At 63.6% G+C, this 43,714-nt stretch carries 39 protein-coding genes and 4 pseudogenes; 23 read left to right on the top strand and 20 right to left on the bottom strand.

Going from position 1 to position 43,714, the window contains the following annotated elements:
- Window positions 1–464: hypothetical protein (locus DM816_RS13300; protein WP_211588677.1), on the top strand; the 464-nt coding region annotated here is incomplete at its 5' end.
- Window positions 465–674: 210 nt separating this feature from the next.
- Here DM816_RS13300 and DM816_RS13295 read toward each other — a convergent pair.
- Both DM816_RS13295 and DM816_RS13285 read right to left on the bottom strand, forming a co-directional pair.
- Entirely contained in the window at window positions 675–1,139 is a 465-nt protein-coding gene (locus DM816_RS13295) for a helix-turn-helix domain-containing protein (RefSeq protein WP_117210525.1), read from the bottom strand.
- 992 nt (window positions 1,140–2,131) lie between these two features.
- The gene (locus DM816_RS13285; protein ID WP_162907413.1) at window positions 2,132–4,966 is read right to left on the bottom strand and encodes an AMP-binding protein; all 2,835 of its coding nucleotides are present in this window, start codon (window positions 4,964–4,966) and stop codon (window positions 2,132–2,134) included.
- Window positions 4,967–6,032: 1,066 nt separating this feature from the next.
- Between DM816_RS13285 and DM816_RS42485 the strand changes: the two genes are divergently transcribed.
- Together DM816_RS42485 and DM816_RS13275 are read left to right on the top strand one after the other, a co-directional pair.
- Entirely contained in the window at window positions 6,033–7,364 is a 1,332-nt protein-coding gene (locus tag DM816_RS42485; protein ID WP_162907412.1) for a hypothetical protein, read from the top strand.
- 86 nt (window positions 7,365–7,450) lie between these two features.
- Entirely contained in the window at window positions 7,451–7,762 is a 312-nt protein-coding gene (locus tag DM816_RS13275; RefSeq protein ID WP_162907411.1) for a hypothetical protein, read from the top strand.
- Window positions 7,763–7,870: 108 nt separating this feature from the next.
- Here the strand turns inward: DM816_RS13275 and DM816_RS42480 are convergent, their stop codons facing one another.
- The 7 genes and pseudogenes from DM816_RS42480 to DM816_RS43730 all read right to left on the bottom strand — a co-directional run bounded on the left by DM816_RS42480 (window position 7,871) and on the right by DM816_RS43730 (window position 14,256).
- Complete coding sequence (locus DM816_RS42480) at window positions 7,871–8,470, bottom strand: hypothetical protein (protein WP_162907410.1); 600 nt, start codon at window positions 8,468–8,470, stop codon at window positions 7,871–7,873.
- A complete protein-coding gene (locus DM816_RS13270) occupies window positions 8,407–8,808 on the bottom strand; it encodes a hypothetical protein (RefSeq protein WP_162907409.1) in 402 nt (133 codons plus the stop codon). Before DM816_RS13270 ends, DM816_RS42480 begins: the two co-directional genes overlap by 64 nt.
- A gap of 672 nt (window positions 8,809–9,480) precedes the next feature.
- A complete protein-coding gene (locus DM816_RS13265) occupies window positions 9,481–11,382 on the bottom strand; it encodes a DUF262 domain-containing protein (protein WP_162907408.1) in 1,902 nt (633 codons plus the stop codon).
- 282 nt (window positions 11,383–11,664) lie between these two features.
- On the bottom strand, window positions 11,665–12,513 hold the full coding sequence (locus tag DM816_RS13260) for a type IV toxin-antitoxin system AbiEi family antitoxin domain-containing protein (RefSeq protein WP_117210518.1): 849 nt from the start codon (window positions 12,511–12,513) through the stop codon (window positions 11,665–11,667).
- Between the two features lie 93 nt (window positions 12,514–12,606).
- Window positions 12,607–12,765: pseudogene (locus DM816_RS13255) on the bottom strand (DUF255 domain-containing protein); the annotation flags it as partial.
- Between the two features lie 66 nt (window positions 12,766–12,831).
- Window positions 12,832–13,893 carry a DUF4238 domain-containing protein gene (locus tag DM816_RS13250; RefSeq protein ID WP_162907407.1) on the bottom strand — a complete coding sequence of 354 codons (1,062 nt, stop codon included), beginning with the start codon at window positions 13,891–13,893 and terminating at the stop codon, window positions 12,832–12,834.
- A 213-nt stretch (window positions 13,894–14,106) separates the two neighbouring features.
- Complete coding sequence (locus DM816_RS43730) at window positions 14,107–14,256, bottom strand: hypothetical protein (protein ID WP_211588676.1); 150 nt, start codon at window positions 14,254–14,256, stop codon at window positions 14,107–14,109.
- Window positions 14,257–14,735: 479 nt separating this feature from the next.
- On the opposite strand from DM816_RS43730, the gene DM816_RS13240 reads away from it, so the two are divergent.
- The 6 genes from DM816_RS13240 (at window position 14,736) to DM816_RS13215 (ending at window position 22,303) form a co-directional block, all read left to right on the top strand.
- On the top strand, window positions 14,736–15,299 hold the full coding sequence (locus tag DM816_RS13240) for a hypothetical protein (RefSeq protein ID WP_117210516.1): 564 nt from the start codon (window positions 14,736–14,738) through the stop codon (window positions 15,297–15,299).
- A gap of 822 nt (window positions 15,300–16,121) precedes the next feature.
- A complete protein-coding gene (locus DM816_RS13235; RefSeq protein WP_117210515.1) occupies window positions 16,122–17,330 on the top strand; it encodes a DUF4238 domain-containing protein in 1,209 nt (402 codons plus the stop codon).
- Window positions 17,216–18,598, top strand: a complete 1,383-nt coding sequence (locus DM816_RS13230) for an ApeA N-terminal domain 1-containing protein (protein WP_162907406.1) — start codon at window positions 17,216–17,218, stop codon at window positions 18,596–18,598. Before DM816_RS13235 ends, DM816_RS13230 begins: the two co-directional genes overlap by 115 nt.
- 235 nt (window positions 18,599–18,833) lie before the next feature.
- Window positions 18,834–19,646 (top strand): hypothetical protein, encoded by an 813-nt coding sequence (locus tag DM816_RS13225; protein WP_117210513.1) that lies wholly within the window; start codon window positions 18,834–18,836, stop codon window positions 19,644–19,646.
- 756 nt (window positions 19,647–20,402) lie between these two features.
- A complete protein-coding gene (locus DM816_RS13220) occupies window positions 20,403–20,777 on the top strand; it encodes an effector-associated constant component EACC1 (RefSeq protein WP_117210512.1) in 375 nt (124 codons plus the stop codon).
- An 11-nt stretch (window positions 20,778–20,788) separates the two neighbouring features.
- Complete coding sequence (locus DM816_RS13215) at window positions 20,789–22,303, top strand: caspase, EACC1-associated type (RefSeq protein ID WP_162907405.1); 1,515 nt, start codon at window positions 20,789–20,791, stop codon at window positions 22,301–22,303.
- Window positions 22,304–23,239: 936 nt separating this feature from the next.
- On the opposite strand, the pseudogene DM816_RS13210 reads toward DM816_RS13215, so the two are convergent.
- Window positions 23,240–23,359, bottom strand: a pseudogene (locus DM816_RS13210) (DUF255 domain-containing protein); the annotation flags it as partial.
- Window positions 23,360–23,814: 455 nt separating this feature from the next.
- Between DM816_RS13210 and DM816_RS13205 the strand changes: the two are divergent.
- From DM816_RS13205 to DM816_RS13195, 3 genes are all read left to right on the top strand, one after another.
- A complete protein-coding gene (locus tag DM816_RS13205) occupies window positions 23,815–24,588 on the top strand; it encodes a caspase family protein (protein WP_246001928.1) in 774 nt (257 codons plus the stop codon).
- Window positions 24,589–24,707: 119 nt separating this feature from the next.
- On the top strand, window positions 24,708–25,295 hold the full coding sequence (locus tag DM816_RS42475; protein ID WP_162907403.1) for a P-loop NTPase family protein: 588 nt from the start codon (window positions 24,708–24,710) through the stop codon (window positions 25,293–25,295).
- The gene (locus DM816_RS13195) at window positions 25,282–27,924 is read left to right on the top strand and encodes a hypothetical protein (RefSeq protein WP_162907402.1); all 2,643 of its coding nucleotides are present in this window, start codon (window positions 25,282–25,284) and stop codon (window positions 27,922–27,924) included. Before DM816_RS42475 ends, DM816_RS13195 begins: the two co-directional genes overlap by 14 nt.
- Before the next feature lie 18 nt (window positions 27,925–27,942).
- On the opposite strand, the gene DM816_RS13190 is transcribed toward DM816_RS13195, so the two are convergent.
- From DM816_RS13190 to DM816_RS13185, 3 genes and pseudogenes are all read right to left on the bottom strand, one after another.
- Entirely contained in the window at window positions 27,943–29,328 is a 1,386-nt protein-coding gene (locus DM816_RS13190) for an alpha/beta hydrolase (RefSeq protein ID WP_117210507.1), read from the bottom strand.
- Window positions 29,329–29,358: 30 nt separating this feature from the next.
- Window positions 29,359–29,697, bottom strand: a complete 339-nt coding sequence (locus DM816_RS45770; RefSeq protein ID WP_425455238.1) for a type IV toxin-antitoxin system AbiEi family antitoxin domain-containing protein — start codon at window positions 29,695–29,697, stop codon at window positions 29,359–29,361.
- Window positions 29,698–29,805: 108 nt separating this feature from the next.
- Window positions 29,806–29,958 (bottom strand): annotated as a pseudogene (locus tag DM816_RS13185) (DUF255 domain-containing protein); the annotation flags it as partial.
- Here DM816_RS13185 and DM816_RS13180 point away from each other — a divergent pair.
- From DM816_RS13180 to DM816_RS13155, 7 genes and pseudogenes are all read left to right on the top strand, one after another.
- Window positions 29,914–30,279, top strand: coding sequence for a YgjP-like metallopeptidase domain-containing protein (locus DM816_RS13180; RefSeq protein WP_117210506.1), 366 nt, complete (start codon window positions 29,914–29,916; stop codon window positions 30,277–30,279). The pseudogene DM816_RS13185 and the gene DM816_RS13180 overlap by 45 nt on opposite strands.
- Before the next feature lie 149 nt (window positions 30,280–30,428).
- Window positions 30,429–30,929, top strand: coding sequence for a tetratricopeptide repeat protein (locus DM816_RS45765; RefSeq protein ID WP_211588675.1), 501 nt, complete (start codon window positions 30,429–30,431; stop codon window positions 30,927–30,929).
- Window positions 30,869–31,051 (top strand): annotated as a pseudogene (locus tag DM816_RS45760) (tetratricopeptide repeat protein); the annotation flags it as partial. The gene DM816_RS45765 and the pseudogene DM816_RS45760, both read left to right, overlap by 61 nt.
- Window positions 31,052–31,097: 46 nt before the next feature.
- Window positions 31,098–31,433, top strand: a complete 336-nt coding sequence (locus tag DM816_RS44390) for a hypothetical protein (RefSeq protein WP_246001926.1) — start codon at window positions 31,098–31,100, stop codon at window positions 31,431–31,433.
- Window positions 31,402–31,542, top strand: a complete 141-nt coding sequence (locus DM816_RS44385; protein ID WP_246001925.1) for a hypothetical protein — start codon at window positions 31,402–31,404, stop codon at window positions 31,540–31,542. Before DM816_RS44390 ends, DM816_RS44385 begins: the two co-directional genes overlap by 32 nt.
- 920 nt (window positions 31,543–32,462) lie before the next feature.
- Window positions 32,463–32,993, top strand: a complete 531-nt coding sequence (locus tag DM816_RS13160; RefSeq protein WP_117210504.1) for a hypothetical protein — start codon at window positions 32,463–32,465, stop codon at window positions 32,991–32,993.
- Between the two features lie 103 nt (window positions 32,994–33,096).
- A complete protein-coding gene (locus tag DM816_RS13155; RefSeq protein WP_117210503.1) occupies window positions 33,097–33,285 on the top strand; it encodes a hypothetical protein in 189 nt (62 codons plus the stop codon).
- 90 nt (window positions 33,286–33,375) lie between these two features.
- Here the strand turns inward: DM816_RS13155 and DM816_RS13150 are convergent, their stop codons facing one another.
- Window positions 33,376–34,185: a CHAP domain-containing protein gene (locus DM816_RS13150; RefSeq protein ID WP_162907399.1), complete on the bottom strand. Its 810-nt coding sequence runs from the start codon at window positions 34,183–34,185 to the stop codon at window positions 33,376–33,378.
- A gap of 181 nt (window positions 34,186–34,366) precedes the next feature.
- Here DM816_RS13150 and DM816_RS13145 point away from each other — a divergent pair, with 181 nt between their 5' ends.
- Both DM816_RS13145 and DM816_RS13140 read left to right on the top strand, forming a co-directional pair.
- On the top strand, window positions 34,367–35,182 hold the full coding sequence (locus DM816_RS13145; RefSeq protein ID WP_117210501.1) for a CHAP domain-containing protein: 816 nt from the start codon (window positions 34,367–34,369) through the stop codon (window positions 35,180–35,182).
- Entirely contained in the window at window positions 35,179–35,952 is a 774-nt protein-coding gene (locus DM816_RS13140; RefSeq protein ID WP_162907398.1) for a transglycosylase SLT domain-containing protein, read from the top strand. Before DM816_RS13145 ends, DM816_RS13140 begins: the two co-directional genes overlap by 4 nt.
- Window positions 35,953–36,075: 123 nt before the next feature.
- Here the strand turns inward: DM816_RS13140 and DM816_RS13135 are convergent, their stop codons facing one another.
- The 6 genes from DM816_RS13135 to DM816_RS13110 form a co-directional block, all read right to left on the bottom strand.
- A complete protein-coding gene (locus DM816_RS13135; protein ID WP_117210499.1) occupies window positions 36,076–36,807 on the bottom strand; it encodes an ABC transporter permease in 732 nt (243 codons plus the stop codon).
- Entirely contained in the window at window positions 36,804–37,730 is a 927-nt protein-coding gene (locus DM816_RS13130; protein ID WP_117210498.1) for an ABC transporter ATP-binding protein, read from the bottom strand. Before DM816_RS13130 ends, DM816_RS13135 begins: the two co-directional genes overlap by 4 nt.
- 71 nt (window positions 37,731–37,801) lie before the next feature.
- Window positions 37,802–38,461, bottom strand: coding sequence for a response regulator (locus tag DM816_RS13125; RefSeq protein ID WP_117210497.1), 660 nt, complete (start codon window positions 38,459–38,461; stop codon window positions 37,802–37,804).
- Window positions 38,458–39,531, bottom strand: a complete 1,074-nt coding sequence (locus DM816_RS13120) for a sensor histidine kinase (RefSeq protein ID WP_117210496.1) — start codon at window positions 39,529–39,531, stop codon at window positions 38,458–38,460. The genes DM816_RS13125 and DM816_RS13120 overlap by 4 nt, the downstream gene beginning before the upstream one ends.
- An 85-nt stretch (window positions 39,532–39,616) precedes the next feature.
- Window positions 39,617–40,291 (bottom strand): response regulator, encoded by a 675-nt coding sequence (locus DM816_RS13115; protein ID WP_170318811.1) that lies wholly within the window; start codon window positions 40,289–40,291, stop codon window positions 39,617–39,619.
- Window positions 40,288–41,556 (bottom strand): sensor histidine kinase, encoded by a 1,269-nt coding sequence (locus DM816_RS13110; RefSeq protein ID WP_117210527.1) that lies wholly within the window; start codon window positions 41,554–41,556, stop codon window positions 40,288–40,290. The genes DM816_RS13115 and DM816_RS13110 overlap by 4 nt, the downstream gene beginning before the upstream one ends.
- A 211-nt stretch (window positions 41,557–41,767) precedes the next feature.
- Between DM816_RS13110 and DM816_RS13105 the strand changes: the two genes are divergently transcribed.
- Together DM816_RS13105 and DM816_RS13100 are read left to right on the top strand one after the other, a co-directional pair.
- Window positions 41,768–42,463 carry an ABC transporter ATP-binding protein gene (locus DM816_RS13105; RefSeq protein ID WP_117210495.1) on the top strand — a complete coding sequence of 232 codons (696 nt, stop codon included), beginning with the start codon at window positions 41,768–41,770 and terminating at the stop codon, window positions 42,461–42,463.
- A partial coding sequence (locus DM816_RS13100; RefSeq protein ID WP_162907397.1) for an FtsX-like permease family protein occupies window positions 42,460–43,714 on the top strand: 1,255 nt, incomplete at its 3' end. The genes DM816_RS13105 and DM816_RS13100, both read left to right, overlap by 4 nt.

Below are 43,714 nucleotides of genomic sequence, written 5' to 3'. Positions count from 1 at the left end.
GGGGGCAGCCTCCGGTCCCGCGGCCGGCGGCTCCCGCGCCGGCCCGGCCAGCGCCCGTCTCGCGCCCGACGCTTCGGCTCGGGTCCATGTTGAGCCTCGCCGAGGTGATGCAGGAGCATCCGTTGCTGGGAAGGTTTGGCATCGGGGCGTTCTCGCCTGGGACCAAGACCCCCGAGCAGCGTCGTGCGGAGATCGCCGAGGGCCGCGAGGAGTTGGCCAGTAGCGAGGCGACGGTGCTGCGGGTTGTCGGCTGGTTGCGGGAGAACATCACGCCGATCAAGACTCCGGCAGCCGGAAGCTACGGGATGAAGCACGTGGCCGAGCGCGCCATGGGCACCTACATCACCAACGGCGAGTTCATCGCGGCCGCGCTCATGCTCGGCTACACCCACAGGTACGTCACGCCGAATGTGCTGTTCGGCATGAGCGCCAAGGACGTGGCGCGAGCACGAGCTCCCAGGTAGATGAGGCCGCACCGTTCGCCGAGGACCCTCTGGCCCGTCTCATCCCCTGACTCCTGACCAGGGAATGCCAGCTCGACAAAAGGTTGAAGATTCCTACACCATTTGTGATCACATCGGCGGTCGGCAGCACCCTGATCGACCAGACACTGTGGGCCTCGGACCGGTCTGCGACGAGAGGTCCGAGGCCCACAGTGGGCGATGCCGCTTGTACTAGGAGTGGCGGATTGGTGATCGGCTCCGTGGTGCGCCTGCTCCTATCTGGCCGACGCGGTCATGAAAGTTGGCGTGGATCTTCGGATTGATCACCCAAGATCCACAGATGCCACACTGGAAGCCGTCCGGCGCGGGTGACGGCTTCATGATCGGCGACGTTACCGGACGCAAGATCTCAGCCAGCTCGAGCCAGCGCTGCTTCCAGGTGGTGCTTATCTCCCGCTCCGAGACACCGCATCCACGAAGGATCACGGTGGTCGATCGCCAGGTTGGCTCCGCCTTGCCTTGGAGGACTCGGGAGATCGTTGCGTACGAGACGGAGCCGCCGGCACCGCGTGATCCTTTCAACGCGATCTCGCGCAGCGACGGGTCGCCGTCGTTTCGGCGCACGTGCATCAGGTCCGTGATCATCGACTCGAGGGCTTGTGCCTGCTCGTCGTCGAGAGTGTCGATGTAGGTCATCTTGCTCTATCTCTCTGCCAGGTGCGGCACCCGGACAGACCGGATGCCGCACAGGTTGATCACGGTTCTTCGATGCGGAGAGGTTGATGCTGGGGATCTTCATCCCGCGCGTGGCGCCGGTCCGCCGACTCGTCGTCGCGGCCCCCGGCCCGAGGCGACCCTGTCGAAAACCGGTAGGCGATGCCGGCCGCGACGGTCCCCGCCATCGCGGCGGCGCCCAGGCTCTCCATTATGGAGAGGCCCCACTCGTGGCCGACATAGATGAAGCCGCACACAAGCAGCAAGGCCCCCAGAGACGCCGCAAGCTGCGTCAGCTGGGATAGAACAGACACTTTCAAGATTGACTCTCCTATGTTGGAGCATGAAATGGGTTGGGTGGGATTTTCGGGAGACGCGCTTCCGGCCTTTGCGGGGACCGTGAACGCGTTGAGCGGCCTATTTCATTCGCCTCTTTCCGGAGCGGACGATAGATCACAATGTTGGTCAGTCAATTATGTACTACCCCTCGCGACCTTTGTCCACTGAGGGGTACAGAAAAGGCACGGTCATTCGATCGGAATAAATGTCGACTACGATCCGTAATTGGCCAGACACATTCGCCATGATCGCTTGGAGTTAGGGAAGGCGTACCTAATTGAGCGCCGATTCTCCCTCGACTCATGCGAGGCCGAATATGAGAGCGTCTCGCTATTCGCGGTGGCATCGAGTGGGGATCGCTTCGAGCGACTCCTCACGCCCACGCAGCGATGGTCAGCAGGCGCGTCCCACAATCGACTGCTTAATGGGGTGAGGGCCTCCTGCCGCAAAACAGGAAGCCCTCTAAATTTCCCGATACCCACCCAACCCATTTTTAGGAGAGTCTCGGGAGCCTTTTCAAATCGTTACGTCGTGTTGCGGAATGGTGCACCGCGATTCATTAGGCTACCTGATTGGCAAATCAGTTGCCAGCCCAAACCTGCAAGCACGTTTCTGGATCAAGTCTTATGCTCCGGTCACGCCATAAGGGGGCTTGAGAGCAGCGCGCCGTTAGCGACCCTTCTGCCAGCCTCAGGACAGCGGGAGTTCGCGGCGTCGAAGACCGCAAAGTGAAGCACGGACGGCGGCGTATACCTCGCCGAACTGCGCTGAAGCCGGAGAGACGTTTGGATCATCGGCAATTCGTTCTTCCGTTTGCCACGGATCCCATGTAAGCAGGTTACAAGCCGAGGAAGAGGCTGACGGGCAAAGCCAGGTCGACTTAACCGCCGGCTGCTCGTTTCGTGATCATTGGCGATACCATTGCCGTCTCCCAGGTGCCACAGCAGTGCTTGCGTGGGCCGTTTGCAGATAAAGAGAGATGGTCCATGGCCACCTCCACGTCGTTGTAGAGCCGCTCCGGGCAAGCTGACTTGTGCCCGTGCGGCTCGCTTGCGCCCGCAATGTTTCCGGCCTGATTCCACTCGCCTGGTCAGCCGCGCAAACACTACGGGCCACACAAGTTCGATCGCCGCGGAACGCAGGCGCCTATGGTCTATGCCCAACGCATCAGCGAGATGGCTTGCTAGATACCCTCGCCGTGCCGTCTCCCGAACTTCATTGGTGGCGCTGCTTGATGCGATTGCGCTACCTGTGCGATCCACAACCACAGCGATTCCGGTGTGGACGGCACATGTCGACGTGACGTTAGGAGCAGCGATCGGATGGCGGAGTGCGTACGACGCGGCTGTCTGAATGTGGTTATTCGTCAACCCTGCGATTAGCCGCACAGCCGGCTTGGTGAGCCTCAACTGGTGGTAGGCGGACCATCCAGCCACAAGCGAGGACTTGCCTGTCCCAATCGAGCAGTGCAAAACCCCACGTGGCAGCGTAGCCAAACGCTGCGCCGCGTCTCGGTATCCCCCCGCCACAGTACGGAACTGTCCCAGTTGGTGCCGAATGCAAGCGACCAGTCCTCTGTCTCCAGTGACCGCCAGCGCATACAACACGCCTGCCGCGCCGAACGCGAGGCCGATCTCACCGTCGTCGGTGGCGAACTGCCGCGGATCGCTCGGATACAGCATGGCGTCGCAGCGCAGGTTTGCACTGGCTGCGATCGCCCTCGTCAGCGAGGTCCAGGCTTGCTTCCACCCGCCCAGTCCGTCCGGCGAGATCACCGCCACCGCCACGGCCCGCTCCGGGAAATAATTCGGCACCAGGAAGTCCGCTGCGGTGATATCGCCAAAGTGCCGGGCCTTGGTCCGGTCGTGCCGCACGATATTCGACATCGGCAAGGAACTCGCCAGCATCAGACACGCTAGCGCGTACAGGTCAATATCGAACCGGGCGATAGTCGAAGGAGCCGAGAATCCCTGATTGGCAAAACCTGGCCGAGTCATCCGCTCCACCGGTATGGCCACCCCGTAGTCGAGCAGCCCGATCGTGTCTCCTCCGCAGACCAGCAAGTTCCAGAGGTGCAGATCGCCATCCACGTATCTTTCTTGGTGGGTAGTTTGGGTGGCTGTCTCGATCTGCCCATAGATCGTCATCGCCCACGTCGTATATTGGGCCAGACCGTGGCGTCCACTGCCGCCCTTTAGGAGCGGCAAACGGTTCGCGATCTGCCGACTCAGCAGGCGGCCGTCCACGCACTCCATCGCTAGTGCCCGGTGCTCGCCGAGGTCGAAGAGCCCTAGCGCTTCAGCCACACCGGAAATACTGGCGAGGACGCGCATGATCTCGAAGCGATCTTCTAGCCGCGCCATCGCATCGCTGCCGCGGGCGTCCAGGCCGAAATGGGGCCGGATAAGCAGCGCCCCGGTCAGCGGTAGGGTCCTTAGGTCAAACGGCAGCCACAGCCGCTCGTCAAGGATCAGGTCCACCACCTCGTCGCTGATCTCCACAGTGGACAGATCCATCTGCTGAGGCGAGATCTTCCCCTGGGCAACAACGACTTGTACGCCGCGCGCGTCGACGGTTTGGAGGATGGTCCACAGCGACTCGTGCCGCAGCAGCAGCCCAGCCAATGAGGCCTCCAGCACGGCCACGTCGAGCGAGTCGCGCAGGCGCATCCCGACGCCGGTGCTGCACGCGACTCCGCCGCCGGCACCAGCGAACTCCAGCTGGCCGTCGTCGTGCCACCGCACGACGTCGCCGGTGCGGTACATCCGCTGTCCCGGCTCACCGAACGGGTTGTCGACAAACCTTTCCGCCGTGAAGCCCGGCCGGTGCTGGTACCCGCGTGCGAGGCCGAGCCCTGCCAGATGGAGCTCTCCGGCCACGCGGGCGACCACCGGACGCAACGCGGCGTCGTGTAGGTCGACCCGGCTGCTCAGGATAGGACGGCCGATTGTCGGCGCCTGAACATCACGCACCAGCAGTCGGCTCCTGTCTGTCATCACCATGGACTCGGTCGGTCCGTAGAAGCTGATGGGATGGCAGACCAGCATCCAGTGCCACACCAGTTCGACCGTGCAGGCGTCGCCGCCGCCGATGACGGTATCGAAATAGGGCAGCTGGGCAGGCGGCACCGTCGCGAGGGCGGCCAGCGGGATCAGCGCGGGGTCGACCCGTTGTGTGGCATGCACTTCTGCCAGGTGTTTGCCCAGCAAAGCTCCGGGCGGGGACACCATGCCCTTAGGACGCCCGGTCGAACCGGAGGTGTAGATGACATAGGCGGGATAGTCAGCGTGCCATTCGATATCAGTCGCGGGTTCATAAGACATCTCCTCCGGCGGGTCGCACGTGGCCAAGGTAAACGGCCCAGGATCACCTTGCAGAGCATGAAGAACTTCGTAGAAGGCTTGGTCAGCAGAGAGTGCGGTGATGAAGACGACATCGTCACGTACCCTACCGCGAGTCAACGTGTTCATCGGCCTCATGCCTCCTGCCATAACCCAGCTAACCTAAGCCTGCATGACTGAGTGTGGCCGACGATCGCTCTCTACCAGTGATTAGTTCTGTGCAATTCTGTTACGCAACTGATCGCAACAGAGTTAACTCGTATTCGATAGCAACTCGTCGCGCGCCACGCCAGGTGCCAAAGGGCATCGGCGCGGTTCCAGGTCCGCTGCAGTGGCGGCGAGTCAGGCCAGGTCGCGCTCCTAAGCAGGTCGAGATAACTCCTGCGCGTTACGGATTGGTTGTGGACTCGCCGTCCGGGATTGGCTCAACCCCGGGCCTGCGTGCTGGCCTGGGGGTGAGGTAGCTGGTGCCCACGCCCTCGACCGCAAGGGGGGCCGTGTGTCGCGGCTTGCGTGTCAAAAACGGCTCACAAACCTCGGCGGGGCCGTCGCCGACCGGCCGGTTCACCCCGGGTCCGGGCGGGTTTTGAGCCATTCTTGAGACGGTTGTGGGAAGAAGTCGCCCTGCCACCCGGCGCGACACGCCCGCACAGCTTGATCGTTGTGCCTATGCCAGATCGTTGTGCCTGGGAACGTCACCGCAGGCCCGCACACGACGTCCACCCGCACAAGGATCACGCACGGGCAAAACGATCACCACATCTCCACCGGACGGCGATCAAACACTGATGCAGCTGATGATGCGGCGCCGGCCGGTTCATGGTTTCAGCCTCTCACATGCAGCTTTACACCCGAGCTTCGGGCGCCCATGCTGGCTGCGGCTGCTGGGATCATGAGCGGCCAAGGTCTTCCAGGTCCGCCGCGCCGGCCGAGTTGCGGCTGCAACCTCCGGCATGCTGGCCCTCCAGGCAGTGATTGGTGGGAGACCCGTACGTCTGTACACATAGGCCCCATATCGCGAATCGTAACCGGACGGGTCACATGAGAATCACCTTTTCGCGGCGGTTCGCAATGTACGAGGCGGGGCACGCGTCCGGTGATCGACGCTTCAATGAGACGTGCGGCGCTCATAGCGCCGCACTGAGATCGGTGGCGGCGCCTCGGTCGGTGAGGGTCATCATGCCATGATTGCTGTGTGGCAAAGTTAGATGACTTTGAGTGGATCGAGGAGCTCTTCCCGGAAGGTATCGGCGTCGATCTTGGAAGCGATGGAGATGAGTGGCGCGGCCACGTGTTCGCACACCTGGCCGACGTGGCCGAATCCTCCGGATACCAAATGCATAGCCAGGAGGGCGGCGGCTATCTCTACACGCCCTCCGGTGGGCGGATGACCACATCACTCCTCATCACCCGCTCCACAAACAATCGACCAATCTGCCACGTACTCGGTCGAGGCGAGCGCAACGATGCAGATGTCGCGACATGGGTTGATGCCATTGATCACGCGGTACGGCAGCTCGGAGAAAAGAAGAGTTATCCCTGGTGGGCGGTGATAGGCGAGGACCCAGATGCCCGTATATCCCCACCGATACGGATGGTCGACGAACGTACCGTAGGCGGCATAAGGCTACTCCCTGCAAGAACGGCGTTTATTGAACCCAGAGCAGGCCGCTCGATAGCGTCCTCTACGACCGCACGAACGTTCCTTGTTCATGCCCATGGTGTGAGCACCGGCTACGCTGCCCATGTCGCGATGAGAGAAGCCGCCCGCAATCTCAGGATCCTTTGCTCGCTGTTATCGCTCATCTCGGGACGTACTTGGGTATTGCGCTCCGGTCCGAGCTACGTGACTCGTGTTGCGGATGGTCAACCGATCACTGAGGCGCCGACGCTGCCGGAGTACACGTATTTCCTTCCCGAGGAGATGCGGCGCGAGGAGAACTCGCCCGAACCAATTCCGCTGTCCTTTCCAGCCAGCATCGAGGCTGCCTGGGGAAAGCTCCTTACAGAGAGGCGTATTGCTGACTTGATCGTGGCCTTCCATGAGAGTCTCTTGCTGGATAGCGGCGGCCACGACTCGTACGCGCTGCTTGGATGCGTGGCGGTCATTGAGGCAATCGGCAACCGGGGTTACAAGAAACTGCCCCGATGCAAGGGTTGCGACAACTGCAACGGCTGTCGCAACGTAATCGGCGCGGCAGCGCGATTCCGCGACGCCCTGGCGAGAGTCATGAACGCCGACCGGGCCAAGGAACTTGGAAACCTGGTCTACGGACGCCGATCAGACACCGCCCACGAAGGAGTCCTTCACGGGATCGAGCCGGAATTTGGCGCGGGATTTAGGTTTGGGGAGTTGGCCGACGACCCACCGATCGAGTTTGGCTACACGGTCCGCAGGCTGCGCTACGCGACTGTCCAACTACTTCGGAACGAACTGGGGCTGCCGGACCGACTCGAGGGGCCCGCAGACGCCGACGCCAAAGGCGTAATAGGCATTGCCAGCACTGCTGGCGGAAGGATGCCGTAAAGCTGCGCCTGGCAATTTGCCTGGCAGATCCGAGACGTGGATCGCACGGCGTGGCCAGTGCCGGGCCGGCTGCACATCCCAGCCACGTGATCATCGCAACCAGCCTCGCGCTCTGCGGACAGAGGGCGTCCCTTGCGGAACGGATCATCGCTCGCTTCGTTCGCGCTGATCACTATGTCGTTGGCGGTTGGCGCTCAGGGACCCACAACAAGACACCGCCAAACGCGCTCGTCGCAGCAATCCATGTGGGCGATCTCGGGAAGGATCGCTTCGGGCAGCCCGCGAACGATCACGCCACCGACGACCGGACGGCTGTGATCAACTGCTCGCGTGCCGCCCACCTGGTCCGCGGTCAGGTCCGTTCGGACGCTGGGCAGCAAGCGCCGAACCTGGGGTGAACGCTCAATGCTGAGTCTATTAGGATCTCCCAGCAAGCGATCTATCGTGCTCCTGCTTATCCCGCATGGTGGCGCCGCATTGGCAGGAGTTGGCTACCTTGCCTTCAATCACTCTTCAGATTGCTCGTCGCCACTGGCGTTGTCAGCTTCGTATGAGGTCACCATAAAAGGATCATCGGGGGAAATCTGCAGGTTCTTGGCCCATGTCACTCGCCTCGTTTTGCAGCCCTTTTTCATAGCATGCTCAGCATTGCACACATGAGTGTCAACGGCCCGCGACGAACCCGCTAACAGGATTGGCAGAAGTCGAAGATTCGAAGATCTCGCGGCAGTATCAGCTTGCTGGATGTCCCATCCACCGTGTTCGAGGAAAGCACGGATTGCTTCGCGGGCGATTTCGTCGGTGAACGAGTCGCCTTCGATAACGACTGCTCCGACGCTTTCCTCTGACTGTAGTCCGAAGTGAAAGCTTACTGCCGGCAACATCGGACCAAAACGCGATTGATCAACTTGGATCATCTCGACCCCGTCTCCAGATCGAAATGATTCATAGCCTTTCACGCATGTCCAGCCAAAGCGCGTCAATTGGACCCAGCCGGTCTGGTCGGAGTGGCGAACGATGCCGAGCGTTACGAGGCTCCCGATCAGCCCGTCGACGATTCCCTCCAGTCCCGGATCGACTTGAAGGATATGACGCTGTCGCCACATCGTGTGTCGACAGTGGGCAACGATGCTCGATCTCGCTCCAACTCGCCTTCGTCGCCGATCTCGGCTGGTGGACGGGAACCGCGACCTGCCAGCACTCGCAGCAGTCGCGTCTCCAACGGTCGCAACTTCGCCAGCACTTCGAGGACCAGCTCGGCATGATCGATGATTCTGGCGTCATTCGCGGCGGTGGCAAACACCTCGCACCCGCGGGCAACGGTCCATTGTTCGCGCTCGCGCTCGGCAAGTCGAAGAAACGTAAGGAATAGGGAGAACGCGGCCTCGTCGTCCGACAGTTGCTCCAGCAGCTCTGTCTGGCTCACGCCAAGGCGAAGCGCCAAGCTCTCAACCAGAGTCTTGGATCGATCTACAATTGCGTCTTGCCTGCGCCTCAGCCCGACCTCAAGGGCCGCAGCCGCGCCGCCCCCCAATGCTGCGCCTAGAATCCCTGAACCTGGCACGAAAAGTTCAATAAGACCGGCAACGGACGCGCCGGCGAGCCCGCGACCTATTGCTAGTGCCCTGGGTCGATCTTCGGATTCCGTGGCTTCATCGAGCCCAGAATCCGAGAAGTCATCTCGTTCCGGGGATCCTTCGCGGTCGCTCTCTGCGGTGGCCATTGCCAGCGTCCTCTCACGATAGACTGTAAGTGACTGGACCCCCGTGGAACGGGTCCTGTAGACCAAAGTCCGGGTTTTGTAAACCTGGCAATGCCCTACGACGTCCAAGAATCCAGTCCAGCGCCACTCTCTGCCAGCCGGTCTCCAAGTCAACGACCTCCACATCGTTCGCTGGAGGTTGGCCGGCGGAGACGAGGTCTTCCGATTCGAGCTCTGATCGAGAAAGCGATCTCAATGGTGGAGCCGGAGATCGCTTTCCCATCCTGTTGCAGCGGGGCGATGGACCAGTGGCCACCGGGGGGTTGGTCGTCGGGCCTGCCAGTTGGCGGCTTCCTTGGTTGGCCTGCTTGGGCGAAGTAGAGCGTTGGCCAACGGGTTACGATATGCCCTTGCCTACCCCGGCATCACCAGTAGTTCGATGTTGGGTTCGTCTGGCTCGTCCTCCGCTAGGTCCCGCTCGGGCTCGACTGATCCTTCGTCCTCTAGGTCCGAAAAGTCGACTGACCAACGTTCCAGCGCCCAGTCAGCTAGTCGCTCTTGACGAGCAAGTATGGTTTCTGGTGTCCATTCGTCGAGCAGCGCCAGCTCCTGTTCTTGTTGCAGGGGGGCCTGCGCATAGCAGGTGCTGCTAGACACGCTGGGACCGGAGGAGCCTCGCTTATCCGGAAAGTCCTTATTGGAGTATGAGCTGTTGTCCCGTGTGAGCACGAGATTGCCGAGTGCGTGGATGTAGGTACGGCGTTGTTCCTTGGTGAACCGCTGTCTCCAGTAGCGTGACGTCGCCGTCTGCGGCAGCACGTGCTCCACGGTCTTCTCACGCTTACTCTTGCCGAAGTAGCCGTAGCCGATGTCTGGCATCGCCCCCGTGAGTAGGTGTATTTCATACTCGTAGAGGAAGAACCTTAGGTGGGGCCAGCGGTACCAGTTGTACTCGGTATCCAGAAGTTCCTGACGGACATAACTGTCGTTGGCATACTCGTGAACCAGTTTGCGCAAGGCCGCCTCGAGCATGGACGAATCCCGCACTCCACAGTAAACCTCGTGCGCCAAGCGGTACAGGCGGGTCTGCCCGGCATCGGCACGATAGCCGCCAATCACATAGGTCCGAACGGCGAACCGCTCGCAGAGATCAAATATTCGCACATACGCGCCACCGTCGTTCGGCCAGCGCTCGCGCAGGGCAATCATCAGCGGCTGGAATACGGCCACCGTTCCGGCCCTGGAGAGCCGGTCATGTAGTGCTCGGGCTGCATGAGCGTTGGTTGGGCCGAAGGAATGAAATGCCTGCAGATCGGGTCGAAGCGAGTCAGCAAAGGCGCGAGCAGCGCGAGCCAGCGAGTCGACATAATTCCCGATGTCAACAATCAGCATATCGGGACTTTCCACATACTTGTCCCGCGGGAACCGCGACTTGATCGACTTCGTGCCAGCCCACTTGGTCGGTACTGGATCTACTGTGGCGAGCCAATGCGCGCGTAGGAATTGGTCTTCGCCGGCTGGCGATACTCGGGCGACCTCCAGGAGAAGCCGGTAGACAAGAGTCCAGGCGTCATTGATGCGCTTGGCCAAAGCGGCTTGCTGCGCAGCCGGGAGACGAGCCGCTAGAAACAATAAGTAGTTTTTGACCTTTTCGAGTTCGGTCAGAGGCTTGCCGCGGTCGTTGAGCGTCTCGAAGATCACGCCGACCTCTGCTTGCTGGTCGAGCGTGTATAGGGTGAAGTGCAACCCGGTGATTATCCGGTCACGAAGATCGCGGAGTACAGCTACGGGATCTGAGGCGCCTTCAACGAGCGTCCTCACATGGGAGCGCATCTGGCGCGCGGCCATAAGGAGTCGTTCAGCCGAAAGCGTCTCAGGGCTCACGTCCGGGCCGTCGTTGAGGAGAGCATCCCGAACAGGGCGTGCGTCGGAACCAACTTGGAGTTTGTTCTGGGGTACGCCGTTCTTGGAGATCACCAGAAACTGTCGCCGAAGACCGTGAGCTGCTGCGTCATCGCCAACTGATAGGAATGCGCGCCGTAATTCGTTTAACAGGAGGCAGATCGTGGTCAGTCGCTGTTGTCCGTCAACGATGTCAGCGTGGGCAAGGGCATTCGACTCGTCGTCGACCAGAGGTTGTCCGCCACCAAGCAGGACAATCGTACCCGTGTAGTGGCTCTTGCCTGGTTGAAGCAAGCGAAGGTCATCGAGAAAGTCGTCGACGTGCTCGCGCTCCCAAGCGTAGCCACGCTGGTAGTCGGGGATCGTCAGCAGTCGAGGACGCAGCACATCGGACACGGACTCAGTCAGCCCCATGGCGGCACTGTACGAGACCGGCACTACGACGGAAATCGGTCTGCCGGAGCATCCTCGAGTGGTCGAATGTCTCGCTTCCAGCCGGATACATCGGTGGTTGCGCAGCATTCGTCAGTGCGAACCGCGCTGATGATGCGGAGCAGCATGACCAAACTCGGCAGGTGACGGGTTTCCTAGAACGCGAAGACAAAGGATCACATAGCGCAGCGATGCTGGCCTCAAGCCATCCGGTGACCGTTCCTCAACCGAGGCGAAGCGTTTGCCGCCCCGATATGCGTCGGATCAGCTCGATCGAGACGGTTGCTGTCGCCGGGTGGCTCGTCGTGGCGGGCCTTCTCGCATGACCGTGGTCAGGCGAATTGTCGTGCGCTTCCGATCGTCTAGGTTGGACTCGGCCGTGTGCACCAGGAGGTAATGCTGTCCGGTTGAAGTAGCCTCACACTTTCCACTGTCCATAGAGGACGGCCAGGATCGCTGCGGCTGCCGCTGTGGCGCTTGGTGCAGAAGCCAATCCAGCAGCGACTGTCCATCGTGCTCGGCGAACCCGAACCACGCTGCGTGTGATGCGATCGCGGCGGCCATATCCTGGGCGGAGGTTTTCGCTTCCCGCAGAGCATCAGCGACGAGTTGAGCGACGATGGCGAGGTCTTCGCCGTCGTGCAGCAGGTCGGAGATGATGCGGCCCGGTCTGGTGACCAGCAGCCCGCCCACCCTGGCGCAGTCGCGGTCGGACAGAACTGCCCGGTAAAGCCGGACATCAGCGCGTCTGGTCTGCCGCCGCACCGGCAAGGTGAACTGGTGAACACCGGCCGACCAAAGCCGGTTGGAACCGAGACCGTAGATTGCCGCAGCAGTCCATCGGCAGGCAACGCCCTGTCCAATGCTGCGATCCCAGACCATGATGTCCGGTGCCAGCTGTAACCAGGCGGCCCGCGTCGCACGATGTTCGTCGGCTGGGGTGCCGCGCAGGCGGTACACACCATGGGTCACCCGCTCGGCGATGCCGTGCTTGGCCGCACGAGCCAGCGTGGTCCAGGCCATGCCGGTTGATTCGGCCTGCTGGCGGGTGAACAAACCCCACTGGTCCTCGGCGATGTCGGCAAGTGATCGGATGGTGGCAGCCCTTGGCACGGCTGCTCACTCTAGCGACGTTGCAGACTATAGCGACATCGCTACACTTTGCAGATCACAAATGTCCTAAATGTCACCAATGACAAGTTCGGAATGTAACCAGTGGCAGGACGCATATCCCACTGAGATCAACACTGGGACGTCCCGCCGCTTGGCTTCCGAAAAGGCATCACCTCCCCATTGCCACCAATCCACAGGATTGGAGGCGTGCTGGAGGAGGTAGGGCGAGGTCGCGCTACCGAGTCGGTTCATAACTCCACCCTCCCACACTCCGGTCCGCGCCGCGCCGCCGACATCACCCACGCATCCGCGAGCGGATCACTGGCGAACTGTCTGGCCCCCGGGTTCAGCCTCCGGACTGGCGTGGTCCGCAAGGACGGGATCGCCGCCGAGGATTTTGAGCGCTTTTTCGAACTCGGAGTGGATGACGGTAGGCCAGCTCCGCTGACTCGCCGGCGCGCCGCCGCCGCGCGTGACGGTGACGAGCGGCGAGCGAAGCGGCGTCGGCTCCGGTAGGAGAATGAGATCGGCCGGCCAGTCCATGCCCGGTGAGCGCAGCACCACGTCCGAGCAGGTTCGCCCGATCGCCTTGTTGACTAGGTCGGCATGCTCCCGACTCAGACCATTCGAGGATCCCAAGATCGGCAAAGGTGTGACCGTGAGCAGGACCTTCGGCGTAACCGGCAGGTAGATCTCGTACGTGTCAGGTAGAGGGATCGGCGTGAACGGAAGATCACTTTGATCATCGAAGGCAACCACCGGAGAGTCGCCTGTGACCAGCTTTGGGTCAGCCGAGGTGCTCAGCAGGAAGCTCATGGCTTGCAGCTGAGATTTGAGCGTATCGGCGGCCCGCACCATGTTCCTCATGATCGACTTTGTATCGGACTGCTTAGTCTCCGACGGAGCCACCTCAGCGATGCTGGCGTGCCACCTAGCGAGATCCCGGCTGGCACGGAGTGATGGGTCTCGCTGGAGCGCACGGTCGAGAACCATATTCGCGAAGATGAGTGGTCCAATGCGCGAACTCATCTGCTGCAACTGCCGCCGGAAGGTGATCGTCCGGACCATCTGGATAGCGACGAAGGCCGCCAGCGCTTCCGTCTCCGGTCCCGGCGCGGGCAATGCCCCCTTCCTGAGGTTGTGCATAACGTCACCGACGGCCGACTCGATTTCCCGCCCGAACCAGCGCTCGAGTGTGTCGTCGAGCAGGTTCGCCTCACCAACGTCGTAGAAGTCGACCTCCACGGTGGCTTGCTTGATCGTCAGGACGTCTTCATGACCGTCACGATGACGCGACCGAAGCTCTCCGCGCTTGTCCGCGAAGCCCCTGAGATAGAGCTTCGGCACGGTGTGATGATCACGGGAGACCTGTTGCTGCATTTGACCATTCTCCAAGCGGCCAAGCCGTCGGAGCAGCGACTCACCGCCGGCCGCTCCGACGATCACGTGACCGGGACGGGGCATCGGTCCAAAGAGCCCTAACCACGGCGACCTTCAATCTTGATCATGTGTTACGCGTACGCTACCCTTCGCCAATTTCCCATCCAAGTACTGCGGTAGCAGGGGCGTTGCGGCGAGGAATCAAAGATCCCGTCAGGCTTCATACCGAGGCACAACATCGTCGACGATGCCGGCCGCGTCCAGATCGGACAGCACCGACCACACCGCCGCCACATCACCGAACCGCTTGTGCTGGCTGCGAACCGGCTCTGCGCCCTCACCACCGGACAGCTTGGCCGTCACCTCCTCGACGCTGCCCAGTTACTGCTGGGAAACGATGCGCGGCTTGCCATCCACTCGGGCGGACTCCACCAGGTAGTAGTAGGTCTGGTTCCCACGACGCTTAAGCACGATCGAAGGCATTTATGGTGTAATACACGACTTTGGATCGAAAGTCTAGCCCAATTCCACAATTACCGGCCACTATTCATGAAAAGGGGGCAACTCGAACTAGAGTCACCATCGTTTGCTACTTCCATCAGGCTTGGACAGCAGCGCTCTTTGCCTCAAACTGAGGCAGGGACGGGCATTTCACGCACGAATCGAGCTCGCCAGCAGCCACCGCCGACAAGCGAAAGGTGGTCGATCCGCTCGCCGGACGAGCCGACCACCGAGTCGGCGCGTACCGCTACGTGTGGCAGGTCGCCGAGGTCTTGGAGCGCGACCACGTGCTCGACGAGATGATCGACGAGCCGTAGACGCGGTATGCCAATATCTCGGGCATGGTTGCCTGGATCGCCTTCGCCATCTCGCTCGTCTCGGCCGCCGGCGCGATCTTCAGCGCCTGGTACGCGCGCAGCCAGGCGCGCCATGCCAAAGAGGCGGTCGGATTGGAGCGCCGCCGGCTGCATCGGGACCTGACGCCGACCATCACCGGCGTGTACCTTGAGGCAAGCGCACCAAGATCCGTGATGATTGGCGGACGCGAATACGTGGAGGCGGGCAACGGGGAGGAGCGGACGAGGGTGAGACTGACCAACCGCGGAGGGATTGACCTCGAGCGGATTGACGTCAGCCTGATCCCTCCGCACCGCCACCACGAGAAGGTCATCGAGGGCTTCTACGACCACCGAACCCGGGATGCCGTGTCTAGCGCCGAGACCGGTCGCCTGTCCCGGGAGGCATCGTGGGAGCTGGAGGTCGTTCACCATGCGACCAGTGACGGCCCCATTGGAGGCACCGTCAAGTTTCGTTGCCTGTGCCACGCGAGCGGTCATGACCCCTGGGACGTGGTTGTCGAGGTCGAGTTCCCGGAACTTCCCATGGTCGCGTTTGGCTCGCGGTAGCGGAAACACACAGAGGCCCGGATCCCAAAGACGTGCCGGGCCGCTTGTTTGCTTCCGATCAGGGTTTACTTTGACATCACAGGGTCTCCGGTCAGCCGGTAAAGCTGAGATCTATCCTGCGGTTCCGTCGTGTCAGACTCCTTGCCGAACGGGGAACCTCGCACGAGGCCAGAAGCTTACGGCGTCTTGACTTCTTGCCAGTAGCCAGAAACGACGGACTCGAATCCTTCGGCGCAGGCGAGCAGCGCGGGGGCTTTGACAACGAGCGCAGTCCGTCTGCCCCCAGATCTTCGTTGGCCGGAGGATTCTGCGGGGACCCGACCTCGATGGAAGCGAACCCATCGCCCTTCTTCCAAGGGTTCTTTGGAATGCCGGTGGTTGCGCCCCGAGACCGCGGGCGGAACCGGTGGTAATCCAGATGCCGGGCAGCCTGTAACTCACCGCAAGTCCAGCGGCGTTGGCCTCGTCTTGGGGCACTACGAGTGGCGAGATGATGATCCCGTTGTGTGAACGCCCACTCTGGCCACAGTCGCGATCGGACAGGGTCGCCCGCTAAAGCCTGACATCAGCGCGCCGGGTCTGCCGCCGCACCGGCAACTTGAACTGGTGAACATCAGCCGGACCAAGCCAGCGGGTACCGGGTCTGATGGCGCCGATATTGGCAGACACATGTCGTGGGGTGCCGCTACCGTTGTTTTCTTGCCCGATGTGGACGTCGCATAGCGGCAGTTCTTGGTATCGGAGGTTGATGACCCCGCAGCCCGTGCTGTTGTTGTGTCGAAGATAAAGCGGTTGAGGATTGGAACCACATGATTGCCGTAGATGATTGCCGTAGATGATTGGCCGTTTCCGGGTGATCCGAATCAGTATGTCGGCGCCCTGCATCACACAGTGCCACGTTTCTATATGGAGAACTGGGTGGACTCGGACCACAACGTCTTGGTAATCGAGAAGCCGAGCGGGCGCCGGTACCCGGCTCGCCCGAAGAATATCGGCGCGGAGACCGACTTCTACACCTACATCGACCTTGAAGGAAAGCCTGCCGGTCATCTGGAGCAGGCGCTGGGCCAGCTGGAAGCAGCAGCTGCCAGCGCGATCGGACGGATTAACCATCCGGTGTTCGGGGTGTTCCCGCCTCCGCCGGATGACAAGCAGGCCATCGCGACGCTGATGGCGTTCCAGAAGGTCCGGGGCAAACGGCACCGCCGGGAGATCGAGCAGCATACGGATTTCCTGGCGAAGGTTCAGGTGTCTGGCCTGGACCGTGAAGGCATCGAGCGTTTGCTGACCGACCGGGCAGGTGAGGTAACCGATGAGGGCATCGCGCAGATGGAGGAGATGGTCGCGAACCTTGAGGAGTACGAGTTCGTTCCCGATCCCAACGAGCACCTCCGGATGCTCGGCTCGTTGTCGTTTGAGATCTTCAAACGGCTGATGCGTCGTTACTGGTACCTGGCCGAATTCAGCACACCAGCGCTGATTACCTGTGATGAGCCGGTGCTGTTGTACAAGCAGAACCCGAGCCCGCACCGCGGCTACGGCGTGGCCGACGCCGACGAGGTCTGGTTCCCGCTGAACCCGCGCCTGCTACTGATCCTGGCTCGGGAACCGTCGCCACTGCCGTTGAAGTTCGCGGCCCCGGCTGATTTCGCCGAGCTGGTCAACCACTACGTGATGCACCACGCCTACCAGCTGATCTTCGCGCATCCGGAACACGCGGGTGGTGGTGCCAGACATGCCACCCGACGGCCCCCTGATGCAGGTACACGCGCCCGGATTTCCTTTCGCTGCCGAGTACAACAAGCCGCTGAAGTCGCGGCGTACCCAGCGGCGCAGCAAACGCTGACGACATCTTTCCGTGGCGGCAATGAGCTTCAACCCGGGGGCAGCACCGGCACGACAGGTGAGGAGTGTTCATGGCGAAGGTACTCAAGCCCGGAGAGAAGCTCGTCGGTGTACTCATCCATACCGAGGATGAGCATGCGCCGTATGTGCCGGCACAGCTGTGGCTCGACGCGAAGTTCGGGGTGATGGCCGAGGTTCCGCTCATGGTCAACCGGCCACAATTCGCGGCGGCGACCCGTTGGTTCAGGGAACGCAAACCTCCCGAGAACCTTTTATTCCGCAGCGATTCCTTGAATGTATCGCTGTTCAATTGCCGATTCTCGCGATTCAGCGATGGAACCTATGTCGGCGTTGGCCGGATCAGGGCCGGCGAGGCGGTCTTGCATGAACGCGCGGGTGCGATAGATGAGCCGCTGATCGTGACGTCGTTGAGTTCTGTCATCGATGGTCTGGCGGATTGGACTGGCATGACGTCGGTGCAGTGGGAGTCCGAAATGGTTCCCGGTGATCTCGGCCGCCGAAAGCGCCGGGTCGTCTACACCGTCGAGCCACGAGACGGCATGACATGGCTGCAAGGCGAAGCGCGTATGTCGCTTACCACCGACTGGCGCCACGATCAGCCAGGCGGCAGAGGCATCTACCTCGATGACCGGGTCATCCTCCAGAGTAGGTTCCGGACGCCCCGCCCGGTCGCGCAACACCTGGCAGAGCAGCGAAAGTTCCGCGACCTGGTAACCATCAACCTGGGTACCGGCGGACATTTCCATCAACACCACATCCGCGACCGCTGCTTTCCTGCCCTGGGATTGAATGGGGACATTCACGGAGTCGAAGACCATCAGCTGCTGAGCTGGTCCACCGTGACTGAGCATCTCCTGCCCGCGGCTGCGACCGAGTGGGACCATGTGCTGGGTCATGGTCAGTTACCGCCCGCGTTACTCACGAAGTGGGCGCGTGAGTACGACAACTGGAAACGGGTCATCCTGCCAACGGCCAGCGTGTTGCGGCGTGCCCAGACGTTCGCGCAAGACAAGGTACTCAACGCATCTATGAGCATCGAGGCACTTGGTGGACGCCTGGGACGGATGGCGGGAGAGGAGCAAACCCACGCGGGGGGAAACCGTCCGACCACCGCCACGTACTTTTACCGTGCCATCATGCACTCCTGCATCGACTTTTCCGGAATCTCCAGCAGCGATGCCGACGCGGCCAGGGCGATGGCCGAGGTCTACAACACCGTTAAACACGCCGACAAGGGCGACTTTCCTGACCCAATGCATACCTACTTCACCGGACGCATTGCCTTGCTGCTGGTCCGGGTAGCGCTGATGCATCAACTCACCGGCAAAGACTCGGAGATCAAGCCTTTCGCCGCGTCATGGGCAGTCAAACAGGTTTTCCATGACATGCAACAGAACTCAGTTACCGTCGACTCGACCGGAAAGTTCAACTAGCCGGTGCACCCTACCCAAGTATCAGCCAGCCACATTGATGACCGATGAGCGTCAACGTCAGCCCTATGACGCGAGGCGTAGGTCACCGAGGAGGTGACGGCCTACCTGGATCCTGCCGTCGAGTTCGACCTGAGAAAACGTCTCGTTCGTCGACTCCAAATCCGTTTGGCCCAGTATGTCGATGCTCTATACAATGCGGACAAATCCCTAAAAAGATCGGATAGCGGGGGACCTCGTGACCACCCAAGCAACGCCACCAGCGGACGCCGACCTCGACACCATCCGTGCCTTCATCACACGCGCCCGGCGGATCGAGTCCCACTCCCTGGCCGCAGACAAGCAGAGCCTCCTTCGCTGGTCAAGCCAACAAATCCATGTCCAGGTCGACGACAACGGCCAAGGCATCGCCCGCTGGGACCTGCCACCCGAGGAAGCGCTCGAATCACTCGCCGCCAGGATGAGGCCCCTACTCCTCAAGACCGAACGCCTCTACTACGCCAAGGTCCTCGACGCCATCGACCATCGCGTCGCTACCGACCCTGAACTCGCCGACGCAGCCGTGGGCCTACGCGCAGAGTGGGCCAAACTCGACCGCGACAGCCCTGATCTGCTCGCCTACCGATCACAGACTGGCGAGGTCGGCGGTGAGCTAGGCGCTGCCGTCAATGACAAGAAGCTTGCCTACGCATGGATCTACGGCGACCTCGTACACGCCGACGACGTCACTACCCGAGCTGCTGGTCACAACCTCGACTACCGCTACCAAGGAGCGGCCGGACTCATCACCATAGCCGCCGTCGCCTGCATCGCGACCCTCAACCTGGTGCGAGCCGCGCAAGCCCGCGGCCTGCTCGGCCTCGAACCCGAACTGTTCACCGCCCGCGTCAGCCCGCGGACCACCGCCGAAGTTAAACTTGCGAGGCTTGTCATGGCCCCGGTCGGCACGCCAGCCGAAGACATGACTGCACTGCTGGACAACCACGGCGACCAGCCGCAATACTCGGCACCTGATTCATCGCCGTCCAGCGGCGAAAGTCGATCCGGTTAGGCGCTCCTTGTCGATCGCGGCAACCTGCGCGACACAAGGGATGAGGCCGGGAAAGCGATCTTCGCGTATGTGGACGGCTGGTACAACCGACAACTGATCCAGAAGGAGCTCGGCTGGCTGTCCCCGGACGAGTACGAGACCGCCTGGTACACAAAGATACCAATGAACCAATGGCCGATATGATCCCCGCCGAGCCCATTCCCGTCAGAAAGACACCACTCCGGAAAACCGGGGGAACCTCAATTTCTCCTAACAAAAGCCAAGACGTTCGAGCCGCTTGTGCAGTGCAACGTGAGCTTCTAAGTCCTCTTTCTCGCGCATCCCATAGCTGTGCCAAGCGTGGAAGGCCGCGGCTCATGGCGGTGGCCTCCTCGCCAAGCCGGGTGAGGAAAACTCATAAGGCCGCGTAATAGAGATCGCAGAGCGCCGGCGAGGCTGCGGAAGTTGTCCGCTCGCCGTTGGTTGGTGAGACGCAAGACGATCGCGGCGCGCTTCGCTTCGCTCGCGCTGATCATTGTCCGGTGCGGGTTGCCGAATCGGGCCAGTCCACGGTGATGGTCTACGACGCGACGGATCAGCTGTACCGACAGGAGTGCGGGTGGTCTCGGCAGCTTTGATCAGCTGGGCAGTCTGTCGTTTAGTTGACTGGCTAGCCATCGCGATATGCGTGGATAGGTAATGCCGGACGCGAGCCCGTCCGTCTAGGCTCTATGCCCAGCTGTGGCAGTTATCGATCAAAATTTTGGGTGTGAGTGTGTGAACAAGACGTCTTCACTTCAGCTGTTGATCCGCTGTCCCGATATGGACGATTCCGGAGTCGCCGATCTTACCCGCAGACTTCGCAGGGAACTGATCGACTCTGGTGTGGACGACGTCTCCCCACTTCATAATGCTGAGCCGGCGCCGCAGGGGGCAAAGTCCGGTGAGGCGCTGGCTCTCGGTGCACTCGCGGTGTCGATCGCGCCGATCGCGGCGACTGCTTTGTTCGACATAATCGCCTCCTGGCTGCAGCGTCAGCCAACCGACGTGGAGATCGAGATTGGTGGGAACAGGATCTCCGGCCGGGTAACCCGTGAACAGCGAGACGCATTAGTGCAGGCATTTCTCGACCAGACCCGTTCCGGGGCATGACGGCTGTGAACATGTCCTCCCGCAAGGCGCTGATGTTGGCGTGCGGCACCTACAAGGACCCGTCATTGCCGCCACTGCGGGCCGCCTCCAACGACACCCGTTCCCTGGCAGACACGCTCACCCGGCTACCCGGCGTCCCATACGATGTCACGGCCCAGATCGACTGCACCTCGGCGCAGGCACAGCAAGCGATCGAGACGTTCTTCGCCAACACGAGGTCAACCGACCTGCACCTGCTGTATCTGTCCTGCCACGGCATCCAGAACGCCAACGGCGAGCTGCACTTCGCCTTCGCGGACACACAGCCCCACCTTCTCGCCTCCACCTCGCTGTCGGCTGAGTTCGTCCGCATGAGGATCCAGGCAAGCAGATCACGGCGAACCGTTGTACTGATTGACTGCTGCTTCAGCGGTTCGTTCCTGCGTACCATGCAGGCACGGGGGCACGACCAGGTCAACGTCAACACCCTGGTTCGTGACATTCCTGAGGGTAACGGACTCGCCGTGCTCACCGCGTCAGGCGACACCGAGTACAGCTTTGAAGATCTGAGGGAACGCGGTGATGGATTCCGCTCCTACTTCACCAATGGTGTCATTCGAGGCATCGCGACTGGCGCCGCGGATCACGACGGCGACGGCCAGATCACCATCGATGAACTCTACGACTTTGTGTACCAACATGTGCTGGAAAGCCCATCGCCACAACGCCCACGCAAGCTACGAACTGGCGAGGGCAGAATCGTGATCGCGGAAACACCCATATCCTACGTGGAGTCGACGCCTCCGCCTCCGCCTCCGCCGGCGCCGAGGGCGCACCAGGCACCATCCATCCTTCCACTTACGGCGAAGGGCGCGCTTGGCACTGTCTCATTCGATGGCGAGTGGGTTTACGTAGCCATGAATGGTTGGGGCCCCAAGGCCAACGGGACAGAATCAATCCACATAGGTGAAATCATCCGCATAGATTTCAAACCGGGCACCACCTTCTACCACGGCTACATCCAATTTATCCGGCGTGGAAAGATGCCAGCACCAATTCAGCAGCATGGGCCACACAAAGGCCGGCCGCACATGTACGACCCGGATTCGGTATCGGTGCCGAAGAAGGCGAACCAAGCGTTCATCCACCTACGGGAGGTCATTAGTGCCGCATGCGGGCTCCCGCCGCCCTCACCAAAGGCGGACACTAAACCGCCGCCCCAGGTCCTCGCCACCGTGCAACCTCACCATTCACCCACGCCCTCGCCAACAGCAGCAAAGCAGCACCCGCCTGGCCGGGCGCGATTCATCTGGACAGTCATCGGCCGAACCTTGCTGTGGATGCTCATCAGCTTCCTGGCACTTGGCACCATCATCACTGGCGGTACAACCATTGCTGGCAAATGGGAGCAGAGCCTTGGCAACCCGATCGGCGCCATCCTCTGCTACGGCATACCACTGACCGCTCTCCTGAGTTTGGGCATCTGGGACATCCGGCGTCAAAAGCGCCGCGCCCTCCGAGTACCGGCTGGGCAGGCCAACCCTTAGCGGGCCAGCTGCCAATCACGGACCGCCATCAAGTCACGTGCCCTAATCGGAATCGACCCGCCGTTCTCCGCATGTTGGCCTATCCAGCGCTCCGCTGCCGTTCATCGCGTTCACCGCACTGCCGGTCCTTCCCTGGTCGCATTCGAGTCGGTCGCGATCGCCTCCCGCCCGATGCCACGGCCGGTCGTTGGTGGTACTCCGTCACTCTGTCGGGATTCGCGGCGGGGTCCAGCGTCACGGTGACGTGCCGCGACTCGGTCGATCCGGGCGGATTCTGGAACCAGACCTTCACTATCGGCAGCGACGGCAGAGCTGGCGACAGCACCCTCTACTACTCCGCGCAACCACCCAGATCATTGGGGCACCGGCCGCGGTGTCGAATCCAACCACGTCACCTGGTAAAGCATGTAACACAGCTGTTGTGTTGGCAGCCATCTATGACAAGACTGCCGCATCGAGGGCAAGGAGCTTGGCCGCTCGACCGGGCATCGGCCAGGCTCCTTGCCGCACCGGGATTTAAGCTGATCACGTCCACGACTGTCGCCGGCCCCTACTCACATCAACGTGTTTAGCGATCGAGCGGCTGGACTTGAGGGGTCCCTTGCCAGGGTCCGCAGACCGACTCCGATCACGCGCCTGGTTGCCATAGTGACCCGCTGGCGAGGGGTCATATCGCAGATCAGCGTGCGCAGCAGCAACCGTTTCCGGCCGCGGGGCTTGTCGTCGGCGCACCCTACAACCTGGGTAGCTCTGCCACCAGCGCGCAGTACCTCGTGGTCGGGCAGCGGCAGTCTAACTGTCCGCGCGGTCGCCAGCGCCGCCTCCGCCGCATAGCGAACTGGTGCGAGGACGTGGCAGCAGATGCGGCGAGCAGAGCCAGCGAAGGACCACGGGCGCCCCACATTGGGAGATCTCCGCTGTACGGTGAGGGTCCCCAACTGGGACGTCCCGCCGCTTGGCTTCCGAAAAGGCATCACCTCCCCACTGCCACCAATCCACAGGATTGTTCGCGTGCTGGAGGAGGTAGGGCGAGGTCGCACTACCGAGCCGGTTCATACCTCCAACCTTCCCCTACGCGGCTTTTTTAATGGTCGCGGGTGGTCGCCCTTGGCGGCAATGCTACGGGATCTGCAGGGTTGCGGCGGAGGGCGGTAGTGAATGTGACTGCGGTGGCCGCCTGGTCCCGACCGATGATGATCCACCGGACGACACCGATCACCAGAAGGGCGATCATGACCAGGCAGGCCACGGCTGGTGGGTCGGCCACAGCCACGGCGGTAATAAGACCTCGCTGAGCCTCCAGCGGTGCGCTGGGAGATACATCGGCGCGATGGTGAACCGTTCCCCAGGCTGTCGAGCAACGTGACCGAGGCGGGTGGTTCGGCAGAGCGGACTTTACAACGCGCGTGATCTGGCGACTTGGACCTCGGCGCGACCCACTCGTCGGACCAACCTGGCGACGATGTCGGATTTCTTACGCCAAAGTGTGGTCGCCGTGGCAACTGGGCGTGATGCTGCTTGAATTGCAGTGTCACCTATCGGGAATGGACGCGTGGATGACGGGCGGGACTTACGTCGGGGTTGGAGTCGTTGAGTATGACTGCCCTGAATACGCCACGCTAGAGCAAGCGAAGATCGACGTCGAGCGCATGACCGCCGTCCTTACGGGCCAAGGCTTTCATTCGCGCATATTGATGAACCCGCGGGCGGGCCATGTGACAGGATGCCTACACCCGCTCGACCCAGGCCATTCCGACGCATTGGTGATCTACTGGGCCGGCCACGGGGTCTTCGCCGGGCAGGATGATCTCCGGCTCATTTTAAGCGACACCAGTGCGCACGCCGCGCAGGACGAGACGCAGCGGCCTGGCGCGCTGGTCGAGCGCGCCATCTTGACCGGGGCAACGCAAATAATTGTGCTTATTGACGCTTGCTTTTCGGGTGCGGCAGTTGTCGAGGCGATCGAGATGGCCGCCCAAATGGCTCCTTCTCAGCCTGCAGGAGTCTGGGTAGGTGTGGTGGCAACCGCTCAAAGCTTCGGGACCGCTATCGGCGGACGATTTGCTGAAGCAATGGAGCGAATACTGACGACTGGCCCACATGGCGACGAATTCAGGCTTCGATGGAGCGTCCACAATCAGGACATACGGGCCGATGAACTGGTCCAGGCGGTCAACGATGAGTGGGTCCACGATGACCAACAACTTGGTTCAGCCAATTCGGATTCGCGAGGCCCATATTCCGGAACCCGCGGTTCAACGCATCGGCACCCGAGACGCTTGTAGAACAGCTCCTGGAGGCAGCGCGCGGAGTTTCGGCCGGTGAGCAGGGCTGGTACTTCACCGGTCGGCGAGCCGTACTATCGGGCATCGTCCGATGGCTCAAGAGATCAGAACCAGGTTTGATGATCGTCACCGGTGCGCCTGGATCCGGGAAGTCCGCCGTCGTCGGACGCATCGCATCGTTGTCAAATCCCCTGGAGCGAGCCAATATCATGGCTAATGCGCCGCTATCGGCGGACGATCCGGATCCGGGCGAGGGAAGCGTCGAGGCGGTAGCCGTAGTGCGGGGCATGGACCACGACAGTGTTCTGGCGCAGCTGGGCCGCCAGCTTCAAACACCGTTTACGAGTGTGTATTCGATACTGGATGCTCTTACCAGGTCGGGCCGCGTGCCTGCCGTGATTGTGGATGCTGTCGACGAAGCCCGCCCTGCCGACCTGCCACGTATCGTCGAAGAACTGATCATTCCTCTATCGGCCAAATGCCGAGTGATCGTTGGCACCAGAAGATCACCGGTGCGTGCCACCACCGGTGCCCATCCTAGACCGACCATCGTGGACGCGCTGCAATCCTTCGGAACGACGATGGACCTGGACCTCGACGATGACACCGCGGCGATCGAGGAGTACGTTCTGCGACGTCTGCAAGGCACCGGGAACACCGATCCGGCCACGATCGCCAGAGAGGTAGCCCGCCATGCCACAAACTAATGGCGGGTTCCTCTTGGCCAGGCTGGTAACAAGCCAGCTTCGGGCCACACCCATCGATACCAGTGAAAGCGGTTGGCAAGCAAAACTCGAACACTCAGTTTCCGACGCGTTTCGCCGAGACATCGTCACCCTTTCTGAACAAGCGGGTGGCCTTGCCGCTGCGAATGACTGTCTTACGGCTCTGGCTTGTTCGTTTGGGAAGGGACTGCCGCTAAGAGAAATTTGGCCGGCGCTCGCTAGCGCTGTGTCTGCGGGCCAAACATACAACGAGGCCGATGTGGAGCGGGTCCTGCGGGCTTTTGGGCGTTACATAATCGAGGCCGGTGACGCGGGCCACGCCGTCTACAGGCTGTTTCACCAGGAACTTGTGGGTTACTTTACACAGGACCACGCCAGGGTCCGGGCAGCAGATGACACCCTGTGCATGATGTTGCTGACGCAGCTGAACACCGGTGACAGCAGCCAAACCATCAACCCTTATCTGCTGCGGCACGGGGCAGCTCACCTTCAGCGGCTTGGCCCCGACATCCGAGAAGCCTTTGCTACTCAGGCCGGCGAGGATCCAGACATCTTCGGGCCGATGTTCGCGGCCGCACAGAGCGATCTCGCTGTCCAATGCATTGAGACGGCTCAGTTTGAGCGCGGCCTTCATTTGTCTGCCAGCGCCGTTGCTCTGTTTAGGCAGATCGCTCTTGCACACGTTGAGCTGCGAAGTCACCTTGCGGCGGCGCTCAACGTTCACAGTATTGCCAGCGCCGGGATGGGCGACTTCGATACGGGACTCGCAAGCGCCGCGGAATGTGTGGCTCTCTATCGAACGCTATCGCAACAGGATACGACAGCGTATGAGCCTCAGCTGGCCAACGCCCTACTTGGGCTGGCCCAGTCGTACGATCGAGTGGGCGAGAAGAATCAGGCGCTAGAGACGGCACACGACTCCCTTAGACATTGGAGGCTCCTAGCTGAGCAGGACAACGACCTCCACCAGCCCGGTCTGGCGGCGTGCCTTGTCACCCTTGGCACCATGATGTTTGAGGCTGGTGAGCTCACTCGCAGTGCCACAACCACAGAAGAAGCAGTCGACCTCTACCACACTCTAGCTGCTTCGAACCCGTACTACTTGAAACACCTTGCATCCGCGCTGACGAGCCTTTCTCCGGAGCTATCCGCTCTCGGGCGGTTCTCCGCAGCGCACGAAGCAAATGTTGAGGCTGTGGCCATCTGCCGTGAGCTTGTCCGAGAGGTACCAGATCTCTACCAAAAGGAGCTGGCTGCTGCCCTCGTTGCGTTGTCCAACAGCCTGGCCCGTCAAGGACAGGCGACATATGCGTTGACGGCCGCGGCCGAAGCGGTCGATCTGTTCCGCCTGTTGCACGCTAGGGAACCGAATATCGCCGCAAACGAACTTGCCACCGCACTGTATGTGCACTCACAGCGTCTTTCAGACGTTGGCCAGCTCGAAGCGGCGCTTGCTGACGCTGGCGAGGTAGTCGATCTTCGACGGCAACTTCATACGGCATCCCCTCGACGGCTGGACCTGTCGGACCAACTCGCTCGCGCACTCGGCAATCAGGCTGGCGTTCTTCGCCGGCTCGGCATGCATTCAGAGACCGTGGAAACGCTCTCGGAGGCCGCGCTCATCTACCGGCAGCTCGCTAGTCAAGACGCAAGCCGCTACACCCGACCGCTTATGCGGACGCTTAACAACCTCACCGTGGTGTTGGCCGACATAGGCCGTTTTCACGATGCACTGGCAACAGCCGCCGAGCAACACGAAATCGCCATCCAGCACTCGGTGTGGGTTGAGGACCCACAAGCCTGGCTGGCTGCAGCCGAAACCATGGCGCTGGCGTACGCGGCTGTGGGCGAAAGTGACGCGGCGCAATCTGCCATGGCCATGGCGTTGACCAACCTAAGAAGCAGTCCTGACAATGATGCAGCTATCGCCAGGGCAGAAAGTTTGTTGGCCTATTACCTCGCGCAAGCTGGCAGGGTAAGCGAAGCGCTGGAACCGGCAGCATCGGCCGTCGAAAAATTGCTGCGCCTGTATCGCAGCCGTGGTGCTGCATACCTAACCGGCCTCAGGTCTGCTGCATCGACAGCTGGAGATCTACAGGAACGTCTGGGGAACTACGCCGCAGCGATGCAGTACCACCGGCTGGCATACGAGCTGTCATCGACGCTCTCCAGAACCAACGCACTCGAAGGTGCGGCAGGGCTATCGACTGCCGGCCAGGCCATCGCTGGAATCCTCATCAGACAAGGGCAGACAGACGCAGCGGTCTCCTTCGTCTCAGAATGCCTGGAAAGGCTAAGTAACGCGGTCGGATCTGAACAAGCTGAGTTCCTGTGGTCGGCTCTTAACATCGCCGTGACGTGGATGAACGAGGGCATCTACGATCAAGCGCTTACGCTCCTGGAACCACTTGTTCAGGCAAAGCGGCCAGTCGACGCAGCGACATTCTACGCTCTGGCCCTCCTCACCTTCGCCTACCAAGCCCTGAACCGCCGCGAGGATTCAGGGCAAGCGCTGCAGCGGCTGCAGGCGATGATGGAGCAACTGCCAGAAGACGAACCATTGAAGGTTGATATCCAGCGGCTTATCGATCGCATGAACTGGAGAAGCTGACCCAGGCCGCAGCAACTGCTAATGCTCGAAGACCGCAACAGCTGCTGTGACGACGTCGGCTAGCAACCCATCCGGCCTGCGCCACCCTGTCCGAAGCAGATACTCCCCGGGTGAAAGCCCGTGTAGACGAGCAGCAAAATTCCCACCACCCAAATGCTTCATCATGTGAGGCGCCCCGATTGATCGCCCGGCTGAATCCACGACCTGAACGGCCAGCACCCTTGACGCATCGGAAGCCTCCGCAGCGACCTCGAACTCAGCGCCCGCCGGCAACCATTCGGACACCGAAACCCCGATCCTTACCGAGCTAAGACGCCGCTCCACAGGACTGCCTGTGAGAATACCGTCAATTTGGTCTAGGACGGCCCGGTTCCCCTGCAGCGCACCATGTGTCTCCCCCACATAGCTCAGCACAGGGCTGTCTCCCCGAAGACCCACCGGCCTGGCCGCAAGCCGGGGAACGGTGCCATCTCCTCCCTCGTCAGCACCTTCAATCGTCCTCAGCGCCGACCAGGGGACACTCTCGTTGGCGACGACCGTCGTCACAGTAGGCTGGTTTATCCCCACGATCGGATAAAGATCAAATTGTGGGTCGGTTCGCGCAGAACTGTTTAGCTGCGAATGAAACGTAGCTGCATCACGTACGCGATTAGACGCCAGCTCAGGAACCACCAGTTCGCTGGCCTTCAACAGTGTGCCTCCCTTGTCGATGAAGGCATACTCCGGCAAAAGTTGGTAAAGCGACGGGAGACTCTGCGCAAGCCGAAGCAGACGCTCACTGACCGGCCCAAGCCAGTCAACTATTGGTCGGCTAAGCTGCTGCAGCGCCTTCGCCGAACCTCGGTGTGGCGTGCCGATCGTGATGATCTTCCTGACAAGCCCAGCGCCGCCGTCGACATCGGCATACCATCTGGCGATCAATCCGCCCATAGAATGGCAAACAAAAACAATCCTTGCGCCCTCGTTGCCACTTCGCTCGCGCCACCGCAGCAAAAACGGCTCCACTACTTGTTTTAGCCGGCGCGCATTCAACCGATTGGACAGGCGCCAGTCGTAGCCAAACACAAGTAGGTTCGCCGCTCCTGGCGGTTCCTTGATGCACGCCGGCGTTAGCCCGTGCCGCCTCACGAGGTGAGTGATCAAACGGTCGTATCCGATTGAGATCGTCCAGATCTGAGGAATTAGGTGAATATCGCCAAGAACTCGCCCGGGGGTCACGCCATCCTGGGGGTCGTCATCACCGACTTGATCCGGGAGCCTCAGCGACGTCACAGACCGTCCAAGTGAAGAAGCGGCTCTCCATATCGCACCAGCTCCTACGCCCCACAGCTCCTTTCCGTCCTTGTCCAGAAGGGACGTGCCCATGATTCCCGGTACCAAAACAACAACATCCGCGTTAGACATCACACGTCTCCTGCAAGGATCTCACCGCGCTCATGCTGGCCAGGACAGGTTACATAGATACCGAAGCAAGTTCGCATCATCTGCCGCCCCGCGCCGGCAAAGAGAACTGGTGGGTATCGCCTGACCGGATGCGAAGGTCATTGATCGCTGCAGCCGACCACATCGTGCTCGATGTGCGATCCCGGATCGTCGTGTCTGGCGCCAGCTGTAGCCAGGCGGCCGAACCTCGGGATGCTTGTGAGCCAAGGTGTCGCTCAGCTGGTAGACGCTGCGGGCCACGCGCTCGACGGTGCCTTGCTTGGCCAGACGAGCCAACGTGGTCCAGGCCATACCCGTTGACTCGGCTTGCTTCGGGTGAACAGGCCCCACTGATCCTCAGCGATGCGGGCAAGAGATCGGACGCTAGCGGCCCTTGGCACGGCTGCAAGCTATAGCGATACCGCTACACTTTGCAGATCACAAATGTCCCAAATGTTACCAATGACAGGCCGCATATCCCACTGAGATCAACACTGGGACGTCCCGCCGCCGAGCCTCCGCGAACGCCTCCTCCCCCCACTCCCACCAGTCCACGGGGTTGTCAGCATGCTGGAGAAGGTAGGGCGAGGTCGCACTACCGAGCCGGTTCACACCCCCACCCTCTCACATCTGACCCGCCCAGCTCGCACCGACCGGCAAGGAACCGTCCGCCCAGAACGCGGGCGCTTGACGATGCCGAGGCAGGCGGTTCGGTCAGGCGAGGCAAACAAGCACGGTCGGCTCAACATTTATTGGGGGACTCTTCGACTCTCACCAGCGCTCATTGACTACGTGCTCGTCCACGAGCCGGCCTACATCATGCATCCGCAGCACACGCACGCCTTCTGGGTCACCGTCGAACGAGCGATGCCCGACTGCGAACGGCGTAAAGCCGACCTCACTGATGTCGGCGCGAAGTTGCGGATGGATTGATGGTGACCTCCGGATAATCCAATCAGGACTTTCGAGTTACCGATTGTCTGACTCCAGGTCACTAGGAGCGCGGCCATGTCCACCCAGTCTCGGCATGGATCATGGTGACCGTGGTCGCGGTTGGGTTCGGGTGACTGCTGGCCGAGCGCTTGCACCAGCCCCTGCACCAGCCCCTGCACCAGATCACCGACACCGCGCGCAGCATTGCCGATGGCCCGGCGGCAGATCGCGGCCTGCACGAGCGCATAGCCCTGACCGGGCCGGACGATGAGGTCAAACAGCTCGCCGACACAGCAGGGTCTGCGCGTCGGCCGGATCGAGCGTGCACAGTGTTCAGCCTCGCGTTCATCGACCGGCTGCGGTCCCGGTTCGCCGCGGCGGTGGACGGCTTCGAGACGGCGCGGGCGCTGGCCGAGGAGGCGGGCTGGCTGGACGGGGTGGCCGCGGCGTACAACAACCTGGCCGCCGTGCGGCTCGAACAGGGCGACATCCGGGGGGCGGCGGAACACCTGCGCGCGGCGCTGCGCATCCACCGGGCGAACGGCAACGAGCACGGCGAGGCGACCATGATGGGGAACCTCGGCGCCATGTGCTGGAGCTTGGCGACCTGCACGAAGCCGAACAGCACCTGCGCCAGGCGCTGGAGCTGAGGCAGCGCCTCGGGTCGAGATACACAGGCGTGCCACTGGACAACCTCGCCGCCGTCCTGCGTCTACGCGGCCACCTCGACGAGGCCCTCCGGTACGCCGTTGACGGCCTCGCCCGTCACCGCGAAAACAGCGGACGGTTGCAGGAGGTGGTATGCCTGAGCGGCATCGGTGAGATCCCAACGGGACGCCGGGCGCCTGGACCTCGCCCGCGACTACGTGCTCCAGGCGCGGTGCCCGGCACAGGAGACCGCGAACTCGCACCTGCTCGCCCGCACGGGCTACGTCATGGGCACCGTGCTCGCGCGGCTCGGCGAATACCAGCAGGCCCTCGACGCCCACCGGGAGGCGCACCGCCACGCGTGCGACGCGGGCATGCGCATGGCGGAGGTCGAGGCGCTGATCGGGCTGGCGACGCCCACCGGGGCTTGGCCGACCCGAGGACGCGCTCGCGACTGCCTTGGAGGCGCTCGATATGGCCCGCCACGCCGGGTACCGCATCCTTGAATGCGACGCGCTTACCACGCTGGCCGGCATCTACCGCGATCTCGGTGACGACGCCCGGTCCGCGGCGCATGCCCGCGAGGCGCTGGCCCTGCGGCACGAAACCGGCTAGGCACCGTCGCCTCTTAGCACCAGAGGGTCATTCCTTATCGAGGGCCGCCAACTCGTGGCATGACATCGGCAACGGGCGTGTTGGAGGAACACTGTCGTCCGGCTCGCACCAGATGCCGACATTCTAGACATCCACCCATCGACAACCAGAGGAGTAGCAAATGCGGCGATCAAGAATGACAAACGCGGCGATAGCTGTCGTCGCGCTCGGCATCATCGGCCTAGCGGCGGGGTTCGCCCAAGCCTCCACCGCAGGCCCAGTCCCGACACAGCCGCCGTGGGTGACGCAGGAGGGAGCAGTCGACCTGCGGAAGGTACCCGATCAGATTCCGGTTCTGGATCAGACCGGTCGCGTGTGCGGCTACGCGTCAAAGTCCGAGATCTTCAGACCGCCCTCCGCCACTGAGCGCGAAGCGATCATGAAAAGGCAGGAAACACTCGATCATCGACTGGTTAGCGATAGCGATGGCAGGGAGGCGCTGGCCTTCGTTGACCCACCGGCTGGTCACAAGTGCGGCTAACGAGAAAGGTGACATTCGGTGAAAAGGTTCATTGGTCTATCCTTGGTCGCCGCGGCGGCAACGCTCCTCGCGTTCAGCATCGCGGCTGCGGCAAACGGCGACAATGGAGGCGGGAGGCCTGACGGCGAGAATCGGCGCCCACCATGGGTGAATGTGGACGGTAGCGTCGACGTGCAGAAGATGCCGGACACACTCCCTGTCTTCGATCGCCATGGCGAGGTTTGCGGCTGGGTTTCCAAGTCGGAGCTGCTGCGCGATCCCACGCCCCAGGAGGAGGCGGCTGCCCGCGAAAAGGCGGCCCGTACACCTGGCACCACCACGACGTATGCCAATGGTGGTATCCATGGGGGCGTCGCCGCAGAGCCGACAACCCGGTGTCAGTGAAGCAGGAGGGAGAGTCATGCACGACAAGCTCGAAGTTCGGATCTACAGCCTGCTCGCCGGCCTGGTTGCGGCAACAGTCACCGTTATGGCCACGGCGGCGCCGGCCGCGGCACATTCACAGAGCAGCAGCTCGCAAATCAAACAGTTCGAAAACTGCCATACGACACAATCTGAGCTCTCGCACGGATCGTCCATTCCAAACGGTGGCATACCGAAGACCACGGGGTGGAGCTATAACAATGTGTTCACGACGTGCTGGTCGAAATCAGCCGAGCACCGAGCAAAGTGGCTTATGATGTTCCAGAATCCGTCTAATGGCTTCTGGGGTTTCTGCACCGAAAGCGCTTGGACCTACAGTCCGGGCGCGGTAAGCAGCTGGTACGTCTACTGGGACTTCGGCAGCAGCGGCCCTCCGTGCGGGAGAGGGTTCTACTTCAACTCCGGTGGTTCGAAGCACAAGGTTTCTGACACAGTCTGGGTCGGCTGGGACATCGTTAAGTCGCCGGATCACGGACTGCCCGCCTGCATCGAAACCGGCTCCTGCTGAGTCGAACGCCTCGACGCACTATGCTGGCGCTGCGTGGGCGACGTCTATGCAGCGCTGGCAACTGGGCGGCATTGGGTGCCAATTTCCGTGGGAGAATTCAAGCATGAAGCAGACTAATCCATGGCGGCTCGTTATTGGGCTGCTGGCCGCTGTGGCCCTGATTGCCGGCGTGATCCTCGAAGTCTCTGGCGAGCGGGGGACGCCCGCCATGCCTCTGCTGACCGCAGGACTCGGACTCGGCTTTCTCTGGCTGGTGGTCAGCGCAATCTGCTGGGAGATCCGGCGGCGTTGATCCGCTTCACGTCGGCCCCGCGCATCCACGAACGCCTGCCCCCGCTCACCGCGGCTCCCGTGGGAGCCGCGGTCTTTCGTCAGGTCGGAGTCAGAGCTGTGGGGCCATGATGTAGGACATGCCGGGGACGTGCTTGACCCAGCGGTCGGAGACGATGTGCAGGCCCCGCCAGTTCATTTCCCAGACGTGGATGTAGGTGCCGTCGCTGCGGGGCTGCATGAAGTCGACCCAGGCGACGTGGCCCTGGGAGCTGGCGCCCTGCACGCCGGGTTCGAACACGACGATCGACTGAGTGGCCGGCGAGTTGTGCACCAGCCAGCCACGGGCGGCGGCGGTTTCGTTCCAGGTGTAGGCGTTGCCGCCGGACAGGTTGGGGTAGACGCCGGAGAACTGCTTGAACCGCTCATAGGCGTACCACGTGCAGTTGCCTGACACGCCGGAGTTGCCTGGCTGGGTCGTGCCTCGGGTCCAGTGCCACGACGTGGCCCAGATCGCGGTGCCGCTACGGTACATGACCAAATTGCCGTCGTCCTGCATGATCAGGGACGCTCCGGTGTATCCGGCGGTGCCGGTGTGCCAGATGGCTGTCCCGTTGCGGTACACGACAAGGTTTCCATCTGTCTGCATGACGATCGACGAGCCGTTCTGGCCACCGGTGCGGGTCGACCACTTGGCCCCGCTCGGGGTGTAGAGCACGAAATTGCCGTCGCCCTGCATCGCCGCCGTGTAGGCGCCGTTGTTCGACCGTATGGACTGATTCGCGCTCAAGCCCTCTCCGCCGCCGAGATAGTTGCTGCCGGCACCGGCCTGCGCCGGGCCGGCGAAGCCCACCACGGCTGCCACACACGCCGCGGCAGTCAGGCCGAGCGTGGCCCGCCGGGTGAAGACGTTGGTACGCATGCTTTCCTCCATGAGGTTGTGGGCCCAGGTGTGCTCAGCGTGCGCGAAATGCGGCGGACGGTCCTCTCAAGTCGCTCTCAAGTGGACCGCCCAACGGAGAGCGAACTGAGAGGACTCCCGACCCGCCCACGGCCCACTCTGGGTCGGACCCGGGAACTCCGGGATACCGACAGGAGGAATCGTGGGTAACCATGTCTTCACCCGGCGCGGCCTGCTCACGCTCGCGGCGGGCACCGGTGCGGCGGTCGCGATCGGTGTGCAACGGCCCGCCTTCGCCGGCTCCGGCACCAACGTGCTGCGCGCCGGTGAATCGTTGAGCGCCAACCAATACCTGCGTTCGAGCAACGGCTCCTACACGGCGGCGATGCAGGGCGACGGCAATTTCGTGCTCTACACCCCGAGCGGGGCCAAGTGGTCGACCCGCACCGGCGGGCAGAACGGCTCGGCCATCTCCCTGCAAACCGACGGCAATTTGGTCATGTACCGCAACGGGACCGCCATCTGGCACACCGGCACCGCCGGATACACCGGAGCGTCCCTGATCATGCAGGACGACGGCAACCTGGTCATGTACCGCAACGGCACCGCGATCTGGGCCACGTCGTGGCACTGGACCTGGGGCCAGACCATGTCCAGCAACCCCAACGGCCAGAAGGACTGTAGCTGGTACTGCTACGAGCGGTTCAAGCGGTTCAGCGGCGTCTACCCATACGTGGCCAACGGCAACGCGCACACCTGGAACGAGACCGCCCCCACCCGCGGCTGGCTCGTGCACAACTCGCCGGCCACCCAATCGGTCGTCGTCTTCGAGCGCGGCGTCGCCGGCGCGAGCTCCACCACCGGCCACGTCGCCTGGGTCGACTTCATGCAGCAGCGTAGCGACGGCACCTACATCCACGTCTGGGAGATGAACTTCGGCGGCGGGCTCGGTGTCGAGCACGAACGCTGGGTCAAGCACCAGGCCGGCATGTCCTACCTCATGGCGCCGCAGCTATGAGGGGCATGGCGTTCGTCAAGGTGCTCGCCGCCGCCGCGCTCGCGCTGGCCGCGGCCGCCACTCCCGCCCAAGCGGCGGGAAGTGGTGACCGCCTGCTGCCCGGACAGGTGCTGTATCCGGGAGAGTCCATTGTGTCCGCCAACAATGCCTACCGCTTCACCATGCAAACCGATGGCAATGCGGTTGTTTACACCAGTTCCGGTACCGCGCTGTGGCACAGCTACACGCACGGCTATAACGGCACCGCGTTCGCCATGCAGGGCGACGGCAACGTGGTGATGTACCACAACGGGCGCGCGATCAAGGCGACCAACACCGCCGGGCGGAACAACGCCTATCTGATCATGCAGACGGACGGCAACCTCGTGCTCTACTCATCGTCAGGCCAACCGCTGTGGAACACCAACACGTGGGGCGGCCGCATCGCGCCCCTGCCGTCGAGCGGCGCCGGATTGTGTGCTCGCGTCGGCTACTCGGCGGGCTTCCGCGACGGTAGCCTGCAAACCGCGGTCGCCGTCGCCCTCGGCGAGTCGAGCTGCGTACCAAATGCGGTAAATCACAACACCAATGGGTCGTGGGACGCCGGTCTGTGGCAGATCAACAGCATCCACGGCTATTCACAATCGTGGTTGTTCGTGCCGCAGAACAACGCCAACGCCGCGTGGCGGATCTCGTCGAGCGGGACGAGCTGGCGACCGTGGGTGGTCTACACCAACGGCGCGTATCGCAACCATCTGAACCAGGCCTCGGCCGCGATTTTCCAACTGTGAGTTCTCTTCCCGCGGCGCATGCGCGCCGCGGGAACTATCGCTGCGCACCGACGCAGACCGTCTCGACGATCTGGACGGCGTTGAAGTCAATGCCGCGACACGCCGCCGAACATGGACGTAAGTTCATGATCGACCGGAAAAGCGGGTGGTGAGGGGGAGGGTGATGAGCGCGACGCCGGCCAGCGCCGCTACCGCGATCCAGTCCACGCCGCCGCCCGTCCAGGGCGTGCGGATGGCGTCGACGAGCAGCCCGGTGGGCGTGAGCGACGCGGCGTCGTTGAGGGCGTCGGGCAGCACCCCGGGCGGCGGGCCGCCACCGACGAGGAAGAATGTGCCGAAAAACAGCAACAGCCCGAGCCCCTGCGCCGCCCGCGCGCTCGGCATGAGCGACCCGAGCAGCGTGCCGATGCCGGCAAAGGCGAGTATGCCCGCCACAAACCCGACGACAACACCACCGACCGAGCGGGGCGCGGCGATGTCGAACCCCGCATACGCCAGGCCGATCATCGCGGCCGCCCCGACGACCGCCAGCACCGACATGACGAGCACCTGCGAGGTGACAAACGAGGCGGTCGGCACACCGGCCGCCTGGAAGCGCCGGAGCACTCCACTGTCGCGATAGGACGCCAGATGTGTTGGTGTGCCCATGAAACCCATGGCGGCCACCGCAGCGCCCAAATAGGACGTCACGTAGAAGTCCGTGCCCGCCAATCCCATGAACACCGGGTCGGTGTCCCCCGCGAACGAGGCCAGCAGCAAGGCCATCAACAGCAACGGAAACAGCAATGTCACGACGAGCACGAGTGGCTCGCGGGCCAGCAGCTTCAGCTCGGTCCAGGTGAGGTACAGGGTCATCGCGGTGATCCTTCGGTGAGAGTGAGGCGGTGCCCGGTCAGGGCCAGGAAGACGTCTTCGAGCGACGGGTAGTGCGTGCGATAGTCGGGCGGCGCGATCCCTTGGGCCGCAAGGGCTGCGGCCACATCGACGGCACTCGACGCGCTCCCGGTGACGGTGACCCGGCCCGCGTCGATGCTCACCGACTCGACCCCGGCCAGGGAGGACAAACCGCGCGGGTCATATCCGTTGACGCTGAACGTTATTCGCACCGGGCCTCCGCGCAGAGCCGTCAGCGCACCGGGTGTGTCGGCGGCGACGACCCGGCCCCGATCGATGACGGCGATCCGGTCGCACAGCGCCTCGGCCTCCTCCATCAAATGCGTGACCAGCACGACGGTCGCGCCCCGGTCACGCACCCGCCGGACCAGTTGCCACGTCTCGCGCCGCGCGGTCGGGTCGAGCCCGGTCGTGAGCTCGTCGAGGAACACCACCTCGGGCCGGCCGAGCAGGGCGAGCGCGAGGAACACCCGCTGCTGCTGGCCGCCCGACAGCGTGGCATAGGCCTTGCGCCGCAACGCCTGCAGGCCCCACTCCGCCAGGGTGGCGTCCACATCGACCTGTTGCTGGTGCAGCCGCGCGAACAGCCGGATCGCCTCGCCCACCCGCAGCCGCTCGGGCAGGGCCGACGACTGCAACTGCGAGCCGATGCGCCGGCGCAGACGCGCCGCCTCCCGCCCGGGGTCGAGCCCGAGCACGGCGAGCCGGCCGCGGGTCGCGCTGCGCAAGCCCTGCAGGCACTCCACGGTCGTGCTCTTGCCCGCGCCGTTCGGCCCGAGGATGCCGAAGATCTCGCCCCGGCGCACCTCGAACGAGACGTCCTCGATCGCGACCGCGTCGCCGTAACGCTTGTGCAGATGCTCCACGGTGATGACATTGTCCATGGGAGAAAACGCTAGAGATACCAGGGCTGTGCGTCGTCGCCAATTGGTGGTACCTCTTTTGCCGTACGCGGTCAGTCGCCCGGCTTCACCAGACCGGTCTGATAGGCGAGCGCCGCGGCCTGCACCCGGCTGTCGAGCCCGAGCTTGGTGAGGATCCGCGACACGTGTGTCTTGGTCGTCAGCTCCGCGATGCGCAGGCGCGTGGCGATCTCCCGGTTGGAGCAGCCACGCGCGACCAGCGCGAGCACCTCGCGCTCCCGCTCGGTCAGCGTCTCCAGCCCGGCGGGCACGGGCCGGTCCCGTTGCATGCGGGCGGCGACGAGGTGGTCCACCAGCCGACGGGTCGTCGCGGGCGAAATCACCGCACCGCCGCTGTCGGCCGCCTGGATCGCCTGCAGCAGTTGCACCGGCGGCGTGTCCTTGACCAGGAACCCGGCCGCGCCCGCCGCCAGCGCGTCGAACGCGTTCTCGTCGGTGTCGAAGGTGGTGAGGATCAGCACCTCGGGTGGGTCGGGCATGGCCCGGATCAGGCGGGTGGCCTCGATGCCGTTCATGCCCGGCATGCGGATGTCCATGAGCACAACGTCGGTCCTGTGGGAACGCACAAGCTCCACAGCGGACAGTCCGTCGCCCGCCTCGCCGACGAGCTCGATGCCCGGGTCGGCGTCGAGCAGCGCGCAGAAGCCCGCACGCACCAACTCCTGGTCGTCGACCACCACGACACGGATCATGTGGGGAACGTTACCGCGACTCGGAACCCGCCCTCGCCGTCCGGGCCCGCCTCGAAGTTGCCGTCGTAGAGCGCGGCCCGCTCGGCCATGCCACGCATGCCCTGCCCGGGGGTGATCGGCCCGGCCGGCCCGCTGGCCGCGTTGCCGATTTCGAGGCGCAGGGCCTCATCCTGGTACCGCATAAGGATTGTCGCCTTCGTCCCTGGAGCGTGCTTGACCACATTGGTCAATGCTTCTTGGATTATCCGGTACGCGGCCAGATCCAGCCCGGCGGGCAGAGCGCGCACCTTGCCGGCGGTCGTGACCGCGACCGCGACGCCCGCGGCGCGCACATGCTCCACGAGCGTCAGCACGTCAGCCAGACCGGGTTGCGGAAGCTGTTGCGGCGCATGTGGATGCGGGTCGCGAAGCACGGTGAGCATCCGGCGCATCTCGGTCAGCGCCTCCCGCCCGGTCCGCTCGATCACGCTGAGCGCCTCGGCCGCCTCACGCGGCCGCGACTCGATCAAATGCGCGCCCACCCCGGCCCGTACCGTGATGACGCTCATCGCATGGGCGATGACATCGTGCAGTTCGCGTGCGATCCTGGCGCGCTCGTCGAGCACGGCCCGGTCGGCCAGCTCACGCCGCGCCGCCTCCAGCGCCGCCACCACCACCCCGAGTGTCCACATGAGAACGAACATGACCACGATGTAGCCCACGTCGCCCAACCCGGCGCCCTCCCACCAGCCGGACAGCACCGCGTACAGGCACCAGACCGGTGCCACGAGCGCGATCGCCCGCACCCACAACGGTTTGGCCCACGCGCCGGAGGCGTAGAGGGCCGCGAGCATGGGCAGGGACTGGAACATGCTGGCCTCGTGCCCGGCCACCAGCCACGCGGGATAGGCCGCGCAAATCACGAGCACCGCCGCGACCGGCTGATGGCGCAAAAGCAGCAGCGGCAACGTGTTGAGCGCGATCAGGACCACGTCGCGGGCCACATGCGCGCGATCCCACCCGCCCGACACCACGAACACCGCTGTCAGCACGACTGTCACGGCCAGCACCGCACGCCACGACCGGATCATCAGGCGCTCCCGCCGCCCGCCGCAGCGGTGTTGACCACGAAGTCACTGCCGCGACACACCGTCGAACATGGACGTAAGTTCATGATCAGCTCGTTTCCCCCGGGCTGACCAGGCCGGTCTCGTACGCGACGACTACGGCCTGGACACGGTCGCGCAATCCGAGCTTGGCCAGAATGCGGGCGACGTGTGTCTTGACGGTCGCCTCGGACAGATACAGGCGCGCGGCCAGCTCGGCGTTGCTCAGCCCCTGGGCCAGCAGGCGCAGCACCTCCAGCTCGCGCGGGGTCAGCGCGGACAGGTCACGGTGGACCCTCGTGGCCGTCTCGGGGTCGCGCCCGGCGAACCGTTCCACGAGCCGCCGCGTGATGGCGGGCGCCAGCAACGCGTCGCCCGACCGCACCAGGCGAACGGCGGCGACGAGATGCTCCGGCGTCACATCCTTGAGCAGGAACCCGCTCGCGCCTGCCGACAGCGCCGCATACACGTAGTGGTCGAGGTCAAACGTGGTCAGGATGATCACGCGTGGCTCGGCGGCGGTGCCCGTGAGGATGCGCCTGGTCGCCTCCAGCCCGTCCATCTCCGGCATCCGGATGTCCATCAGCACGACATCGGGCAGCGTGCGCCGGACCGCGTCCACGGCCTCCGCGCCGTTGGTCGCCTCCGCGACCACGTCTATGCCGTCGGCCATGAGGATCATCCGGAATCCGGTGCGCACCAACGCCTGGTCGTCCGCGAGGACGACGCGCAGCGGCACGGTCACGAGGCCTCCAGGGGAATCATTGCGGCGACACGATATCCGCCGGTCAGGCGCGGCCCCGCGTGCAGAGTGCCACCGTACACCGCGAGGCGCTCGCGCAGGCCCAACAGCCCGCGGCCGTTGCCGTTGCCACTGGCGGCAGACACGGCCGGCCCGCCGCCGGTGTCGGTCGCTTCCACCCGCAGGCGGTCGTCACCGTACTCGATGAGCACAGAAGCGCTCGCCCCGGCCGCATGCTTGACGGTATTGGTGAGCGCCTCCTGCACCACTCGGTATGCGGTGAGCTCGACGCCGGGCAGCAGTGGCCGCGGCTGCCCGGCCACGGTCAGCTCGACCGGCATCCCGGTGTCGCGCACCCGCTGCACCAGCGCCTCCAAGCGGTCCAGCCCCGGCTGCGGGGCGAGGCCCTCCGGGTCGGACCCATCCATCGTGAGCAGTCCCATGACGTGGCGCAGCTCGGTCATCGCGGCCCTGCCCCCGGCCTCCACCGCGAGCAGCGCCTCGCGCGCCTGCCCGGGATCGGCGTCCATCACCTTGCGCGCCGCACCGGCCTGGATCACCATCACGCTCACGTTGTGCGTGACCACATCGTGCAGCTCGCGGGCGATGCGCGCCCGTTCCTGCTCGGCGGCGCGGCGCACGGCCTCGGCCTGCTCGCGCTCCAATCCGTCCGCGCGGCCCTTCCAGCGGCGCAAGCCTTCTGCCACCACGAGTATCGGGATCAGGATGAGGAAGGGCACGGCGCCGTCCGGGACCGTGGGCACCGCGGGTTCGCGGATTTCCGCGTACACGAAAGCGGCCAACGGCAGGCTCGCCAGCGCGGGCAAGCGATATGGGCTGTAGACGGCGGCCGTGTAGCCCGCGATGACGCACGCGTAAAACGACAGCCGCAGCGCGGCCTCGAAATCGACGATCAGCGGGGCGGTGAGCACCACGATCCACAGCACGGCGAGCGGCCATCGCCGCCGGAACAACAGCGGCAGCACCGCGATCAGCATGACCAGCGGCCAGCCGGTCTGCTCGTCCTCGATCACCGGGAAGGGCTCCCTGATCATCGGCGGCCCCGGCGGGTCGAACTCGGGCCGGGGCATGCGCGTGCGCGGCTCGGCGTCGTCGCCGCCCGCCTGGATCGCGAGGAGATAGAGGCCCAGCGGCAGGAACGCGTCGAAGATCGCGCCCCGGCGCGACAGCGGAGGCAGCGGAGCCGACGGGCGCAGCAGTTGCCGAACCCATTCCAGCGCTCGTCCGGCCATCGCCGCCACACTCATCACCTGGCCATTCTTGCCGACACCGGCATGGCGCGGCATCCACCCGCCTGACCACCGGGCTACATCGGCGGACTACATCTCAGGGATGACGCCGATTCTTCTCATTCCTATGAGGTACCGAATATGCCTCCGCTTGCAGACGCGGCGGCCACGGAAGCGGGCCTAGCTTCAACGGCGCAGATGCGACCGAAGCAGAAGGAGATAGACCATCATGAGCGCTCCAGTGATCGAGCTGAGCGCGGTGAGCCGCCGCTATGACGAGGGCCCGCCCGCGCTGGACAACGTGTCGCTGACGATTGCGACCGGGGAGGCCGTGGCCATCCTCGGGCCGTCGGGCAGCGGCAAATCCACGCTGCTAAATCTCGTGGCCGGGCTGGACCGGCCGACCGGCGGCACCGTGACCGTGGACGGCGTGCGCGTCGACAAGCTGGGCGAGGCCGCCTCGGCCCGCTATCGCCGCGCCAAAATCGGCATGGTCTTCCAGTTTTTCAACCTGCTCGACGACCTGACCGTCGCCGACAACGTCATGCTGCCCGCGCAGCTGGGCGGGATGCCGCGCGGCGCGGCGCAGCGCCGGGCGGCCGAACTGCTGAGCACGCTCGGCATCGACCGGCATGCCCGCGCTTATCCGGGCCGGCTGTCCGGTGGCGAGCGGCAGCGGGTGGCGGTGGCACGGGCCCTGATGAACCGGCCCGCGCTGCTGCTGGCCGACGAGCCGACCGGCGCGCTGGACACCGCGTCCGGTGGGGAGGTCCGGCAGCTGCTCAAGGACCTGCACGCCGACGGGCAGACCATCGTGCTGGTGACGCACGATCTGGCCCTGGCGCAGTCGTGCGCGACACGGACCGTCCAGCTCGTCGACGGCCAGGTCGCGGATGACACCGCGCGGCGGGAGCGTGCTTCATGAGCGCGCTGGGCAGGGTGGTCCGCTCCGGTGTCGGCCGCAAACGGGTGCAGACCGTCGTGATTGGACTCGTCGTGCTGATCGCCGTGACGTCGGGTGTGCTCGGTGGCACGCTGATGGTCGCGTCGCGCGCGCCGTTCGACCGGGCGTTCGCCCAGCAGAGCGGCCCGCACCTGGCCGCGCAGTTCGACCCGGCCAAGGTCACGGCCGCGCAGGTGGCCGCGACGGCCAACGCCGCCGGGGTGGTCGCGTCGGCCGGCCCGTTCCCGACCGCGTTGATCACGCCGGTCAGAGCGGGCGATCGACCGGTGCGCCCTATCACCGTGGCCGGGCGTGCCGATCCGGGCGGGGCTGTCGACGTGGTCACGATGCTCGAAGGCCGGTGGGTGACCGGACCCGGCGAGATCGTGCTGCACAGCGACGGCCGGATGCCGCCCGGCATGGAACCGAAAATCGGTGAGGTGCTTGCGCTGCCGAACGTTGCGGGCAGCCCCGCCCTGACCGTGGTCGGCAGGGCCCGGTCGATCAGCGAGACCGCGGGCGGCTGGGTCGCGCCGGAACAGGTCGCGGCGTTGACCGCCGCGACCGGCCTTCAGATGTTGTACCGCTTCGCCTCCGCCGACACCGAGGGTCAGGTCGATGCGGGCCGCGCGGCCGTGCAGGCAGGCTTGCCCGAGGGGGCGATGACCGGGGTCCGCTCGTGGCTCACGATGCGGACCGAGAGCGCCGGCAACGCCGTGCTGCTGATCCCGTTCCTGATCGCGTTCGGTGTGCTGAGCGTGCTCATGGCGGTGCTCATCATCGGCAACGTGATCGCCGGCGCGGTCAGCACGGGCACGCGCCGCATCGGCATCCTCAAGGCGCTCGGGTTCACGCCGCGACAGGTCGTGCGGGCCTACATCGTCCAGGCGCTGATCCCGGCGGCGGTGGGCGGCGTCCTCGGCGTCGTCGCGGGCAACCTGCTGGCCATCCCGATCCTGGCGCAGACCAATCGGGTCTACGGCACGTCAGACTCCGGTGTCACGCCGTGGGTCAACGTCGCTGTGCTCGCGGGCGCCCTGACTCTGGTCGTCGCGACCGCTTTTGCCGCAGCGGCGCGGGCCGGGCGGCTGCGCACGGTTGACGTGCTGGCGGTCGGGCGCACACCGAAGCCGGGGCGCGGCCAGTGGGCGTCGCGGCTGACCGCGCGGCTACCGCTGCCCCGGCCGGTGACCCTCGGCCTGGCCCACCCATTCGCCCGGCCGGTACGGTCGG

Origin of the sequence: Allorhizocola rhizosphaerae (assembly GCF_003426775.1) — a bacterium.
Lineage (GTDB): Bacteria > Actinomycetota > Actinomycetes > Mycobacteriales > Micromonosporaceae > Allorhizocola > Allorhizocola rhizosphaerae.
Note: the sequence above shows the minus strand (reverse complement) of the source record. Positions and strands in the feature narration are given on the sequence as shown.

What these genes read in the sequence shown, in the direction of transcription:
- DM816_RS13295 (WP_117210525.1), bottom strand. Translation starts at nt 1,139, where the DNA reads ATGACCTACATCGACACTCTCGACGACGAGCAGGCACAAGCCCTCGAG.
- DM816_RS13285 (WP_162907413.1), bottom strand. Translation starts at nt 4,966, where the DNA reads ATGAACACGTTGACTCGCGGTAGGGTACGTGACGATGTCGTCTTCATC.
- DM816_RS42480 (WP_162907410.1), bottom strand. Translation starts at nt 8,470, where the DNA reads ATGTGGCGACAGCGTCATATCCTTCAAGTCGATCCGGGACTGGAGGGA.
- DM816_RS13265 (WP_162907408.1), bottom strand. Translation starts at nt 11,382, where the DNA reads ATGGGGCTGACTGAGTCCGTGTCCGATGTGCTGCGTCCTCGACTGCTG.
- DM816_RS13250 (WP_162907407.1), bottom strand. Translation starts at nt 13,893, where the DNA reads ATGCAGCAACAGGTCTCCCGTGATCATCACACCGTGCCGAAGCTCTAT.
- DM816_RS13240 (WP_117210516.1), top strand. Translation starts at nt 14,736, where the DNA reads ATGGTTGCCTGGATCGCCTTCGCCATCTCGCTCGTCTCGGCCGCCGGC.
- DM816_RS13235 (WP_117210515.1), top strand. Translation starts at nt 16,122, where the DNA reads ATGATTGCCGTAGATGATTGGCCGTTTCCGGGTGATCCGAATCAGTAT.
- DM816_RS13230 (WP_162907406.1), top strand. Translation starts at nt 17,216, where the DNA reads ATGGCGAAGGTACTCAAGCCCGGAGAGAAGCTCGTCGGTGTACTCATC.
- DM816_RS13215 (WP_162907405.1), top strand. Translation starts at nt 20,789, where the DNA reads ATGTCCTCCCGCAAGGCGCTGATGTTGGCGTGCGGCACCTACAAGGAC.
- DM816_RS13205 (WP_246001928.1), top strand. Translation starts at nt 23,815, where the DNA reads ATGCTGCTTGAATTGCAGTGTCACCTATCGGGAATGGACGCGTGGATG.
- DM816_RS42475 (WP_162907403.1), top strand. Translation starts at nt 24,708, where the DNA reads ATGATCGTCACCGGTGCGCCTGGATCCGGGAAGTCCGCCGTCGTCGGA.
- DM816_RS13195 (WP_162907402.1), top strand. Translation starts at nt 25,282, where the DNA reads ATGCCACAAACTAATGGCGGGTTCCTCTTGGCCAGGCTGGTAACAAGC.
- DM816_RS13190 (WP_117210507.1), bottom strand. Translation starts at nt 29,328, where the DNA reads ATGTCTAACGCGGATGTTGTTGTTTTGGTACCGGGAATCATGGGCACG.
- DM816_RS13180 (WP_117210506.1), top strand. Translation starts at nt 29,914, where the DNA reads ATGCTGGAGAAGGTAGGGCGAGGTCGCACTACCGAGCCGGTTCACACC.
- DM816_RS44385 (WP_246001925.1), top strand. Translation starts at nt 31,402, where the DNA reads ATGGCCCGCCACGCCGGGTACCGCATCCTTGAATGCGACGCGCTTACC.
- DM816_RS13160 (WP_117210504.1), top strand. Translation starts at nt 32,463, where the DNA reads ATGCACGACAAGCTCGAAGTTCGGATCTACAGCCTGCTCGCCGGCCTG.
- DM816_RS13155 (WP_117210503.1), top strand. Translation starts at nt 33,097, where the DNA reads ATGAAGCAGACTAATCCATGGCGGCTCGTTATTGGGCTGCTGGCCGCT.
- DM816_RS13150 (WP_162907399.1), bottom strand. Translation starts at nt 34,185, where the DNA reads ATGCGTACCAACGTCTTCACCCGGCGGGCCACGCTCGGCCTGACTGCC.
- DM816_RS13140 (WP_162907398.1), top strand. Translation starts at nt 35,179, where the DNA reads ATGAGGGGCATGGCGTTCGTCAAGGTGCTCGCCGCCGCCGCGCTCGCG.
- DM816_RS13135 (WP_117210499.1), bottom strand. Translation starts at nt 36,807, where the DNA reads ATGACCCTGTACCTCACCTGGACCGAGCTGAAGCTGCTGGCCCGCGAG.
- DM816_RS13130 (WP_117210498.1), bottom strand. Translation starts at nt 37,730, where the DNA reads ATGGACAATGTCATCACCGTGGAGCATCTGCACAAGCGTTACGGCGAC.
- DM816_RS13125 (WP_117210497.1), bottom strand. Translation starts at nt 38,461, where the DNA reads ATGATCCGTGTCGTGGTGGTCGACGACCAGGAGTTGGTGCGTGCGGGC.
- DM816_RS13120 (WP_117210496.1), bottom strand. Translation starts at nt 39,531, where the DNA reads ATGATCCGGTCGTGGCGTGCGGTGCTGGCCGTGACAGTCGTGCTGACA.
- DM816_RS13110 (WP_117210527.1), bottom strand. Translation starts at nt 41,556, where the DNA reads ATGAGTGTGGCGGCGATGGCCGGACGAGCGCTGGAATGGGTTCGGCAA.
- DM816_RS13105 (WP_117210495.1), top strand. Translation starts at nt 41,768, where the DNA reads ATGAGCGCTCCAGTGATCGAGCTGAGCGCGGTGAGCCGCCGCTATGAC.